Source organism: Mycolicibacterium madagascariense (assembly GCF_010729665.1).
In the GTDB taxonomy this organism is placed as follows: domain Bacteria; phylum Actinomycetota; class Actinomycetes; order Mycobacteriales; family Mycobacteriaceae; genus Mycobacterium; species Mycobacterium madagascariense.
In genome coordinates this window covers 173015-228287 of sequence record NZ_AP022611.1, presented here as the reverse complement: position 1 = coordinate 228287, position 55273 = coordinate 173015, and the positions used below count along the sequence as shown (strand labels likewise).

51 protein-coding genes and 1 pseudogene (1 of these 52 only partly in view) are annotated in these 55273 nt (G+C 66.5%); 33 read left to right on the top strand and 19 right to left on the bottom strand.

Going from position 1 to position 55273, the window contains the following annotated elements:
- The 3 genes and pseudogenes from G6N60_RS28100 to G6N60_RS28820 all read left to right on the top strand — a co-directional run.
- Positions 1 to 432: hypothetical protein (locus G6N60_RS28100; protein ID WP_220100386.1), on the top strand; the 432-nt coding region annotated here is incomplete at its 5' end.
- 100 nt (positions 433 to 532) lie between these two features.
- A pseudogene (locus G6N60_RS28095) lies at positions 533 to 5325 on the top strand (DEAD/DEAH box helicase).
- 595 nt (positions 5326 to 5920) lie between these two features.
- Positions 5921 to 6943 (top strand): hypothetical protein, encoded by a 1023-nt coding sequence (locus G6N60_RS28820; RefSeq protein ID WP_246241441.1) that lies wholly within the window; start codon positions 5921 to 5923, stop codon positions 6941 to 6943.
- Between the two features lie 230 nt (positions 6944 to 7173).
- On the opposite strand, the gene G6N60_RS28085 is transcribed toward G6N60_RS28820, so the two are convergent.
- Positions 7174 to 7449: a hypothetical protein gene (locus G6N60_RS28085; RefSeq protein WP_163744654.1), complete on the bottom strand. Its 276-nt coding sequence runs from the start codon at positions 7447 to 7449 to the stop codon at positions 7174 to 7176.
- 430 nt (positions 7450 to 7879) lie between these two features.
- On the opposite strand from G6N60_RS28085, the gene G6N60_RS28080 reads away from it, so the two are divergent.
- The 4 genes from G6N60_RS28080 to G6N60_RS28065 all read left to right on the top strand — a co-directional run bounded on the left by G6N60_RS28080 (position 7880) and on the right by G6N60_RS28065 (position 11108).
- Positions 7880 to 8191, top strand: a complete 312-nt coding sequence (locus G6N60_RS28080; protein WP_163744940.1) for a type II toxin-antitoxin system PemK/MazF family toxin — start codon at positions 7880 to 7882, stop codon at positions 8189 to 8191.
- Positions 8192 to 8558: 367 nt separating this feature from the next.
- Complete coding sequence (locus tag G6N60_RS28075) at positions 8559 to 8975, top strand: thermonuclease family protein (protein WP_170312610.1); 417 nt, start codon at positions 8559 to 8561, stop codon at positions 8973 to 8975.
- A gap of 60 nt (positions 8976 to 9035) precedes the next feature.
- The gene (locus G6N60_RS28070) at positions 9036 to 9338 is read left to right on the top strand and encodes a hypothetical protein (protein ID WP_163744648.1); all 303 of its coding nucleotides are present in this window, start codon (positions 9036 to 9038) and stop codon (positions 9336 to 9338) included.
- A 6-nt stretch (positions 9339 to 9344) separates the two neighbouring features.
- A complete protein-coding gene (locus G6N60_RS28065) occupies positions 9345 to 11108 on the top strand; it encodes a hypothetical protein (protein ID WP_163744646.1) in 1764 nt (587 codons plus the stop codon).
- A gap of 21 nt (positions 11109 to 11129) precedes the next feature.
- On the opposite strand, the gene G6N60_RS28060 is transcribed toward G6N60_RS28065, so the two are convergent.
- Positions 11130 to 11342: a hypothetical protein gene (locus tag G6N60_RS28060; protein WP_246241439.1), complete on the bottom strand. Its 213-nt coding sequence runs from the start codon at positions 11340 to 11342 to the stop codon at positions 11130 to 11132.
- Positions 11343 to 11373: 31 nt separating this feature from the next.
- On the opposite strand from G6N60_RS28060, the gene G6N60_RS28055 reads away from it, so the two are divergent.
- Positions 11374 to 12480: a DUF4226 domain-containing protein gene (locus tag G6N60_RS28055; RefSeq protein WP_246241437.1), complete on the top strand. Its 1107-nt coding sequence runs from the start codon at positions 11374 to 11376 to the stop codon at positions 12478 to 12480.
- Here G6N60_RS28055 and G6N60_RS28050 read toward each other — a convergent pair.
- The 4 genes from G6N60_RS28050 to G6N60_RS28805 form a co-directional block, all read right to left on the bottom strand.
- Complete coding sequence (locus tag G6N60_RS28050; RefSeq protein ID WP_163744642.1) at positions 12422 to 13402, bottom strand: hypothetical protein; 981 nt, start codon at positions 13400 to 13402, stop codon at positions 12422 to 12424. The genes G6N60_RS28055 and G6N60_RS28050 overlap by 59 nt on opposite strands.
- A gap of 109 nt (positions 13403 to 13511) precedes the next feature.
- Positions 13512 to 14015 carry a hypothetical protein gene (locus tag G6N60_RS28815; protein WP_246241435.1) on the bottom strand — a complete coding sequence of 168 codons (504 nt, stop codon included), beginning with the start codon at positions 14013 to 14015 and terminating at the stop codon, positions 13512 to 13514.
- 40 nt (positions 14016 to 14055) lie between these two features.
- Positions 14056 to 16173 (bottom strand): helicase C-terminal domain-containing protein, encoded by a 2118-nt coding sequence (locus G6N60_RS28810; RefSeq protein WP_246241433.1) that lies wholly within the window; start codon positions 16171 to 16173, stop codon positions 14056 to 14058.
- A gap of 45 nt (positions 16174 to 16218) precedes the next feature.
- Entirely contained in the window at positions 16219 to 18111 is a 1893-nt protein-coding gene (locus tag G6N60_RS28805) for a DUF8437 domain-containing protein (protein WP_246241431.1), read from the bottom strand.
- 397 nt (positions 18112 to 18508) lie between these two features.
- Here G6N60_RS28805 and G6N60_RS28800 point away from each other — a divergent pair, with 397 nt between their 5' ends.
- The gene (locus G6N60_RS28800) at positions 18509 to 18988 is read left to right on the top strand and encodes a hypothetical protein (RefSeq protein WP_246241430.1); all 480 of its coding nucleotides are present in this window, start codon (positions 18509 to 18511) and stop codon (positions 18986 to 18988) included.
- A 73-nt stretch (positions 18989 to 19061) separates the two neighbouring features.
- Here G6N60_RS28800 and G6N60_RS28040 read toward each other — a convergent pair whose 3' ends face one another.
- The 5 genes from G6N60_RS28040 to G6N60_RS28020 form a co-directional block, all read right to left on the bottom strand.
- Positions 19062 to 19607 carry a hypothetical protein gene (locus G6N60_RS28040; protein ID WP_246241428.1) on the bottom strand — a complete coding sequence of 182 codons (546 nt, stop codon included), beginning with the start codon at positions 19605 to 19607 and terminating at the stop codon, positions 19062 to 19064.
- A 167-nt stretch (positions 19608 to 19774) separates the two neighbouring features.
- Entirely contained in the window at positions 19775 to 20035 is a 261-nt protein-coding gene (locus G6N60_RS28035) for a hypothetical protein (protein ID WP_163744935.1), read from the bottom strand.
- Positions 20032 to 20544 carry a hypothetical protein gene (locus tag G6N60_RS28030; protein ID WP_163744932.1) on the bottom strand — a complete coding sequence of 171 codons (513 nt, stop codon included), beginning with the start codon at positions 20542 to 20544 and terminating at the stop codon, positions 20032 to 20034. The genes G6N60_RS28035 and G6N60_RS28030 overlap by 4 nt, the downstream gene beginning before the upstream one ends.
- A 241-nt stretch (positions 20545 to 20785) precedes the next feature.
- Complete coding sequence (locus G6N60_RS28025; RefSeq protein ID WP_163744931.1) at positions 20786 to 21154, bottom strand: hypothetical protein; 369 nt, start codon at positions 21152 to 21154, stop codon at positions 20786 to 20788.
- A complete protein-coding gene (locus G6N60_RS28020) occupies positions 21147 to 21428 on the bottom strand; it encodes a hypothetical protein (protein WP_246241426.1) in 282 nt (93 codons plus the stop codon). The genes G6N60_RS28025 and G6N60_RS28020 overlap by 8 nt, the downstream gene beginning before the upstream one ends.
- Positions 21429 to 21931: 503 nt before the next feature.
- Between G6N60_RS28020 and G6N60_RS28015 the strand changes: the two genes are divergently transcribed.
- Positions 21932 to 22570 (top strand): helix-turn-helix domain-containing protein, encoded by a 639-nt coding sequence (locus G6N60_RS28015; RefSeq protein WP_246241424.1) that lies wholly within the window; start codon positions 21932 to 21934, stop codon positions 22568 to 22570.
- 19 nt (positions 22571 to 22589) lie between these two features.
- Here the strand turns inward: G6N60_RS28015 and G6N60_RS28345 are convergent, their stop codons facing one another.
- The 6 genes from G6N60_RS28345 to G6N60_RS27985 all read right to left on the bottom strand — a co-directional run bounded on the left by G6N60_RS28345 (position 22590) and on the right by G6N60_RS27985 (position 29197).
- Positions 22590 to 23681, bottom strand: a complete 1092-nt coding sequence (locus G6N60_RS28345; RefSeq protein ID WP_163744927.1) for a VldE C-terminal domain-containing protein — start codon at positions 23679 to 23681, stop codon at positions 22590 to 22592.
- 73 nt (positions 23682 to 23754) lie between these two features.
- Complete coding sequence (locus G6N60_RS28005) at positions 23755 to 24789, bottom strand: C40 family peptidase (protein ID WP_246241422.1); 1035 nt, start codon at positions 24787 to 24789, stop codon at positions 23755 to 23757.
- A gap of 66 nt (positions 24790 to 24855) precedes the next feature.
- A complete protein-coding gene (locus tag G6N60_RS28340) occupies positions 24856 to 25995 on the bottom strand; it encodes a lysozyme family protein (protein ID WP_163744925.1) in 1140 nt (379 codons plus the stop codon).
- A 564-nt stretch (positions 25996 to 26559) separates the two neighbouring features.
- On the bottom strand, positions 26560 to 27471 hold the full coding sequence (locus tag G6N60_RS27995) for a ParB/RepB/Spo0J family partition protein (protein ID WP_163744923.1): 912 nt from the start codon (positions 27469 to 27471) through the stop codon (positions 26560 to 26562).
- On the bottom strand, positions 27471 to 28187 hold the full coding sequence (locus tag G6N60_RS27990) for a ParA family protein (RefSeq protein ID WP_163744920.1): 717 nt from the start codon (positions 28185 to 28187) through the stop codon (positions 27471 to 27473). Before G6N60_RS27990 ends, G6N60_RS27995 begins: the two co-directional genes overlap by 1 nt.
- Positions 28188 to 28861: 674 nt before the next feature.
- Positions 28862 to 29197, bottom strand: coding sequence for a helix-turn-helix domain-containing protein (locus G6N60_RS27985; protein WP_246241420.1), 336 nt, complete (start codon positions 29195 to 29197; stop codon positions 28862 to 28864).
- Between the two features lie 116 nt (positions 29198 to 29313).
- On the opposite strand from G6N60_RS27985, the gene G6N60_RS28420 reads away from it, so the two are divergent.
- Both G6N60_RS28420 and G6N60_RS27980 read left to right on the top strand, forming a co-directional pair.
- Positions 29314 to 29568: a hypothetical protein gene (locus G6N60_RS28420; RefSeq protein ID WP_220100385.1), complete on the top strand. Its 255-nt coding sequence runs from the start codon at positions 29314 to 29316 to the stop codon at positions 29566 to 29568.
- Positions 29569 to 29787: 219 nt separating this feature from the next.
- Positions 29788 to 30654, top strand: coding sequence for a DUF2637 domain-containing protein (locus G6N60_RS27980; RefSeq protein WP_246241418.1), 867 nt, complete (start codon positions 29788 to 29790; stop codon positions 30652 to 30654).
- A 239-nt stretch (positions 30655 to 30893) separates the two neighbouring features.
- Here the strand turns inward: G6N60_RS27980 and G6N60_RS28795 are convergent, their stop codons facing one another.
- Both G6N60_RS28795 and G6N60_RS27970 read right to left on the bottom strand, forming a co-directional pair.
- Positions 30894 to 31085 carry a hypothetical protein gene (locus G6N60_RS28795; protein ID WP_246241447.1) on the bottom strand — a complete coding sequence of 64 codons (192 nt, stop codon included), beginning with the start codon at positions 31083 to 31085 and terminating at the stop codon, positions 30894 to 30896.
- Positions 31086 to 32281: 1196 nt separating this feature from the next.
- Positions 32282 to 32701: a hypothetical protein gene (locus G6N60_RS27970; protein ID WP_163744918.1), complete on the bottom strand. Its 420-nt coding sequence runs from the start codon at positions 32699 to 32701 to the stop codon at positions 32282 to 32284.
- 320 nt (positions 32702 to 33021) lie between these two features.
- On the opposite strand from G6N60_RS27970, the gene G6N60_RS27965 reads away from it, so the two are divergent.
- From G6N60_RS27965 to mycP, 21 genes are all read left to right on the top strand, one after another.
- Positions 33022 to 33168 (top strand): hypothetical protein, encoded by a 147-nt coding sequence (locus G6N60_RS27965; protein WP_163744916.1) that lies wholly within the window; start codon positions 33022 to 33024, stop codon positions 33166 to 33168.
- A gap of 101 nt (positions 33169 to 33269) precedes the next feature.
- Positions 33270 to 35027, top strand: coding sequence for a DUF4226 domain-containing protein (locus tag G6N60_RS27960; protein WP_163744914.1), 1758 nt, complete (start codon positions 33270 to 33272; stop codon positions 35025 to 35027).
- Positions 35028 to 35060: 33 nt separating this feature from the next.
- Complete coding sequence (locus G6N60_RS27955) at positions 35061 to 35375, top strand: type VII secretion target (RefSeq protein ID WP_163744912.1); 315 nt, start codon at positions 35061 to 35063, stop codon at positions 35373 to 35375.
- 34 nt (positions 35376 to 35409) lie between these two features.
- Positions 35410 to 35682: a DUF2694 domain-containing protein gene (locus G6N60_RS27950; protein WP_246241416.1), complete on the top strand. Its 273-nt coding sequence runs from the start codon at positions 35410 to 35412 to the stop codon at positions 35680 to 35682.
- Positions 35683 to 35690: 8 nt separating this feature from the next.
- Positions 35691 to 37481 carry a hypothetical protein gene (locus G6N60_RS27945; RefSeq protein ID WP_163744909.1) on the top strand — a complete coding sequence of 597 codons (1791 nt, stop codon included), beginning with the start codon at positions 35691 to 35693 and terminating at the stop codon, positions 37479 to 37481.
- A complete protein-coding gene (locus G6N60_RS27940) occupies positions 37478 to 37882 on the top strand; it encodes a YbaB/EbfC family nucleoid-associated protein (protein WP_163744906.1) in 405 nt (134 codons plus the stop codon). Before G6N60_RS27945 ends, G6N60_RS27940 begins: the two co-directional genes overlap by 4 nt.
- Before the next feature lie 82 nt (positions 37883 to 37964).
- Positions 37965 to 38645 carry a hypothetical protein gene (locus G6N60_RS27935; RefSeq protein WP_246241414.1) on the top strand — a complete coding sequence of 227 codons (681 nt, stop codon included), beginning with the start codon at positions 37965 to 37967 and terminating at the stop codon, positions 38643 to 38645.
- A gap of 15 nt (positions 38646 to 38660) precedes the next feature.
- A complete protein-coding gene (locus G6N60_RS27930; protein WP_163744904.1) occupies positions 38661 to 39005 on the top strand; it encodes a hypothetical protein in 345 nt (114 codons plus the stop codon).
- A 413-nt stretch (positions 39006 to 39418) separates the two neighbouring features.
- A complete protein-coding gene (locus G6N60_RS28785; RefSeq protein WP_246241412.1) occupies positions 39419 to 39619 on the top strand; it encodes a hypothetical protein in 201 nt (66 codons plus the stop codon).
- Positions 39620 to 41058: 1439 nt separating this feature from the next.
- Positions 41059 to 42051: an EspK C-terminal domain-containing protein gene (locus G6N60_RS28780; RefSeq protein ID WP_246241410.1), complete on the top strand. Its 993-nt coding sequence runs from the start codon at positions 41059 to 41061 to the stop codon at positions 42049 to 42051.
- Between the two features lie 138 nt (positions 42052 to 42189).
- The gene (gene eccB / locus G6N60_RS27915; RefSeq protein ID WP_163744992.1) at positions 42190 to 43671 is read left to right on the top strand and encodes a type VII secretion protein EccB; all 1482 of its coding nucleotides are present in this window, start codon (positions 42190 to 42192) and stop codon (positions 43669 to 43671) included.
- Positions 43672 to 43677: 6 nt separating this feature from the next.
- Positions 43678 to 47838, top strand: coding sequence for a type VII secretion protein EccCa (gene eccCa, locus G6N60_RS27910; RefSeq protein WP_163744900.1), 4161 nt, complete (start codon positions 43678 to 43680; stop codon positions 47836 to 47838).
- Positions 47839 to 47899: 61 nt separating this feature from the next.
- On the top strand, positions 47900 to 48307 hold the full coding sequence (locus G6N60_RS27905; protein ID WP_246241409.1) for an XRE family transcriptional regulator: 408 nt from the start codon (positions 47900 to 47902) through the stop codon (positions 48305 to 48307).
- A 121-nt stretch (positions 48308 to 48428) separates the two neighbouring features.
- Positions 48429 to 48728, top strand: coding sequence for a PE domain-containing protein (locus G6N60_RS27900; RefSeq protein ID WP_163744896.1), 300 nt, complete (start codon positions 48429 to 48431; stop codon positions 48726 to 48728).
- Positions 48729 to 48732: 4 nt separating this feature from the next.
- Positions 48733 to 50103: a PPE family protein gene (locus G6N60_RS27895; protein WP_163744893.1), complete on the top strand. Its 1371-nt coding sequence runs from the start codon at positions 48733 to 48735 to the stop codon at positions 50101 to 50103.
- 83 nt (positions 50104 to 50186) lie between these two features.
- Complete coding sequence (locus G6N60_RS27890; protein ID WP_163744891.1) at positions 50187 to 50489, top strand: hypothetical protein; 303 nt, start codon at positions 50187 to 50189, stop codon at positions 50487 to 50489.
- A 40-nt stretch (positions 50490 to 50529) separates the two neighbouring features.
- Positions 50530 to 50832, top strand: coding sequence for a hypothetical protein (locus tag G6N60_RS27885; protein WP_163744889.1), 303 nt, complete (start codon positions 50530 to 50532; stop codon positions 50830 to 50832).
- 13 nt (positions 50833 to 50845) lie between these two features.
- Positions 50846 to 51802 carry an ESX secretion-associated protein EspG gene (locus G6N60_RS27880; protein WP_163744887.1) on the top strand — a complete coding sequence of 319 codons (957 nt, stop codon included), beginning with the start codon at positions 50846 to 50848 and terminating at the stop codon, positions 51800 to 51802.
- 917 nt (positions 51803 to 52719) lie between these two features.
- Positions 52720 to 53748 carry a MinD/ParA family ATP-binding protein gene (locus G6N60_RS27875; protein WP_163744885.1) on the top strand — a complete coding sequence of 343 codons (1029 nt, stop codon included), beginning with the start codon at positions 52720 to 52722 and terminating at the stop codon, positions 53746 to 53748.
- Positions 53745 to 55262, top strand: a complete 1518-nt coding sequence (gene eccD / locus G6N60_RS27870; RefSeq protein ID WP_163744883.1) for a type VII secretion integral membrane protein EccD — start codon at positions 53745 to 53747, stop codon at positions 55260 to 55262. Before G6N60_RS27875 ends, eccD begins: the two co-directional genes overlap by 4 nt.
- Positions 55259 to 55273 carry the beginning of a type VII secretion-associated serine protease mycosin gene (mycP, locus tag G6N60_RS27865; protein ID WP_163744880.1) on the top strand. The gene runs 1653 nt beyond the window's last position, so the window shows 15 of its 1668 coding nt (coding positions 1-15); its start codon is at positions 55259 to 55261; its stop codon lies off the right edge, out of view. Before eccD ends, mycP begins: the two co-directional genes overlap by 4 nt.

The window sequence follows — 55273 nt, the reverse complement described above, 5'->3', positions numbered from 1 at the left end:
GACACCCGGTACGCACTCCGCAACGGGGCCGCACCCAACCAACATGTGCGTCTCACGGGGGACCTGAATCGTGACCCGCACATCTACATCCAGCGGCGAGGAGTGCGAATCCTGTTGCCGCTCAAACCTGAAATGATCACGACGGACACCGCCTACGGATGCCTAAGTGAGGGCACGACCCGCCTCGCAGGCGTCTGCCGGATCAAGCACCGGGTCACCGACGAGGGCGAACGTCGCCGAATGCCGGCGACCGACAAGGTGCAATATCTGGGCACACCTCTCGTCCTGGGGAGCACTGACATCTTCAGCGAGCACGCCGACCTCCGCGCGAGCCCCGTATTCGACGCCATCGACGTGGAAAACGAGGCGTCGCTCACTATCGGGCCGTGGCTGGGACCGTTCACAGTCGCCCCGCGCGACCCGAGCGAGTGATTCCGATGTGCGGCGCGTCAAGAGTTTCGTCGTCTGTGACCTCGTCGGGTAGTTCCGCCGTTTAGGTTGACTCCCAGCGCCAGGGAGAGGGGACGCGGCGATGACGACGTCGGTGCATGAAGTGTTCGAGGCCTTCCGGCGTGCCCCCAATAACTACGAACGCGGCGCGAAGTTCGAGCAGCTTATGGCTCAGTACCTACCGCTGGACTCGGTTTACGGCAGACTGTTCAAACAGGTCTGGTTGTGGAAAGACTGGCCTGGGCGCGCCGGCAAGATCGACACTGGCATCGACCTGGTCGCCGAAGAAGTCGACACCGGCGACTTATGGGCCATCCAATGCAAGTTCTACGAACCCGATCACGTACTGGGCAAGCCAGACGTCGACTCGTTCCTGTCCGCATCGGGTAAACATCCCTTCGCGCACCGGCTAATCATCTCCACGACCGACAAATGGGGCAAGAACGCCGAGGACGCCGTCGATGGACAGCAGATCCCGGTGCAACGCATCGGCCTGGCCGACATCGCAGAGGCTCCCATCGACTGGGCCTTCGCTGGTCCTGTTGACAGTCTCGAACTCGAGTTGGCGCCTGCCCCCAAACGTGACCCGTGGCCACACCAACGCGAGGCCATCGACAAGGTCATCGCCGGCTTCACCGAACACGACCGCGGCAAGCTGATCATGGCGTGCGGCACGGGCAAGACCTTCACCGCACTGAAGATTTGCGAACAGACCGTCGAGGATCTCGGCGGAACCGCCAAAGTTCTGTTCCTGGTGCCTTCGATCTCCCTGCTGTCGCAGACGTTGCGCGAATGGACCGCCCAGTGCCAGACCGATCTTCGATCCTTCGCCGTCTGCTCCGACACCAAGGTCTCGCGCGCCGCCGAAGACATCAACCCCTACGACGTACCACTACCGGCCACCACCGATCCCGTGAAGCTCGTCGCGCAGATGGAGCACCGCAAGCGCGCCAAGGGCCTCACGGTGGTGTTCAGCACCTATCAGTCCATCAACGTGATTAATGCCGCGCAGTCCGCCGGCCTCGAAGATTTTGACCTGGTCATCTGCGACGAAGCACACCGCACCACCGGCGTCACACTCGTCGACAGCGACGAATCCAACTTCGTCAGTGCACGACGCCGGCTTCCTGGCGGCCAGCAAGCGGCTCTACATGACAGCCACACCGCGGCTGTTCGCCGAAGAGACCAAGACCAAGGCTGCCGAGCACTCGGCAGTTCTCGCCTCCATGGACGACGACTCGCTCTACGGCCCCACCTTTCACCGCCTGGGCTTCGGCGAAGCCGTTGAACGGGGCCTGCTCACCGACTACAAGGTGCTGGTGCTCACCGTTGACGAGAAGTACATCGCCGGGCCGTTGCAGCAGCAGCTCGCGGACGTCAACAGCGAACTTAACCTGGATGACGCCACCAAGATCGTCGGCTGTTGGAACGGGCTCGCCAAGCGCACCGGCAAGGCGGCCGGAGGCGCCGACTTCGGCGCCGACGTTCGCCCCATGCAGCGCGCGGTGGCCTTCTTGCGCGACATCAAGTCCTCCAAGAAGCTGGCCGGCAAGTTCGCCACCGTCATCGACGCCTACGACCAGTCCGACGACCAGCTTCTGCGGTGCGATGTCGAGCATGTAGACGGCACCTATAACGCCCTGGAACGCAACCACCGGCTCCAGTGGCTCAAGGCACCGCTACCTGAGAATCAGTGTCGCATCCTGGCGAACGCCCGCTGCCTCTCCGAAGGGGTCGACGTCCCCAGCCTCGACGCGGTGCTCTTCCTCAACCCGCGCAGCTCCGTGGTCGACGTCGTGCAATCCGTCGGCCGCGTCATGCGCCGGGCGGAGGGCAAGCAGTACGGGTACATCATCCTGCCTGTGGGGGTACCCGCCGGCGTTGCACCGAGTCAAGCTCTCGCCGACAACCGCCGATTCAAGGTGGTCTGGCAGGTACTGCAGGCGCTTCGAGCCCACGACGACCGTTTTAACGCCACGGTCAACAAGCTGGAACTCAACAGGAAGGCTGCTGACTCCATCCTGGTTGGCCACGTCCCTAACGCCGCCGAGGACCTCACGGCCACAACCAACGATGAAGGTACGACCAGCCCTAGCCCTCCCGCGAATCCGCGCAGGTCGCTCAACAGCTCACGATGTTCACCCCCGACCAATGGCGCGACGCGGTCTACGCCAAGATCGTCGACAAGGTCGGCACCCGCACATACTGGGAAGATTGGGCCAAGGATGTCGCGGCCATCGCCATCGCCCAGCAGACCCGTATCAGGCGCTGCTCGGCGACGCCACCCCGATGTCGCCGCCGCGTTCGACAGTTCGTCGAGGCGCTGCGCGCCAACCTCAACGGCTCGATCAACCGCGACCAGGCCGTCGAAATGCTCTCCCAACACCTGATTACTAAGCCGGTTTTCGACGCCCTGTTCGAGGGCTACGACTTCGCCGGGCACAATCCTGTCTCCCGAGTGATGCAGACCATGGTGGCGACCCTGCACGATCAGGCCCTAGACACCGAAACCCAACGCCTGGAGGGCTTCTACGAATCCGTACGAATGCGCGCCGCCGGCATCGACAACGCCGAAGGCAAGCAGCGCATCATCGTCGAACTCTACGAGAAGTTCTTCCGAGTTGGGTTCCCGCGGACGGCCTCTGCCCTCGGAATCGTCTACACCCCCACCCAAATCGTGGACTTCATCCTGCGCGCCGCCAACGAAGCGCTGCACGCGGAATTCGGACTGACCCTCACCGAGCCCGATGTCCACATCCTCGACCCGTTCACCGGCACCGGCACCTTCATCGTGCGCCTCATCCAAAGCGGACTGATCCGGCCCGAAGACCTTGCCCGCAAGTACGCCAAGGAGCTGCACGCCAACGAGATCGTGCTACTGGCCTATTACATCGCCGCGATCAACATTGAAGCCGCTACCACGGTGCCGGCGGCGGCGAGTACCAGCCGTTCAACGGCATAGTGCTCACCGACACCTTCCAGATCACCGAAGCCGGCGACACCATGGACGCCGAGCTCTTTCCCCAGAACAACGACCGCATCATCGCCCAGCAGGCCTCGCCCATCCGCGTCATCGTCGGCAACCCGCCCTACAAGTCGGGGCAAGGCAGTGCCAACGACAACAACGCCAAGCAGCCCTACCCCACCCTCGATGCCGCCATTTCCACCACCTACGCCGCCCGGTCCACCGCCAAACTCAAGAGCAAGCTCTACGACTCGTACGTGCGCGCCATCCGATGGGCGACTGACCGCATCGGAGACACCGGAATCGTCGCCTACGTCACCAACTCCGGCTGGCTCACCGGCAACACCACTGACGGACTCCGCATTGCGATGCCCGAGGAATTCTCCGCCCTCTACATCTACGATCTCCGCGGAAACCAACGCCAAACCGACTGGCGCACAGAAGGTGGCAAGATCTTCGACGACGGATCGCAAACCGGCGCGGCCATCCTCATCGCCGTGAAGAATCCCGCGGCCACGGGCCCGTGCCGCATCCATTACCGCGACATCGGAGACGGCCTCTCTCGCGAAGATAAGCTCGCGATCGTCGCCACCAGCCAATTCACGACGATGGCGTGGAGTTGGTAACCCCAACGCCGAAGGCGACTGGATCGACCACCGAAACAGCGCCTACGCCGCCTACACACCCATCGCCGTCAGGCGCGGATCCGACGAGACCGCCATCTTCACCGACTACTCCGGCGGACTGAAGACCAACCGCGACGCCTGGGTGTACAACTTCTCCACCGCTCAGCTCGCCGACGACATCGCCACCACGATCGACTTCTACAACGACCAAGTCGACGCCTACCAGAACGCCGTCGCCACCAAGCCCGAACTGGCCGTCAAGGACGCCGTTACGTACGACGACGCTAAGATCAGCTGGTCCGACGGCCTGCTCCCGAGGGTGCAACGCGGACAACGACTCACCTATCAACCCACACATCAACGCACCGTGATGTACCGGCCGTTCTGCAAGATGCACGTCTACTTCGACGACCATCTCAACGACCGCCGCGGTCGACTCCACCACCTGTTCCCCACCGCAGACCTGCCCAACTACGGCTTCTTCGCCCCCAACCCCGGCAACCTAGCGCCACCGTTCCTAAGCTTGATGACCGACGTCATGCCCGACCTTGGCGCCGCCGGCATCAGCGCCGTCAACTTCTACCCACGCTGGACCTACCAACCCGCATCGCCGGCGACGGCCAACTCTCACTCGACTACGCATCGAGGACCGGCACCGGATACCGACGGGTCGACACCATCAACCCACACGTGCTGGCCACCTACCGCGCGGCCCTTGGCGACGACATCACCACCGACGACGTCTTCTATTACGTCTACGGGCTGCTGCACTCCCCCGGCTACCGCACCCGGTTCGCCGCCGACCTCAGAAAGATGCTCCCCAGAATCCCCACTGCCGCCACCCGTGACGACTTTGACGCATTCACCCACGCCGGCCGCACCCTCAGCGACCTGCACCGCGGCTACGAAACCGCCACACCCTATCCACTGGAAGAAAGCTGGACTGGCACACTTGACGGCAACGACCGAGAAGCGCTGCGCGTCAACAAGATGCGCTTCAAGTCCAAGACCGACCACAGCGCCCTGATCTACAACACCCACCTCAGCCTCACGGGCATCCCCGACGCTGCACACCGCTATCGACTCGGGGCGCGCTCAGCGCTCGAATGGATCATTGATCGCTACCAAGTCAAAACCGACAGCCGCGGCTCCGGAATCATCAACGACCCCAACACTTGGTGCGACGAACAACTTAACGCGCGGTACATCGTCGACCTGATAAAACGTGTCGTCACTGTCAGCGTCACCACGATGGAGATCGTTGACGGCCTTCCGTCGAACTGACCCTGCGCCGCGGCACGTCAGAGCCGCTCAGCGCGATGAAAACCCGCCTCCGACGACGGCCCGTCGACCGAACGGCACAAGCGCTCCCACACCGCAATCACCAGAAGTTCGGGTCCGTCACCTTCGGCGATACGGTCACGCGCATTCGTGTCTCATTCGAACTGGCGGTTTCCCGCGTCAGGCCGCCAGGTGGTCTGCGAAAGGACACTTCTTTTTTCTGAGGCCGGCGGGTCCCTATTCATCATGCGGTTGTCTCGATCATGCCGGCGTCCGAGTTCAATAACGTTGTTAGATTCCCGGTGAGGTTGTCCTCTTACGGCCGGGCGCAAGTTGAACGGAAGACTGCCGCCGCGAAAGCAGCCGATGACCGGTTTAGCGTCGATTCGCTTTGGAAGGATGGCTGATCGCCGCAGCTTGTCAGAGCACGGTCCTATCTTCGGTGTTGTCCGTCCAAGGACGAACACGGAGGGAAACTGATGTCGAGCCGTGCAGGTAGGAACCAACGCCGAGACCGGAGCGAAAGCGTCGTCAGGCGAGCGAGAGTGACAGGGCCGCGCGCGATGCGGCAGAAGCGGCCAGGTACGGCGTCAAGCCGGTGCCCAAGGTGCCGCCCGGTGCGCGCCCTCCGAGGCCGGATTTCTCGGAGATTGATTGGGACGCCTTGAGAGCCGACTACCCGAGGGCGCGCGGCCTGTTACGCGCGATGTGCATGGCGCTTATCGGCGATCGCGCTGCAAACGCAAAAAGGTTCTTGCCGTGGGGGTTACAGCCGAATCCGGTTCATCCCAAGAGCCGACTAGCGCAGGACAACTCAGCGGTCACGCTTGACGACGCGCCTGCTTTGGTAAGTCAAACGGCCCTTTATCCGACGATGAACGCGAGCGAGCACCTGACGGCGGCGGCCGAGGTGATCTCCTTTGCCCTCTTGCAGGGACAGATACGCACCTCCGCGACGGCGGCGCTGTGCCGGATCGCAATGGAGTCCTCGGCGAAGACGATTTGGCTTATCAGCGAGACAGACACCGAGGAACGTATTCGTAGTTGCTACGGGTTTCTCAAGGCCGAGCGCGGTCGTCAAGAGGAGTTTGAGCGCCTGGAGGCCGAGGCGCTGGATGCGCGTACGGATGAGCTATTCGAGGCCGACCGAGCCAAGTTCGAGGAACGCCGCGTACGCGTGGCCACGCGGCAGGCTCAGATCGATGCACTGCCCCCCGAATCGATCACCGGGCCGACCGGCGGGCCGCTGAAACTTGTCGCCAACGCGGAAAAGTGGATGGATGAACGCCTGCCTCGCCCGCCGGACCCTGACCTCGATAAGGTGCTTTATCCCCGCAGCGCTAGGAGTTTTTACTCGCTCGGCTCGGGATTTGTGCACGGCTTCAAGTGGCTGATGCCGTACGTGCTGGACGAAGGCGAGCTGGACGATACTCCGCTGTTGACAATAACCCTGGACGCGTTCAACAACGCGATCCGAATGACCGCGAGCGCGGTCGCTCTGTTCGAGGCGCAATCCATCGGGCCGCAGCGTGACCCGAGGCGATTTCGCAACTATCCCGATGGCCTAGAGGACATGGTGACCGATTTGGCCGCTGATTACCGTCTGCCTGCGGACGGCTAGACCTGCTCAACAGCACAACGACAGCCGCCTGTCTGCCCATTGGCGGTCACGAATTTGCTGGTCACAGCACCGAGAAAGGTAGCTGATCGGTCGACCGTCCTAGGGTGCGGCGTCCTGGAACAGTTCACCACTGATCGCATGGCCATCGCTCGCTTTCACGACGCGTACCTCGACGCCTTGACCTCCGAGGGCCGCCCACCGCGCGACGACTCGCTCTGAGGCCCCGGCGGTCATTCCGAATCGGGCTCAGGCGGTTCTGCCGCGGGGACCAACGTCCCGTCAGGACCGACTACGTAGCCGTCCGGTGGTGGCAGCGGAAGCGGCACAACCACTCCCCCGCGGTCGGCCGCGTACTTGGCTGCTTCTTCGGCCTCGTCGTCGGTGAAGACCCGGATCGCGGCGGGCTGGCCGGGGACCCGCACCAAGAGGGTGAAGTCGGAGACCCGTACGTCGGCCCGCTTGCGCGGGCTTTGCCGGGCTGGCAAGCCACCACCGTCGTCACTCATCGGTTCATTGTCGCGGCGGTGGCCGACAACCGGTCTCTAGCACTGGGCTCGGCGATGAGCCGACATCGCCACAAACGCACGAAATGCGCTCATTTATACGCCGAATTATGGTGTAAAATCGACGGCATGAGTAAGCGTGTGAGCTTGATCCTGGGCCCTTCGGACGAGGCCACGATCGGTCCTTACCTCGATCAACAGTCGCCGGCCTTCGAGGTGCTGCGCCATTGGGCCAACGAGCACGACGTTGCCGACGACATCAAGTCCGAAGCGGCTGCGCTGCGCGCACTGCTGCAGGCGGGGCCGAAGCCCTCAAGGAGCACGTTCTGGACGTCGGCTACGCGCAGCTGGCGACGGAGTTCAACACCGAACCCTCCAACGCCGAACGGCGTTCGGCGCGTGACCGGTACGCGCGCCGGACCGAGGGCCGTGGATGAGCCGTGCGCTGCGCAGTCAGGTGTACCGAGTGGATCTCGGTCACGGCGGCAAACCGTGGGTGATCATCAGCAACAACTCACGGAATAGGAACCTGGATACCGTTCTGGCGGCACGTATTACGACTACTAGCAAGCATGCTCACGTGCCCACGGTCATACCGTTGACCGCCGCGGACCCCTTGGTGGGGTTCGTCTTGGTCGACGACATCGTGCAGCTGTACCACGACGAGCTGACCGAATCTCTGGGCACCTTATCGCCGCCGACCATGGCTGAGATCAGCCGGGCGCTTCGGATCGCCCTTCCCTGAGGACGGTGATTGACGTGTTGAGAGGCAACAACTACAGCGGAGCGCGGTGGGCATTTCGCCCCCCGGCGTCGGGGACCGAGCCGCGCCCGGCATCGCCGGAAGACCCCCGCCCGCTGTGCTCGTCCTGCGGATGCGGGTACGTCGTTCGTCGTGGCTTGCGGAGATGCTTCACATTGCCCGGTGAGCCTCGTTGCAACCACGCAACGGCCGCGAGGTCGGAAGCGAAAACGTCGGCGTCGCAACTCGGTCGGGCGGTCACGCGACTCGGCGTCGCGTGTCTGGTGATCGGTGCGCTGACGTCCTGTTCGCCTTTGTCGCCGCCGGCCGGGCGGCGCCCGCTTCGGCCACCGCTACCGTGCTTCGCGCCGTGGACGGGGACACCATCGATGTCCGGGACGACACCCGCGGCCGCCTTCGGGTGCGGGTGCTGGGGATCGACTCGCCGGAAGTGCACCAGCCGGGCTGGTCAGTGGGATGTTGGGGCCCGGAGGCGGCGAAGTTCGCGGCGGACACGCTGACTGGCCAGCGGGTGGCGCTGGCCGCTGATCCTTCGCAGGACTCCCGCGACCGCTACGGAAGAACCTTGGCCTACGTCGAGATGGCGGACGGGCGCGACTTCTCCGTCACCGCGGCTGCAGCCGGGATGGCTCACTCCTACGTCTACGACGACAAGCCGGTGAGCCGCTATCCCGACATCGCGGCCGCTGAGGCGCAGGCGCGCAACGCACGCCGAGGACTGTGGGGTCCGCCCTGCGAGGGCAACACTGAATCGGCTCCGCTGTGAGCCGAATACTCCGGCACGACAACGGGATAGAAACAGCGACGAGAATGCGAGGTGGCCTCGATGGCCCTTAACCGCCCCTACACGTTCGAACTGGCCGCGATAGCCCTCAACGAGCCGGGCCAACACGATGAGATCAAAGCCCTGTCCGAGCGCAACGGCGTGGACGGTGAGCACTTGGAGCGAGCCATCGCGATACTCAGGAACACCAGCGCCGCAGGGGAATCGGTGCCCGACTTCGTGCGGCGCGAGCACTTTCTGGACGGCTGGCTGCACGGGTATCTGTCCGTGGACGACTCCCCCACTGATTCCTCGTTGACCGTCTGGAAGCTGGGGCAGCTCGCCGAAGCCTTCTACCGGTCCTAGCCGGCCGTGGACCTGATCGACGATCTGCACAATCCGGAATGGTGGCGTGATCCGGCGCTGCTGAGCACGCGCCTGGGCGATCTCGTTCCCAACTTCGACACCATCGGCTCATTCACCATTCCGTACACGCGGTTGCCTCGGCGGCTGGGGAGCTATGCCGAGGAGTTTCCGCGCTGGGCTGACGTTGCCGACCAAACCCCCGAGTCGTTGATGCTGCGACCCAAGTTGGGAGAGGCGGCCGTCCGGGCGCTCATCGAGGCAGCAGAGCACGCCGTCCGGGTACGCCGTGACACGATCGCCGCCGGCCGGGTCGGCGCCGACGCCGCGGTGGCCCGCCTCGTCGGGGAACTCGACGACTCCGACCGGAAAATTCTCGCTGGCCAGGTGTGGGCGGCAGATCCGGTCCCTCAGCGCGTCCTGGCCGAGCGCCTCGGCGTGAACCCGGTCTCGGTCAGCCGCAACCTGCCACGGGCCCGAGCACGGTTCGCCGAACTGCTCAGCGACCCGGCCCACCACGAGGTCGGCGAGCACGCCGAACGCATTCGACAGCGCCTGGGCCCGTACGTCCCCGTGGACGTCGCCGAATTGGAACTGCTCCGTCTGAACGTAGATCCCACCAGCCAGACCGCCGCGGTGCTGCTAGACATCGCCGGCCCTTACGTCAGCCGCGGCGGGTGGATGGACGCTGGTGGGTCTCACGCACAAGTGCTGGCCGCGGTGGAGGCGGTGTTCGACGGCCAGGGCGCACCCACCACCGACGCCTTGCTCGACGCGCTGACGAGCCGGGGGCTGTCGACCGGAGTGGCGTTGACTTTCTTGGAAACCAAGCTGACGCTTCGCCGGTTCGGCGACGCGTGGGTGCGGTGGGCGGGTGATACCACCCTCCATATGGTCGAAGCCGCGCTTCATCTGCTGGGCGCCCCGGCCACCGCCGAGGCCCTTCACGCCGTGATCGAACGGTGCGATTCCAGCGGCGTCAGCGTGGATCGGATCAAGGCCGTCCTCTCACAGAAGGAGCGGTTCATACGCACCAGCCGAACCACGTGGGGACTACGACGGTGGGGCGTCGTTGAGTACGTCAACATCGCCCATGCGATCGGCGAATGCATCGACGCGTCCGGCGGAAAAGCCGCCGTGGCAACAGTGTTCAATGACCTCCGGGCGCGGTATCCCGATATCAGCGAGTCCTCGATCCGCACCTACCTCGGCACTCTGGCGTTCGTCCAGGGGAAGGGTGTGGTTCGGCGGCGCACCAAGGCCGACGCGTGGCCGGCATTGCCGCCGCTCAACACCATCCGCGGCGTCTTCCGCAACGGGCCCGACGAGATTCGCGTCGCGCACCTGGTCACCGCGGAGGTCCTGCGCGGATCGGGCCAGGTTCTCCACAGTGCGGTCGCCGATGCGGTCGGCGTCCGCCCCGGCGAACAACGGACGTTCACCAGTTCGCAGGGCCCGGTCACGGTGTACTGGAAGCTGGCGTCGACCGGCGGTGCCGCCATCGGCTCCCTACGCGCTCACGCTCAGGCCACCGGGGCCACGGCGGGTGACACGCTGGTTCTGGTGTTCAAGCTCGACGACTCGAAGCTAGAGGCCGCCCGGATAGGCGCCGACGAGTCCGCCGCAGTCCAGTTACCCAAGCTGGTCGGACATCCGGTGCGCGCGCCGTCAGCAGCCCTTACGACGGCGTTGTCGTGTCCACCCCAGGACGTCGGGGCGGTATTGCGCGCCCGCGGCGACAATGCGCTGGCAGACCTTCTCGACGCGCCGTGAGCCGACGCCGAGGACGGCTGGCTACGCGGACTGCTCATCGTCAGGGCTGACGTCGCCGGCGGGAAGCCACAACGTGGCGGTGGTGCGTGAGCGCCGGTTCGCGCTGAACAGCTCCACCTCGACGACGGCGATCCAGCTCCCGTCACTGCGTCTCAGCCAGGCGATGAGGTGACCGGGCATGCGCGGCTCGACCAGTAGGCCCTCACTACGGACGAACAGCGGTACCTCGTCCATCCGTGCACCGCTCGGCGGCAGGGGGCGGGCCGTGTTCACCCAGACTGGCCGCGACACCGCGAACAGCGTCGGATACTGCGAGGAGAGCTGCCAGTTATCGAACACATGTGCGATTATGCGCTTTCTTGGCGCGATAGTGGGCGCACCTGGTGGCGAGGGTGCGAGCTGTGCCTTTATCGTCGTTGTCGTGGGGTTCTGGCAACAGCAGGTCAACGACTTGATGACGGGCATCGGCGGGTTGGGCGGTTTCAACCCGCCGTTGGACTCGCCGACGCCGGACCCCACATTGCCGCCATATCCGGCCCCGACGTACCAGCCTCAGATCCCCGGCCCTGATGGTGTTGCTCCGCAGGTGCCGCAGTACCCGCCTTACATCCCCGAGCAGCAGATGCCCACGTCGTCGGGAATGCCGCGCTCCACTCTCGACGGTATTCACGACGACGGCGGCGTAATCCTCAAGAAGCCGGGTGAACTCGGACCGCCGCAGTACCCGATGGGCCCGCGCTACACCGAGTCCCCGGATGGGTCCGGGGTGTGGGTGCCTGATCACCGCCCGTTGCCGCCAGGATCGGTCCGGCCGGCAGGCTGGGACGGCAAGGGCGCCGATCAGGCCGAGGCCGCTGATGCCAAGCTGCGCAAGACCCACGACGCGCTCAACGAAGCCGACCAGGGGTTGGCGCAGCACATCATCGACGCGCACACCGCCGATGCGCAGACCAAGACGCAGCTGCAGCGCATCCAACAGGAGATTCAGCAGGGCGTCGCCGCCATGCAACCGTCCCTGGGCACCGCCGCCGGTCGCGAGCAGCTCGCGGAGTTCCTAGACCGCAAGGCATCTGAGGCCAAGCAGGTCGCGAGCAACGCGCAGGAGAAATCGGCACGACTTGTGTCGGGCTTTCAGACCGTCGGTCAGCAGTTCGAGGCCTCGTCTGATCCGTACTGGGACTGGCTGCATGACTTCCGCGACGGCAGTGAGGCCATCGAGCCGATCGATCCCGGCGGCGCCGCGGCGGGTCCGGGCGCGGGCCCGCGATCCCGCCGAGCATCCTCTAGGCGCTTTGGCGGCTCGCCCTCGCCCGTTAGCCGGCGGCCCACGCGTCGTATCCGGTCCGCAGCCGTGCTGGGTCGCGGCGTTTGAGTGCCAGCTTCAACCGGATCAAGGGTCCGGTGACGTCGCGGTCGTCGGCGGTTTGAACGGTGAAGCACACAGCCAGCGGGTCACCCGGCTCGCGGAGGTATGCCCGAAATGCCCACCGCGACGGATAGGCCCGGCGCAGCGCCTCCCCCAGATACCAGCCGGCGCCTTCGGCGAAATCGGCGTTGGCCGGGTCCAGTAGGGCCTCGACGGTCGGTGTCACGCGGAACACCAGATCGGCAAGGGCATCGATGGTGTCGGCCGTGAAATCCCAACCGTCGCCGTAGGTCTGGGCCCATCGGGGGAAGGCGTGGCGGCGCTGTTCGAGCCATGCGTCGAGTTCGGGTGAGCGGGGAAGCCGGGGGAACCCCGCGGTCAGGACCGGTGCGGACGGCTCGGTCCATGCCGGGTGGCCGGCGGCGTGCGTGCTGGCCGCGCGTTGCCACCGTTCGTATTCCGCGGCAATGGTTTCCGGCCGCCCATTACCTAGTTCGGCCAGGAGCAGGTGCAGCGGTGAGGCGGGCGCGACGTCGAGCGCCGGGTCGGCGTCGACCACCGGCACTCCGGCCACGTCAACGTCGTCGAACACCCACCGGTGACTCGACAGGCGCCCGAGCAGCCCGGCGTCGGTGAGCGGCGGATGGCCGCGCGTGGCGAATCCGGGGGCGTCGTCCCAGCCCCATTGGCCACGACCGACCCGCAGGAGGCACTCCCCCACGTACGCGACCAGTCCCTCGACGAAGGGCTGCTCGTCGGTGTCGAGCGCTTCGGCGGGATCGGCGAAGCGCTCGCGGGCGGCGGCCACCACTGCGCGTAGGGAGGGCAGCGAGTAGTCCAGGTCGAGGCGGGCGGGCAGATCGAAGTGAGCCATGGCATCGATGACCATCCCCGACCGGTTCACCCATTCGTCGAGGGGTGCGGTCACGCGGAACTCCTCTCCGTCAGTGCCTTTCAGCCTGGGACGCTAGACCAGACGTGGCGGCCGAGTTTCCGCCCCATAGTGCCCATATGGGCAATTAGTGCCGATATGTCCGCTAGTGGCCAAGTCCGCGGTCGTCCTCGTCGCGGCTGCGATCCTGGTTGCGGGGCGTGATCTCGCGCTGGTGGTGTTCGAGCGCCATGCGTTCGCGGATGCGCACGGCGCGGCGCACCGCGTCGGCGTTGGGATAGCCGAGTTCTTCGACCAGCGCCGGGGTGGGGTTCAGGGTGAGACTCCAGCCGGGTTCGCGTCCGCGCATCTTCATCCGCTGGTTGGCGGCTTCGGCGCGGGCCTTCGCCTCGGGGGTCTCGGCGGCCATCCGCAGCTCCAACGTGAGCGCGGACAACTCCGCTTGCTTGGCCTCCAGCTCGCTACGCTGCTCGAAAGGCGCTGGCGGATGAGCCAGCAGGTCATCGAGTTCGGCACGCTGGCGTTCTTGTTCGCGCTGCAGGCGCACGTGGTGCTCAGGCAGTCCGGTGTAGAGATTCTCCACGCGGCGCAACAGACCGAGCTGTTTTGGTCCGGAGACGTCGAGCCCGAGCGATGACCCGGCGGCCAACAGCTCGGCACCGTCATTTCGGCGCTGCGCGAGGGGACGTTCAGCCGCAGCAGCAACATGTCGTGGGTGAGGTCACGGGCGCCCAGGACCTCGACCCCGTTGATGGCGGCGCCGATTGGTTCAAAGCGCGAGGCGCCGCGGTCCTTGCCGGCCAGTAGGCGCGACGGCACGCCGTCGTGAGGGCGGCCGCGGCATCGGTGCGCTCGGCGAAGGTGCTGCCGCCGACGACGACGCGGTGCGGTGCGTCCCCGCGCTCGGCGGCGGCCTGCGCTACGGGGGCGAGGGCGTCGATGTCGGTCTGCTTGTTCGGAATGGCGCGTTCGAGAACGGTGACCTGCCAGTCGCGGCTGCGTACGGACTGCTGGTGCGCCCGGTCCAGCGCGGTGAGGCGGCGTACGGTGTCGTCGAGTTCGACCTGGCGCAGGTAGCGGGGGTCACCGGTGGCGATGGCCTTCGCTTCGGCCGCGGCCGCGCCGATGTCTCCCCCACCGAGATCCTCGATCTCGGAGTCGAGCACTTCCTTTCGCCGCATCTGTTGGATGAACAGGTCTTTCGCCTGCACTTTCTGCCACATCACGGTGTCGTAGCTGGACTCGGTGACGTACAGGAACATGTCGATCTCGTCGTTCTGGTTGCCCTGGCGCACGATGCGCCCTTCGCGCTGCTCCAGGTCAGCGGGACGCCACGGAACGTCGACGTGGTGCAGGGCGGCCAGGCGGGACTGCACGTTGGTGCCGGTGCCCATCTTCTCGGTACTGCCGATAAGCACCGACACCTCGCCGCGATTGCATTGCGCGAAGAGGGCTTTGAGCTGTGCGGGATTGCGCGCCTCGTGAACGAATCGGATGGCCTCTGGCGGCATACCTCGAGCGACGAGTTCGTCCTTGATGGCTTGGTAGACGGTGAACTGGCGCGGATCTTTCGACGGGGTGCCCCGGTCGCAGAACATCAGCTGCAGCGGACCGCGTGCGGGAAGGAGTTCGCCGGTGTCGCGGTCACGGTACTGACGATCGCCCAGCCGCCGCTGCACCTCCGTGGCGCGTTCGGCTACTTCGGCGGCCCTGCTGTGCTCGGGGGCACCGAGGTGGGCCATTCTTGGGTCCAGGGAGGCGTTACGGCCGTCATTGCTGATCTTGAGGATGTTGTCGCGCTGTGGTTTTCGGGCGTCGAGATGCTCTGCGCGCCAGCCCAGATCGCCAATGAAGTCGACGACCTCGACATCGGGTTTGAGGCTGACGATCTGACGCGCCCCAGTGCGCAGTTCGGGCAGTTTGACCGGTACTTGGTCGCGGGTGACGACATCGGTGTAGGCGTTCGTCAACGCCAGCAGCTCAGGCAGGTTGGTGAACTTGGCGACGCGTGTCACCGGGCGCAGTTTGGTGCCGGTCGCGTTGACCTCGACGCTGGTGTGCGTGGCGGTGAACGCCGCCCCCCAGTCCCCTAGATCGGCCACACCGGCCTCTCGCAGCAGGTCGGGCCGGAGGTAGGCCTGCATGACGAAAAGCTCGCCGAGGGAGTTGGCGATCGGGGTTCCGGTCGCGAAGGTGGCCACCCGCTCGACGACGGCGTGCTCGGGGACACCGCGGGCCCGCGCCTCGTCGCGGCGCCGCTCACGCAGTACGTCGAGTTTGAGACTGAGGTCCTCGGCGCGCTGCGCGGCGGTCGCGCATGACAGCTCCTCGATGTTGCACACGCGCTGCTTGTTCTTGTACATGTGCGCTTCGTCGATCATCAGGTAATCGCACCCCGATTCCTCGAAACGCAGTCCGATGTCCTTGGTTTCGGCGGCCATCAGCTTTTCCAGGCGCGCCTGGGCTGCCTTGATGGCCCGCATGATGGCCTTTTGGCTGCGTTCGACTGTGGAGTCCTGCAGCTGTGCGCGCAGCTCGTCGAGCTGCTTCTCGGCGTAGGCGGTGCGCACGTCGTTGGAGACGTTGATCGCGGTGAACGCCGACTGCGGCACGATCACCATGTCCCACTCGCTGGCCGCGCTCTGGGCGATGAACCGCCGCCGGCCTTCGGCGGTGGTGGCGGAGGACCCCAGCAGGACGTTGGCGGCGGGGTACCACTGCTTGGCCTCACGCCCGACCTGTTCGATGATGTGGTTGGGCACCACGATCCAGGGCTGGCGGACCAGGCCGAGGCGGCGAAGCTCCATCGCCGAAATCAAAGTGTGCCAGTCTTGCCCGCGCCAACTACGTGGTCAAGGAGGGTGGAGGGCTCGTTGATGATGCGGGCGACGGCGTTGCGCTGGTAAAAGTGCGGCGTGAAGTGATCGGAGAGCCCCGGTAGCCGCAGATGGCTCCCGTCGTACACGGGGCGCGCAGGAGTTGAACCGGCGGTTGTACTCGGTGACGAGGGTGTCGCGGCGCTCGTCGTCAGACCACAGCCAGCGGCTGAATTCCTCGGTGATTTTGGCGCACTTGGCCTGTGCGGCGAACGTCGCTTGTGCGTCGACCTCGCCCTCTTCGGTGGTGATGACGACGGCCTTGGAGTTGCAGACCGCTTCGAGCAGGCTTATCGCGTCGAAGTTGCGCTTGTCCAACCCCCATTCGTCGGTCATGAGGCGGCCGTGGCGTCTGTAGCCGGGGACGTCGACCGTCCAGCGGCCGCCGATGTGCTCGGCGGTGACACCGGTGACCCCGAAGGTCTTCTCGGCGAAGGAGGCGATGACGGGCGCCGGAATCCAGGGTGCGCCGGGGCGCACTTTGATGTCCTCGGCTTCGCGTCGCTCGGGCTGCACCTCGCGCAACGCGGCGACGTAGGGCTCGTAGACCGGGTTGGTGTCAGCGGCTTCGATCGCGGCGGCGAGCTTGGAGCGCACGTTGCCCGAGAGCGCGGTGGTGGCCGGGACCAGCTCGTCGGGATCGTCGAGGCTGGGGTAGACCAGTCCGTCGATCAGAGCGCGGGTGTCCTCTTCGCCCACGCCGAGTAGCTCGCCGATCAAGTCGACGTCGACGCGCCGGGTCCGGTCCAGGCTCATCGCGAGCGCTTCTTCGGGAGTGTCGGCGGTGGTGCGCTCGACGTCTGCGGTGAGCACGTCGCGGGTGAAGATCGGTGCCTTGGTGGCGGTTCCGGTCTCCTCGTCGAAGTCCTCCAGTGAGGACACGACCGCCCAGCCAGGGTCGTAGCGCATGCCGCCTTCGAGGTGACGGAACTTCTTGAACGGCTCCGGGGGCTCCCAGGCTTCGGCCTCCCACTGGTCGACGAGTTCGGTGGGCACGGGACCGTCGTAGGGTCGGCCAGTGGTTCCCTCCTGCTCGCGCCAGGTCGTTTCGAGCTTGGCGATGCGCTTGTCGTGCAGGGTTTGGGTGGCGTTGCGCTGCACCCACTCGAAGCGGTTGACCGGTCCGCGCTTGCGGACGTAGTTGTCGTAGAGGGTGTTCAGGTGCGCGCGCAGTTGGTCGCGGTCGTGCTCGGGCTCACCGTCGCGTTGGGCGGCGATGAGGGCGGTGGCGACGTCGCGCAGCGCGATGAGTTCCTTTGTCTCCTCGACCAGCGTCCTGGGTGTCTTGTTGGGCTCCCACCCGTGGCCGGCCCAGACGTCGATGCTGCGGGTGGCCGCGTTGTAGCGCAGCGTGTAGAGCGGGGGGTCGTCGACCTGGGTGTCCTGGGTGCGCAGGCCGGGCGTGAAGTTCTCGGTGATGCGCTCTGACAGGTCGGTGCTGCGGGCGGTGAGGCCCATGCCGCGCGCGACCGCCGCGGTCATCATCGGCTGGAGGTGATCGCGGATCTGGTCGGCCAGGGCGTGGCCGGTGGCGCCGGCGACGACGAGCTGTGCTGAGCCGTGCACACCGTGGCCCAGCTCGGTGTCCCCCAGGACGCGATGCGGGTTGTTGAGGAAGTAGGCGTTGACGGGGAGTTGTTCCTCGTCGCCGGTGCGCGGGTCGACCAGCTCGGCGTCCTCGGTGTCGATCCAGTCCAGGGTGTCGAGATCGACATGGGCGCCGTCCTCTCGACGACGGAAGATCAGCAGGTCGGTGACGACGTCCGTGCCGGCGACCCGGCTGAACGCCTGCGACGGAAGCCGCAGTGCACCGATGAGGTCGGCGCGTTGTGCGATGTTCTGGCGTGCAGTGCTCTTTACCGAGTCCATGGTGTAGCGGCTGGTGAGCACGGCGACGTAGCCGCCGGGGCGACCAGGACAGTGACTTGACGATGAAGTGGTTGTGGATGCTGTGGCGGCGCGGATTGTGCACCGGGTCGGTGAGGGCGTACTTGCCGAACGGAACGTTGCCGACCGCCGCGGTAAAGCTGCCCTCCGGGATGCGGGTGGTCTCGAATCCTTCGTGCCGGATCTGCGCTGAGGGGTAGAGCAGCGCGGCGATGGCCGCGGTGATGTCGTCGGCTTCGACGCCGACGACGGTGGCGCCCTCGGGTGCGTGGCCGATGAATGTGCCGCTGCCGCAGCCGGGTTCGAGCACCGGGCCACCGGAGAAACCCGCCGCGCCTAGTGCATCCCAGACCGCCGACACCACGGCGGGGTCGGTGTAGTGCGCATTGAGGATCGACGCCTGGGCGCGACGGTACTGCTCGGGGGTGAGCAGGCCGGCCAACTGAGCGCGTTCGGCGGCGAAGTCGTCCGCGCGCGGATCGAACATCTGGGGGATGGCCCCCCATCCCGACCAGGCGGCCAGGGTGCGCTGCTCGGGCAGGGTCGCAGGGCGGCCGGCGTCGCGCAGGGCGTGCACGAGTTCGATGGCGGCGATGTTCGCGCGGGCACGCGCCTTGGCCCCGGAAGGCACCAAAACGTCGGTGCTGGCGGGAAAGTCGGCGGCGCTGCGGAACTCATCGGGTGCCGGCTCCGGTTCCGGTGGCGGGGTCGGCGCGGCGACGGCCGCGGGCACCGCGAGTGCGGGCGTGGCCTCGCTGCGGTCGTCTGCGAGGTCCTCGATCGTCAGTTCGGAAGGTGCCGCGGCGGCCGCGTCGTCAACGAAATCGTCAACCACGTCGGTGAGGTTGTCGAAGAGTGAGACCTGGGGGCCTACCGCTCGGGTAGGCCGTCCGCGTGCAGGTCGCGCAAGATCATCTGCGCCAGTTCGGCGGTCAAGGGTCCTCGGGGTGGCCGGGTAGTTCCAGAGCGTCCTCGGCCCGCGCCGCCATCAGGTATCCCGCCTTGATCCGAAATGGACCCGAATAGTCCGGGGCCGGCCACAGGTGGTCGATCAGTGCTTCGAGGTCCTCGTTGGGCTCGCTCTGCAGGGCCGGAATCGTCCAGCGCTGCTCCCAGCTGAGGTCCGCTGGGTTCGGCGCCTGGTCCGCGGTCTCCAACTCCGAGCTGGTCTCGTCGGTCTCGATCAGTTCGTAGAGTTCGTTGTTCAGCACTGTTCGCGCTGCCTGCTCCCGCGCCGCCTGCAGCAACGCCACTTTGGTCGCGTGATTGGGCGTCTGGCCGTTGCGCTGGCGGCTCCACGCCACGAGGGCTTTCTCCCACAGTTCCTCGGCCATGCTGGCCGCCATCGAACTGATCTTGTCCGCCTCGGCCGTCAGGAACTCGTTGCGACGTTCCGGGGTCCATTCCTCGGGCAGGCTCAGATCGGTCGAGTAGACCGTCGTCACCGCCTTGAGGATCTCCGGGTCGATCACCGTCACCGCCTGCGTCGTCGAGGATGCTGAACAGATCCGGCTGGTTCGGGTCCGGCTTGCTGTTGCGGGCCATATTGTCCTCTCCTGACTGACAGTGGCGGGGTCTGGGTAGCCCCGGACGGCGAAGAACGCCCGTAGCCGCCGGTCGTTGATGCCCATCGGCGCCCCCGGCGTCATGGCCGTTCGCCCACGCCGATGTCGACGTCGATCAGCGGAACGCCGGGCCGGCATCCCTGCCGTGCTGCGTGGGTGAGCGCGTCGAGGACGCTGAGCGAACGCAGCAGCCGGCCTCGCCCCGCCCAGCCGCAGCTGCACCGCGCGTACCGGCTGAAATATCCGGTGACGAGCACCCGCACCACGGCGGGAGGCTCGCTGCGCGGCGACGGCGGCGCGCACAACGGGGTGCGGCGCTCGGTGCTGATATTGGTGGTCATGCGGTCGTACTCCTGGTTTTCGGGGCGGGGCCGGTGAGGTATTCGCCGCATCCGCCGGAGCCGAACTGCGTCCACGGCACGAACGCAGGCGGCCCGGCCGGGCGTGGACACCAAAAGCCCCAGGATCGGCACCGCGGGCCGGTGAGGATCACCGTCGTGACCGGGTACCCGAGCAGCTCCACGCGGTGCCGGGAGCTGGCGCGGCGCAGCGCCACCGATCCGGGCCCACGCACCACGGTGCGGTGTTGGCCGACCTCCCGGTAGCGCCCGTGAATCACGATGGACACGAAATGCCACGGATGGTCGTGCGGGACACTGGGATCGGATTGGCAGAAGCGGTGCCGGTAGATGTTGAGGATCGGGTTGTGTGGGATGAGGAACCACCGCAGCAGGTAGGGATCGGCGGGGTCGTCTCCGATGACCTGGTGTGGGCGGCCCGACAGCAGAATCCGCAGCCACTGCCCGATCGACAGGGGCTGCTCGTCGCCAGCCCTGCCGGTGCCGGTCATGACGCGCCTCGTTGAGCTGCGCCGCACGTGCATCCGCCCCCGGCGAGCGTCCAGTAGCGGACCCGCTTGTTTCCCGCCGATTTCAGGCGCTGCACCGTCCCTCGGGATCGCAGCGCATCCAGGGCGCGGTATACCTGGTCGACGACCAGTGGTGTTGTGCGGTCGCGGTTGAGCCATCGCATGACATCGGTTGTGCTGACCGGACTTCCGATGCGCTCCAGTGCGGCAAGCACGTCTGCGGTCAGCGGCGTCGCCGGCATGGGTCGAGCTTCTGAGGCCGGTGAGCGGCGGAGGCGCTGGGAGCGATGAACAGCGCATCCAAGGTGGCGATTTCACGGTCGGCGGCGGGGTCGGCCGTGGCAACCCAGGCCCGGCGGCATGTGGCGGTGTCGGCCGCGGCGACGGCGCCTTCGTTTTGCAGGCAGCGCAGTAGCCGGTAGATGGTCTCCTGGGTCGGCGGCAGTGGGTGCGCGCTTCCCGGCACGGCCACCGGCGGTGCGCCCTGGCGCAGCTGCGTTGTGGTCAGCGGGTGCACCGAGCAGCGCAGCGCCGCGACGAGGTAGTCCCGAAGGAGTCGGTTGGTGCAGGTCCGCGGACTTGAACTAGGCACTGGCCGACTCCGCAACGTACGCCCCGGCCCCTGGGAACGCGGCGTGGTGCATGGCTTCCCTGATCGCCAGGCAGCGGCGACGGTGCGGTTCGGGCTGGTGGTCCATGGCCGCGACCACCATGGCCAGCTGCCGCCGCGCGACCGCGTGTTCCTCGACGGTGGCGTGCTCGCCGGGCAGATCGACACCGGCCCAGACGCCATCGGTGGCCTCCAGCGCCAGCGCGGTGCGGGCGCAGGCCTGCCGCAGGGGCAGTTGCCGCAGATCCGTTTGCACTGCTGGGCCTTGCGGTAGTCGAACCAGTCCTCCGGGTCGGCCGAGTAGTTGCACAGCCCGTTCACCTCTACCTTGACCGGATTGGCCACTAGATGCGCCATGACGCCACCTTTCGAGTTGGGCTCTAATTGGTCTTTAGTTGTGCCCTTCTTGGGCATGCGGTGATCATAACCCCATCGATAGGCATCTGTGCAGGCCAAATCGTCAGCTGTCCACAGCTGGTGCCGACAGCGGGAGGATTTCGCGAACGCGGCCAGCCAGCTATGGCACGTTCTTTTATGCTTTGAACTGCGGCTACAGCGCGGCCACGTCATCGCGTCATCAGCGTGGTTACGTCCGGTGACCGCGAAAAAATTCTTCGCAATTCGTCGTCATCAGAAGACAGGTTGCGCTGTAGTTGTGCATTCGTGGTGCAATCTGGCGTGTCCCACGGGTCCGCAGCTGCTGACCACGCACATAGTCAGATACGTGTCTGTTCGGCCTGTATGTGGTTCACTTTCAGTGTGGACGGCGGCACCGACGAGGACGCAGGCGAAACGACGCCTGCCAGCGGTGATGCTCTCGATCCGTCCTTGGCGCGACTGCGGGACTGTGTGGCGCGCCGCCGCGCCGAACTGGGGCTTTCGCAGCGGGCGCTGGCTGACCTCGCCGGGGTGTCGCTGGGTACGGCGACCAGGCTCGAACGGGGCGCAGGCCCTCCGCGAGTGAGCACTGTGCCGAAGTTGGAGGACGCGCTGCAGTGGCCACGCGGGACGTTTCAGGCCATTCGCGACGGAGAAGATCCGCCGAAGGTTCCGCCGCGCGATCCGGCCGGCGGCGTCGATCGCACCGAAGCTCTACAGCAGCGTCTAGCGGCGGCCGGGGGCATGCGTAGCGCCACGCAGTACGGCCAGGCGTTGTCGATCGCCTCGGCCGTCGTGGCGATCACCGCGGTGTGCCTTGAGGTGCTCACCAGCGAATTGAACGATCCGGGCGCCCGCGCTGCCGCGCTCGACGCGCTCGATGCGAACATGCGCAAGATGGAAACCCTGATCGCGGCCAGCTTGCCCGACGCGGAATCCTTCGATGACGCCATCGCGGTGATGCGCGAGGTGCACGAAAGCCGCGCCTCCATCCAGAAGGCCGCCGAATCGCTGGGATGACCGGCTGAGGACGGGCAGGTCAGTAGCCGTCGTACCCGCCGCCGATGCTGGCGATGTGCACGTGGTTGAAGTGGTTGGCGTTCGCCGAGCCGCGGTCCTCCATGGATGAGGTGCTGCCGTCTGGGTTGTGCTGGGCCTGACGCCACAGCGCGTGAGCGAACCCGAGTTCCTGTGCGTGGGCCTGCACGAACTGCACCACTCGGTCGCCGAGCGCCTTACCGGCCGGGGTGTCCCACTGGGGGATCATCACGTCCAGGGCCAGGCCGTTGGGGTGCCACTTCATCGAGTCCGGCCGGTAGCCACCGATGTCGGTGATCTCGGGGAAGGCGGCGGTGATGGCTCGACTGAGGCGGCGGGTGTACTTCTGAAGCCGGGTTTCGTTGGCCAGGCCCGGACGGTCGAGCCCCGGCATGGCCGGAATGCCCTTGGCCGCAGCGGATTGGCCGGATGAAGACCGTCCGCTGAGCCCGGCCTTGACGATGGGGGTGAACAGTCCACCGAGACCGCCCATGCCGCCACCGCCGCCGAAGGCGCTCATCGGCGAGCCGCCGCCGGCCATGCCGCCGGGCATGGGCATGCCACCCATGGGCATGCCGCCACCGCCCATCGGGCGGGCCCCGTAACCACCACCAGACGCGCGAATCATGTTCGCCAACGCGATGTTTCGTTGCTCGGATTTGGTGAGCAGGGCTTTGGCGCGGTCGAGCTGGCCTTCCAGATGATTGACCAGCACCGTCTTACCCGCCGGAGTGTCGGTGCTCGGGGCGATCGCGTTGACCCCCGCCCTGGTGTCCGAGACCACGTTGTTCATCCCCGACCGACCATCACGGGACTCATTCGAGGCCGTCACCACCTGCGGCCCCACCCCCCGATCAGCGCCGACCACGTTGTCCAACGCCGCGACCCCATTGCCACCGGCGGTCTTATAGCCCTCTCCCCCACCACCACTCCAGCTCGCCGGCACCGTGTCCACCGCCGCCCGCAAATCGGTCTTGAGGCTCTGCAACCCGCTCGTCGAAGGCAACCCCGACGCCGGAACCGGCTGACCAAACAACGCCCGCGCACCATCGAGCGACGTCGCCGTGGCGTCAACCAGGCCCTGCAAGGACATGACCGGCAGTATCACCCACCACCCACACCACCGACCACCACCAAACCGACAATCGCTGAGAATCAGCTGTCAGTTAGGCGACGCGGCGTACCTCGATGTGCCCGCTCGGGATGGGCGAGAATTTGACTGTCTGTCCTGCTGTGGGCGCTTCGACGGCCATGGTCGGGGAAACGGCCATCATGACGTGCTCGGGGGTGCCGGGTGCCGACCAGTTGCACAGGATCAGATCGCCCTCTTGGATGTCTCCGCGAGGGACCGCCTGGCCAGCGTTGACCAATTGGTAGGTCGTCCGGGGCAGCCGGATGCCGGCCTCGGCGTAGGCCGCCTGCACCAGCCCGGAGCAGTCGAACTGGTTGGGCCCGGTGGCGCCCCACACGTAGGGGGCGCCGAGCTTGGATTTGGCGTAGGCGACAGCGCGGGACGCGGCGCTGCTGGGCAGGCCGAGGCCCGTGGAGTGACGACCGTGTAGCGAAGCCGAACCCTCGCCGGGGGAGCCGCCGAGTCCCGACAGCATTCCGGGTAGATCACCGAGGCCGGACATCGCGCCGCCGCCCATGCCGCCGGGCATGGGCATGCCACCCATGGGCATGCCGCCACCGCCCATCGGGCGGGCCCCGTAACCACCACCAGACGCGCGAATCATGTTCGCCAACGCGATGTTTCGTTGCTCGGATTTGGTGAGCAGGGCTTTGGCGCGGTCGAGCTGGCCTTCCAGATGATTGACCAGCACCGTCTTACCCGCCGGAGTGTCGGTGCTCGGGGCGATCGCGTTGACCCCCGCCCTGGTGTCCGAGACCACGTTGTTCATCCCCGACCGACCATCACGGGACTCATTCGAGGCCGTCACCACCTGCGGCCCCACCCCCCGATCAGCGCCGACCACGTTGTCCAACGCCGCGACCCCATTGCCACCGGCGGTCTTATAGCCCTCTCCCCCACCACCACTCCAGCTCGCCGGCACCGTGTCCACCGCCGCCCGCAAATCGGTCTTGAGGCTCTGCAACCCGCTCGTCGAAGGCAACCCCGACGCCGGAACCGGCTGACCAAACAACGCCCGCGCACCATCGAGCGACGTCGCCGTGGCGTCAACCAGGCCCTGCAAGGACATGACCGGCAGTATCACCCACCACCCACACCACCGACCACCACCAAACCCAAAATCGGCTCGGGCAGATCAGTACCCGCCCCCGCGTACGGCGTAATTCGCCTGAGGCACTCGCGAGGCCAGGTTGGAGCCATCGGGGCTCACCCCGTAGCGATCCATGACGTAGTTCATCGAGGCGGCGATGTTGGCCACCGGTTCGTAGATGCTGGTCGAGGTGCCCGGCTGGTGATGTCCGGCGAATGTCGTCGGGATGCACTGGGCGGGCCCGCGGGAGCTGTTGGCCGGGGCGCCATCGGACATCTGAGCGCCGTGGGCGTTGGAGTCGGACACGTTCACGACGCTGGCGTTGTGGCCACTCTCGCGGCCGGTGAGCGTCATGTAGCCGTCGTGCCAACGTTTACGGGCCACGGGGTCGGTGACGCCGCGGGCGTCCAGGGCGGCGTCGATGGCCTCCGACATCGCCGCCGGCCCCTTGGGGAAGGTGCCACGACCGGCGAAGCTGACATCTCCCACGGCGATCCTCGCTGCAGACGACGGCGGGGCGGCACCGCGGCCCATGGCGCCGCGACGGGCCGACGACGAGCCCGACAGTCCGGGAAGTGCGCCTGTCAGCCCGCTGAGTGCCGACAGGGAGCCCAGCGGGGACATCCCGCCGCCCATGCCGCCGGGCATGGGCATGCCACCCATGGGCATGCCGCCGCCGCCCATCGGGGCGCCGTAGCCCGATCCGGCGGAGCGGATCATGGTGGCCAGCATTTGGCCGCGTTGCTGGGATTTGGTGAGCAGGGCTTTGGCGCGGTCGAGCTGGCCTTCCAGATGATTGACCAGCACCGTCTTACCCGCCGGAGTGTCGGTGCTCGGGGCGATCGCGTTGACCCCCGCCCTGGTGTCCGAGACCACGTTGTTCATCCCCGACCGACCATCACGGGACTCATTCGAGGCCGTCACCACCTGCGGCCCCACCCCCCGATCAGCGCCGACCACGTTGTCCAACGCCGCGACCCCATTGCCACCGGCGGTCTTATAGCCCTCTCCCCCACCACCACTCCAGCTCGCCGGCACCGTGTCCACCGCCGCCCGCAAATCGGTCTTGAGGCTCTGCAACCCGCTCGTCGAAGGCAACCCCGACGCCGGAACCGGCTGACCAAACAACGCCCGCGCACCATCGAGCGACGTCGCCGTGGCGTCAACCAGGCCCTGCAAGGACATGACCGGCAGTATCACCCACCACCCACACCACCGACCACCACCAAACCCAAAATCGCCCTACTGGTCGTCGGTGGGCACGGGGCGGCCGTCGAAAGCGACGAAACTGCACTCCGGGGTGGGTGCGGGGTCATAGATGGTGCGCCAGCACGTCTGACACGTATACGAGCGATGGGAGCCGACCCCGAGGTCGGCGCACCTCGCGCACTGTTGCGTTCCGACGAGCACGCGGCGCGGGCCGCGCAGCGGGTGGCCCGCCGGACACGACTCGGGTGGGCCGGGCTCTGCGTAACCCTTGCGCGTCCGGATGAGGCGCCGCGACACCATTCGATCATATGTTCGGCGATCTATGGTCAAAATCCACCGGTGTCGCCTACACCCGCGCTCCCCCACCAGGCCGTCGCGAAAGCCGACCGGGTTTCCGTGCTCGCCCCGCAGAACCGTTGCTGCACAGCGTGTCTCGGCAGGCTGCTTCAAGCCTCGGCACATCAAAGATGCGGCTGGAGCGCAGTTTTCCGCGGAAAACCACCCGCCCGTCGTTAGCAGTTTTCCGCGGAAAACTAGCGCTTACTGCTTGACGAGTTTCCGAAGCTGCGCCGCGAGGGTCTTAGCCCCCGCGTCACCAATCTGCGCGTGCAGCGCGACGGCAAGCGCCCCTGGGTCCACATCGAATCTTCGAAGTGCCCGACCCACCGACCGGGATGGGGCCGCGGTCTGACGGTCTTCGCTGCGGCCGTCGTCGCTTTGCCTGCCGTTATCCCCCGTCGAATCGTCTGCGCTCGTTTCCGGAGCAGGGTGTGAACCTCTATCGACTTGCGCTTGTTTCCAGGACGCCCGTTGTTCATCCAGTGGCACTCGCGCCAAGTCTCGCGCCTCGCGGATCGGAAGCTCGCCACTACGGGTGGCCTCCTGCAGCTCGGGGGCGAGTTTGAGGAGCGCACGGCGTTGCGAAACCCACGTCTTACTTTTGTGCAGGTGCGCGGCGGCGGCATCAGCGCTGCCGTACTCCCCCACCAAGCTCTCAACGGCCCGCGCTTCCTCGATGACGTCGAAGCCCGAACGGTCGACGTTCTCGGCGATCACAGCGGTGAGCAGTGTTGCCCGGTCGACAGCCAACTCGTCCTTGATGACGATATCGAGTTCCGGCCGGCCGAACTTGTGTGCCGCTGCTAGACGACGGTTTCCGAGGATTACGACCCATCGGGCATCGATCGCGACATCGGGATAGAGCGCTTGGTAGGCGCCCTTTGTGACGACGACGACCGGCTGCAACTGATGATTGACGATGGACGCAAGCTCATCGAGGTTCCCGAGCGAGTCGCGTGGATTGCGAGGATTGCCAACTAGATCGCGCAGCGGCGCCGACCGAGATTGGCCGGCTTTCGGGACAATGGACGTCACTGACGCACCGTCGATCGTTGACTTCTCGCCAATGGTCTCCGCCAGCGCCGCGAAGCTCCTGACTCCTCCGCGGCTCATCAGTGAACCCCCGCTGCCATCAGTTCGGCAGCAAGGTTGTAGTAGTCGGATGCGGCGTTGGCCGCCTTTCCAGTCTTCTTGTACTGCGTGACGACGACGCCGTCGTTCGACGCGTTCGTGTGAATCCTGTAGTGCCTGATGACGGTCTCAGCCAGGGGCCAACCGCGTCCTCGGACGAACTCTTTGGTCTCGTTCAGCCAGTAGGTGCCGTCCCGGCTGTCGTGATTGTTGATGAACACGCGGTAGGGGAGTGCGCGCGGCTCAAGAAGCTTGCGGATGGTCCGCGCGGTGGGATCGAAGCACAGCGGTTCCGTCAGGATCGGGACTAATACCTCGTCGCTGACGTCGAGAACCGTACGCAGAGCGTCGGCGGAGTGACCGGAGCCGAGTCCGTCGCCCGAGCCGTCAGGGTCGAGATCGAACCAGCCGGCGGTGTCGACATACACCTCGTCGATGCCGGTCAGGTTGTTCAGCATCGCGAGATTCTCAAGCGGGTCGTCATGAGCTTGGATGAGAAAGAAGGGCAAATTGCGGACCTGGTTAGCCCACCAAGCGGCGGAGCCCTGGGGGTCGATCGAGATTGCGGCAACCCGTGGATCGGCGTCATCCGGCAGGCCCGCATTCAAGACCTCGGCGCGAACCGCCGCCAGGTTGACGGCCGCCGTGCTCTTGCCAACTCCACCTTTTTGGTTGAGAAGCGTGATGACTCTGGACATGGTGACAGCTCCCTAAATTCGCGCGGAGGGGCGGGCAGTGGGCCACGGAGAGTGGATGCCTGCGAGGTTACTTCCGCGGGGTGAAAACGACGCGGCGACACGCGCATACCCCGGTAACGTTTCCGGCGAGTTTTCCGCGGAAAACTCGCTCTTCGTCGGCCAGGCGACGCGCCCGTGCGCCGGGCCGCGAGAAGCGCGCGCGAGCCGGAATACGCCCTTGAACTGCGCGTTTACAGCGGTTTTCCGCGGAAAACTGTTGCGTGAGACCAGTTTTCCGCGGAAAACTCATCCCGGCGGCGCATCCCGTCCGGCGTGGGTTGGGGACGGATTGGGTGTCGTGATCTCGCCTCGCAGCGGACTTCTAAACTTGCCCCGCACGGTAAGCCGAACGCGCGACGTGAGGGTTGCGGGAGTAACAGACTGGACCGTGGGGCGGCGAGGAGCGTGACGTCCCGCTCAGGTCATGCTCTTGGCTTCTCGGGAGGGCGACTGTTGTGTCAGGAGTGGGGGAGCCAGCGGTGAGACGGGGCGATTCGTCGGCGCCCTTCGGCTCGGCAGTGTGGGGGAGACGCTGCGCCCCTCATGCCGCCGCTATGCGCCGGGGGCCTGCCGGCAACCATTGGCGCAGAACTCCGACGCGCGAGGCGACACGGAGTGATTGTGGGGCAGCCCACTCAGGGTTGAAGTGTGGTGTCCGCAGGAAGGTCCGCGGCCAATGCTTGGCTCAGCAGCTCGAGCGCCGCGTCCCAAATGGGATGCGGATTCCTGCGGTAGTAAACGCGCCCCATGCCGTCTTGGCGGGTGATGAGGCCAGCTTCGACCAGATCTCTGAGCGGCAATTGAACCGCACTCTGTGCCGAGAATCCGAGTTCGGCCGCCAGGTCGCTGGGGTTCACAAGGCCGTCGCCCTGGGCGATGGCGGCCATGGTCGACAGCCGGTGTTTCTGTCCGAACACAACAGCGGAGAGCTTTTGCACTCGCGCCGACTGTGCGTAAGACACGCGTGACATGCTATTACAGGAATCCTGTTACAAGAACCTCGTTACTGATATCGTGTTACAAGGATCTTGTAATCGCTGGTCAGGGCACCACGCAAACCCATCTACGAGCTGATCGGAGCGGTCTGGTGACGGACATCAGTGCGAGCGAAGAAGCAGCTGGCCGCCGACGCAACTGGCGGCACCGAGAGAATCGTGCCTCGACCAAGTTCGTCACCAAGCGTGTGAGCGAAGAAGACCATCTCGCGCTTACGCGGTATGCCGAGGCCAGCGGGGTCAAGGTTGCGGAACTGCTTGCGCCGGCGGTAGAGGAACTGATCGCGCGAGCCCACCAATTCTGCGCCCAGGACGGGGCCCCACAACGTTCGCTGAGAGTTTCGTGACACCCCTCTGACGTTGCTGCGGTCCGCCCAGGCTGACCGGTTCTGGGATTCACGCGTGCCTCCCGAGTCTGTGTTTGAGGCCGAATGTGCCGCTGGTCGTGGACAACTCGGAACCTAGTAAACGATGCTGCGCTGTGACGACCCTGGGTGCCTCTCTTGCTACCAGCAGTGTGTCTGCCCAGGTCGGCTCTGGTTGATCAGACGGCTACGGAGACCTTCATGACGGCATTGCTAACCGACGTCTCGACCCACACACCCTCGGGCAGTGTCCTGCTTGAGCGTGATGGCGGGCAAGAGACGATGGTGGTTCCTTCCGCTGCGGGCGCGCCGCCCTCAACGGCTTCCACCGCGGACCGACGAAGCCAGCTGGCGACTCGGTTATCGCTCGTTCGGATAACTCGCGCGACAGCTGTCGCGATAACTGTGCTCGTCGGGGTGTTCAGCTTTGCGTTGTCCTTCTCGTCGTTGGCGGACCTCGCGGCGCGAACAGTGTGGCCAGACAAGCTCGCCTGGCTCTGGCCGGTCATCATCGACGGAACGATCGTGCTTGCGACGATGGCATTGGTGGCTTTTTCTGCGTACCCGGAACAGGGCCGGGCCCGCCGATACTTCTGGACACTTCTGACAATTGGTGCGGCGGTAAGTGTGACCGGCAATGGCGTGCACGCCATGCTGCCTAATGGCCGGCTGCCCGAACAACCTCTCGGTTCCTGGGGTGCTGCCGCAGTCGCATGTGTTCCGCCCCTGGCTTTGGTCCTCGTCACGCATGGGCTTTCGATACTGTGGCGCTTCACTCCATACGAGCATCTCGACGAGACGGCGCAACGACAAGACCAAGCGATGGCCCTCGCCGCCGAACGCGTCGAACGATGGGATGCAGTCGCCGCGGAAATACACGAGCGTGGACAACTCACGACGTATCCGACCGCCAAGATCGCCGATGCCCTCAGGCTTTTGCACGATACCCAGCCACCTCTGGCGCTGCGCCAAATCGGACAGCAACTTGATCTGCGCCATGACGCGGTGGCCCGTATCCGAGACGCCGCCAAGGCAGTTCTCGATGAGCAGGCGGGGCCGCCAAAGTAACAAGGACGGTGAGGTGTTCGCTTGAGGCGGGGCATCCGAGCTGGCTTTTGCCCTGACGCATTGGGGAGTGTCGACCGCGGGCGCGCCTCGGTCGCGGACCGGTGCGGCGTCGCGGTGATGGGCCGGCTGCGCCTCACGGCATCTCGCGATCACGTGCGGAACACCCCGCGGCGGGTCGCCCGTCGCGGGCGACCCGATGGGGGAGCCGTCTATCTCCCAACGTGGCTGTCTGCACCTGGTTACGACCACCGCCGCCGCTTGAGCTTGAATGCCTCGCGGAATGCGCGGTATTCGGCATGTCCCGGCCCGTTGAGCGCTTCTAGGGCCTCCTGGCGACGTCTGGCAGAGTCCTGCCGGTCAACCTCGCGCTGGAGCGCCTGCTGGGCGCGCTGAGCGGCCTCCGCAGCGGCCGCTGCCTCGGCGTAAGCCATGGGCCGCACCTCTAGGTCGTTGTGGGCTGTGTAGGCCGCGAGGACCGCACCGACCAGTCCGATTGGGCGTCGAGGACTATCGGGGATGTGGTGTCCACCCGCCAGCCACTCCGTGACCGCCGCGTTGAGGTCATCTGCGGTCCATCCTGCGCGGGCCGGAGCCGCGAGAATCGCCGCCCATGCTGCTGTGCTGAATCTGCCAGCCCAGGACGGGGCCTTCGGATGTGCTCGCCACTGTCGTGCGAGCTGTTCGCCTTTTTGGTCAATGCCTCGGCGGCGCGTAGCGACGCCTTGCCGGGCGCCCCCGGCGCCCGCGTGGGTAGTAACCAATTTCTTCAAAGGTGAGCTAGAAGTCTTAGGTAGGGACCGTGCCAGGTGGGGTGTCAGCATGTGGATAACCCGATTGACCTGCGGGTTATCGTGCAATGCCCAGACCGACGCCCAGCCGCGGTGCCGGTCACCCATTCGCCACGACGCCATGCGTTCGACGTAGGTGCGCTGCCGGCCGCGGACGACCTCGGTCGCTAGGCCCAACAGACGGAGGCACTCACGTGCGCGCTGGACGGTCCGCTCGGCGAAGCCGGTCCGCGCGGCTAGTGTGGCCACGCTGGGGCGACAGTTGCGACCCGTGCTGCGATCGGCGAACCGCGCCATCTCAGCGGCGATGGCAACCACCGCTCGCTTCGACACCGGGGCGGTCATCTTTCGTCGCACCTGACCGTATCCCTGGTCGTACGCGCTCGCCACAGTGACGTGAGCCCATTTAGTTGGCCCGCCACTCCAGCATGCGATGCCAGCATGCGCATCCGCCTCGATTTCGAGGTTGACGAAGTAGCTGGAGGGAGGCAGCTCCCGGTCGGCAAGTCGCCGGGCGCGACGAACTCGGAGGACTTCGGCGATAGGGGCGGTACGGATCGTGCCACGCCGACGCACGCTAGCGCTGCAGCCGCGATAAACCCGCGGAGATTTGTCCGCACCAGGTGCGGACAAAGGAAGAAACACGGTGCGCAAATCTGGACCAGCGCCAGCGCATGCAGTACCGTGAGATCTGTCGCTCAAGACAGTTCCCTTCGGGGAAAGTGGCGCTTGCGCCACGACCCGCCCCTCGGTTGCCGCCGAGGGGCACAGTCGTTTATGCGGTGCTCACGCCCTATTCAGATGTGTTCGTTTCGCTGGGGGAGACGCCGCCAGCTCCATCACATCGCCAGGGGCAGGCCCTCCTGCTTCGCTGTGGTTTCCGCGCCATCCGAGCTGAGGATGCTGGCGATTGCCAGCGCGTTGTACACCGCGCGGGGCAACCCGACGCCCTCCGCATGCGCGATGAGCGCGTCGGCAACGGCCGGGTGGACTCGCACCGTGCAGTGTCTGGTCGCGCCGCTGGGTTGACCGGGTATGCCGTCGTGGTTCGCTACACAGAAAGCGAGCTGCTGGTGGCGAATGAGGTCCGGGCGTCCGACATGACAGGCCAAGAGGTCCGCCAAAAAGGGCGACCGGTCGAGGGGACCGCGCACATCGTCGACCAAGCGCTCCAGATTTGGCCACAATGCGGCGGTTATGACAACGCGTGGACCGAGGTGCGGGCGACCGCGGGAGGTCGTCGTTGACGATGCGCTCACGGGCCTTGCTCCTCTCCGTTGTTGTCACGCTTCTAGCCTTGACCTGCGACCGTTCTGGGGCCGCTGCGTCCGGTGTTGCAGGTGTTACCAGGCGAAGTCTCGCACGCCGGTGTGGAATTACCGCCATGACACGCTGGTCACGGGTTGCTTGGCCTGCCTGTCGAACAGCGCTGATCTTTACGCACCCTCTTTCAGAAAAGCCACCGACACGCCGAACATCGGAGATCGAATCGTGATCTTGAGGTGCTGGCACCGAGATTGACGACGAATGTGGCTGTGGTGGTGGACCCTTGACTGCCTGCGCTCTTATCGTCCGACGCATGAACACTTTGGTGGCGCATCTGCTGGCTGCAATGCTCGCCGACGCAGCGGATCAGCTGTCGGGCACCCCGCTCGACGCGCGGGTCTCCGTCGCGGACCGCACGACGTCGTGCTGTGGTGAGCCGCAGGCCATGGCGGGTGTCTGATGACCGATCCTTCAACCGTTGCGCTGGTCGCAGCCGTCCTCGGCGGCGAGCTGCGAGACTCCTCGCCGAGGACGCGCATATTCGACGGCGGGGTGAGGTAAGTGGCGTCCTACGACGAGCTACGGGCCGCCCTGGAGCACATCAAGCAAGTCACTGGCGATCCCAACGGGTGGCAGAAGGGCTTGTCGGAGCAGCAGATTCGCGATGTCAACGGCTGGCTGAACAGCCAAGGCGCGAAGATGACGTCCACTCCCACCGGCTACGACAACGGCGGGTGGAAGGACCCTCAGACAGGGGTCTACTACGAGAACCGCGTCGAGAACACCGGGGCTAATCCCCAGGTGCCCGATGTCGACCTTGACCGCATCCGGAAGGCACACCCCGACTTGTTCGATCCGTCGACCAACGCACCTCTCACGCCGGCGCCCGGTGCGCCCCCGCCGACTCAGCCGCACGCCCCGGCTCCGGGGGCGCCGGGCCAGCCCCCGTCGGGGACACCACCCGGTCAGGCTCCGGCAGGGACGCCGCCCGGTCAGCCCCCGGCCGACGACGGCGGTTTGTCCGGCAAGGCAGCAGACGCCGCCAAGGCCGTCGATGATGCGTTGGCCAAGAACAAGACTGCACTCGCCGAGGCCGACGAGGAACTCGTTGACGCAGTGCTCGGCGCGAAGACCGGATCGGACGAGGGCAAGGCGCAGCTGCAGGCGCTGCAATCGTCTCTGGTGGACCAAATCCACAAGTTGGGCCCGACGCTGGACACGCCAGCCGGGCAGCAGCAGCTCAACGACTTCCTGCAGGGCAAGACTCAGGAGATCCTGGGCATCGTCAAGTCGTCGGGGATGGACGCCGAGTCCAAGGCCGAAGTGCTCGATGCGCTCAGCCAGCGTTACGACGCGGTGAAGGATTCCGCCGGCACCGGCAGCGGGCCGACTGACCCTGCGGCGGCGGGCGGCGGCGGTCAAAGCGCAAGCGACACAGGCGGTTCGGCGGGTGCGCCAGCACCGGCCGCCGATCCTGGCGCGAGCGGCGCTGGCGATCCGCTGGCTAGTGATCCGCTGTTGAGCGGCTTGGCCTCCGATCCACTGATGGGTGGCCTTGGCGGGCTCGCCGGACCGGCGATGGGTGCATTGTCGGGGCTTCCCGGCGCAATGGGATCGATGATGCCCGGAATGGGCGGCCTCGGTGGGGGAGGCGGTCTTGGCGACCTGGGCGGCGCGATCGGCGGTGCCATCAAGGAGGCCGCGTCCGCACGCCCCGAGGACCCTGCCGACGCCCTCAAGGATGACCCGGTGGGCACCAAGCCCGAGAACGCCGAGCACAGCGGCGATGAGAAGAACAACGAGACAGCCGCGACCGACGAAGGCAACAAGGACGAGGCCAAGAAGGACGCTCCGGCGACCGAGCCCGCAGCGGCCAAACCCGCTGAGGGTGCTCAGCCCCAGCCCATAGCCGCCGAGACCGGGCAGGTTGCTCCGGCGCAGCCGGCTCCCGATGCGTCGGTGAAGCTGCCTGACGGATCGACGGTGACGGCCGACAACCCACAGCTGGCTCAGGCTGGGCGCCTGGTGCTCGGCGGGGCCAGCCTCGATGACGCGGCGGGAAAGTCCCAGATCACGGTGTTGCCTCCAGGGGCTCCGGTCAATGAGCCGGTCTCACCTAGCCAGTTGAAGATGATGGACTACGCCCAGTTCACCGATCATCGAGTCATGGCGCTGGGCAACGGGAAGGTCTGGCTGAACGGACAGGTCACTCCTGTTGAGGAAATGCCGACCGGTCCGAATTTCCTGGGCTGGGCGCGACCGCAGATCCAGACGGCTCCCGCTGCTGCGCCGGTAACCGTGCTGGCGGGGGCTCATTAGGTGTCCGCACACACAGACGAACGGGGTTAAATTATGAGTGTGGTATTCCAGGCCGATCCCGCTGAGCTGCGCCGTCTCGCGGAGGTGCATGCGCAGGCAATCGACCAGATCAAGTCCGCCCGTGCAGACAACGAGCGGATGACGTCCGAGGCGCAAACGCTGGGTCCGCTGTACCACCAGGTCAAGGCGTCGGTCGACGACGTTGCCGCCAAGCGTGACGCGGCCCTGGCCAGCGAGCAGGACCGCCACGAGAAGATGCGTGATGCACTGCTGCAATCGGCCACCGAGTTCGAGCAGCGCGAGGCCGAGAACCGTGCCCGCGTGACGATCAGTCCGTCTGATACCTAGGGGGCTGGTGTTGGTGTCCGCGCAACAGACAACGGTGGAGGTCTTCGAGGCGACCAGCCACGATGAGTCCATCATCGTCTCGGTCGACCGGCAGGGCGCCTCAATCGGAGTGCAGCTGGAGCCCGAGGCGATGGACCTGGCCGACGAGGAGCTGGCGGCGCGGATCATCCGACTGAACACACTGGCCTACCTGCGTTCCCAGCTGGCGCTCCGGCTGGAGATGGAAGGCAATCGCGTGGAGAACGTGGGCTCGTTCCTGCCCACCGAGGATCAGGTGGCCGCATTCGCGATGACCATTGACTTTTAGGGGGAGACATGCCGAGCACTGGGGGCGGCCCGCGCGTTGACGTGTCCTACGGCGGAATGGCCACTCTCGCGGCGACCATGACCTCAGCCGCCAGTAGCTTGGCCGCGCTGGCGGCGACGCCACCCGTGCACGCCCCATTGGCGCCGGACGAAGTGTCGACCAGCGCTGCAGCGAGGCTCTCTGAGCATGGGACGGTGCTGTCCAGCCGGGCACGCGACGGCGCCGCGGTCCTCGCCGCGGCCGCCCAAGCTGTCGCTGCGGTGAGCACCTACAGCGCCGAGACCGACGCTGCTAACGCCGCCTCGATGGCGGTGGGTGCCGGGCCGGCGGCCGCGGTAGGCGGGCCCGCGACTCCCGCAGCAGTCAAGACCAACGCGGTGGCAGCTGACACGCCCATCGCGCCGATGGCTCCGCGTCCTGGCGAAGTGACAGCCGGGCTCATCGAGGCGGGCAGTAGCAGCACCGGTGCGACCTTTCAGACAGCGTGCCGCGCCTACCAGGGAGCTTTCGAAGCGTGTGCGGTGGCCACCCGCAACGCCCAGGGCGCGGTCGCGGACGCGATCACCGGGCGGACCGGGCCGCAGCTGGCGGCCTCGCTGAATAGGTTCGCGTCGTGGGCAGACCAGATGGCATCTCATTCGGAGACGGTGGCGCAAGCCGCTCGCGACCACGGTGGCCGCTTCGATCAGACCCAGCAGGAAACCCCGCGCACTCAACAATTCACCAATACGCGGGAGTCCATGACGCGTGCGCAGATGTTGATGATGCAGACCGGCGGCCTGATGGGCGCCGACCAGTTCGCGCGGTACGGCCAACACCTGCAACAACTCGACACCAAGGCAACGGCGACCGGAGTGTCCTATCACCTGGGCGAGCTGCCTCAGGCCCCACCGCCGCCACCGCCGGTCACCGACATCGTGCAGGACGGCTCCAATGATGCTGCCGGTGGATCGGAGCAGCCGGGGGAGCGCAAGCCGGGTGACAGCGACGCCAAACAGGGTGCGGGCGGGTCGAGTGACCCCACCACGACCGGCGACGCCGGTGGTGATCCGTTGACGGACCCGATGGCTGATCCCGCCGCGGACCCGCTCGCCGGAGAGCAGGCCGCCTCCCCGATGGGCGGCGACCCACTGCAGCAGATGCTGCCGATGGCCGCGATGGTTCCCTCGATGCTGGCCGGCGCCCTCGGTGGCGCCATGGGCGCGGTGACCAGCGTTCCGCAGCAGCTCATGGGGGCCGCTCAGCAGGTGATGCAGGGCGCGGCGTCAAGCCTGCAGCAGGAGCCGGACCTCGGGCTCGACGACAGCCCGCTCGACGACGCGGGTCTGTCCGACTTCGGCGGCGGACTGGGCAGCGGTGGCGGTGGCGGTGGCGGCGGTGGCATGGAGCCGGCCGGACTCGACACCTCCTTACCTCCAGGCGCCGGTGCCCTTGGCGCGGCGTCGGCGCCTTCGGGCGGAGGACCGGCGCTGCCGGCGAGCAGCGGAGCGGTGAACCCGGCAGGAGCTGCCGCACCGGCGGGGGCCGGAGTGGGCGGCATGGGGATGATGCCCCCAATGGGCGGCATGGGCGCTGGCGGCGCCGCTGGCGGTGACCGGGCCAAGCCGCCCCCGGACAAGAAGGTGGTCCTGCCCTCCATTCCGAACGGAGAACCGGTCAAAGGTGAGGTCGAGCGCCGCCAAACCGTCAGCGTCGACAACGCAGCGGCAAGCAAAGCAGGTCCTGGTGACCAAGCTGCGCCCGGCCGTCCGCGGCGTCGCGTCACGATGCCACCCGACAGTGAAGGGGATGCGAAATGACCGCACCGCAGGAATCGGCCGAGCAGCCGGCGGCAGCGGCGAACGGTGCACGCTCGACCCGCTACGCCGCCGAGGCCGCATTGGTCGCCCGCAACGTCGCGACGATCGAACGGGTTCAGCAGACCCTGCGGGATCTCCGCAAGAAATGGGCCAGCATCGACGTCCACATGGAAAGCGCTGACGGAGATGTCCAGCTGTCGGTCAACCACCACGGGCGGCTGATGTCGTTGTCGCTGGCCCCTGGCTGCACGACGCGCTACACGAACGAGGGGCTCGAGCAGGTGATCAGCACGACCATGCAGGCCGCTGTTGCCGACGCCTACGCCGAGCGCGAGGTCATCGAGCAGCATGCCGAAGAGGCCGCCCGCGAAGCCGCCAAGCTGCTCGACAACCTCCAGTGATGCAGCGCCTGTCGCACGCCGCTCATCGCGGATCGGGCTGCGCTGCTAGCCACATGTCGTCCATCGGCGTTACCGTTGATGCATGAGTGAGGGAACGTCACCGCAGGTCGGACCCGCTGCGGCGGGTCCCGGCTCGCCGTGGGCTCCTCAGCGGGCGCCAGAACAGTCCACGATGGGGGGCTTTCCCGGCGGCACCTACACCGGTGTACTCCCGCCTCAACCGCCCCAGCCGACGCCCTACCCGGCCCCGCCCGTGGCACCCCCGGCCAACCGCACGCCGAAGTCGGTGTGGGTCATTTCGGGCAGCGCGGTCGTGCTCGCGGTCGCGGCCGTCGCGATGGGCGTGTTGGCCTGGACCCGGCCGGATCCGGCGCCGGTCACGACGACGGTGACCCCCGCCGCTCCCGTGTACAGCGCCGAACAGGTCAGCGCCGCCCGCGACGAGGCGTGCGCTGCGTCGAAATCAGTGGTCTCCGCGGTGTACGAGGCCTCGGTACCCCTGGTGGCGGCGCTGCCCAATCGCGACAGCCCCGAATACAAGGCCGCGCTCGCCAACGAGCAATCCGTAGTCCTGGTCGAGATGGAGTATCTGCGACTGCACACCCCGCCGGCCACCCCGCGTGAAATCGCCGACCCGATGGGCGATTACATCGACGCCACCTATGCCGTCCTGGCTGCTGACACCAGCGGTCAAGACCGCAACCTACCCGCACAACAGGGCCAGACCGCGATGGACAAAGTCCACGCGGCCTGCCAGAAGTAAAAGGGGGACACTCCCATGCCTGCCACCGGCACCAAGCCCTTCAACCTCAAGCCAGCCGAAGCCCACGCTGCCAACGTGGCAGCTCCCGCTCTCGTAGCCGAGTCCGCAGTGCAGACCCCTGCAGCCGCAACGGCGGGGGCGGCGGCGGCCACCACGTGCGCAGCCAGGCTGATGTGGGCGCCGCTCTCGGAGATCGCAGGCGATGACCAACTAATGGCACAGGCCCTCAACGCCGGCGGCGCCCGGCGAGTCGCCGACATCTACCAGCGCAAGCAGGACTCCGTTACGACAATGGAGACGATCGAGAACGAGAACCGGCAAGCGCTCACTCTCTTGCCCGGTGGGACCGTGACGGTATGACCACCTACGCCACGTCAGCTCTCCAGCAAGCACCCTCGACTGGTGGTCCACCCGCCACGCCCCCTCGCAATGTGGGTGGGCCACCTACTCGCCAGGCACCGCGGCCCCGCCATGCCGGGATCATCGCCGCGGCAACGGCGTTCGTTGTCGCAGCTGGCGCGGCCGTAGCAACGGCCACCGCGTTGGCCAGCCCCGTCACGCCCGCGCAACACACGGTCAATGTCGTGCCGCCTCCGCCAGCTCGCTACGGGGATATGGAGATTGCGGCCGCTAAGCAATCCGCGTGCTCCGCATGGGATAGAAGCTCCCGTACCATTGCATCCGTTGGGAAAGACCGAGCCGCCCTAGGTGAGAACACAGGCGGATCGAGCAACGACACCGAGGAAGCCCGCGCAGCTGAGAAGCGCACAGTCGTGTCGCAGATTCAGTTCTTACGCAATGAAATCGCGCCTGCGACGCCCCCCAGGATTCAGTCCCTCATCGACGACTGGATTGCGCTGCAGATCGACAGCATGCACAGCGCTGTTGTGCGGGACTGGCCCGCGTCTAACGCTGCTACGGACAAGGGCAACGATTTGGTCGATGTGATTGTGCCTGCGTGCGGGTTGCGCTGATGCCCGCGACAGGGGGCTCTGCGGGATCGTATGGCCCGCTGATCGTTACGCCGGATATGGTCCCGCCAGACCCTGCGCACTGGGACGCCCAGGAGGAGGCGTACAAGGCTGGCGCTTCGACGTGGGACGGCATCCATCAACAGATCGTCACTGACAACGCTGCGTTCCGCGAAGCCGCGGATTCAACCGGTTTCGACGCAGCCCATCAGGCCGGCGCAACCTTGGCCGAAGAAGCCAAGACCATTAGCGAGTGGCACGGTGCTGTCGCTAAAAAGTGCAACGGCATCGCGCAAGTGTTGCGGGAAACCGCATCTGGGCAGGACCAGATTGTTCGCGACGCGGATGCTGCGATCAAAGCGGCCAAGCTTCCGGGGGAGCGCGAGGCACTCGTTACCGCGTACCACGCGCAGGCCCGCACTCAGACAGGCTGGGGAGTCGAGGCAGCCACCGCCCTGCATACCTCCTTTAGGGCAAGCGCTGAAAACGTCCGCGCTTTAGACCTTCTCACCCGATACGGCGACATCCCGACCGGGCCAGCCATCCAACCCGTCGACCATGAAACCTCACCCGGAATCGAGCAAGACAGCAGCGATCCGAGAAAGCGGCCTACGGACCCAGGCAACGACAAGGCCCCCACCCCGGACGCACCGGCCGATCCGACCGGCGCATCGACAACACAGTCGGGGGTTGATCGGGGAACAACTTCAAGTCCTGGCGACGGTGAGACTGCAGCGGCACCTAGTCCGCTTACGCAGGCGGCTCCTGGAATGACGTCGCCGCGCCAATCGACCTCGGCCAGTCCCCTTGGGGGCGGCGGTATGCCGTCTATGGGCGGATTGGGCAGTGGCGGTGGTGGTCTCGGCTCTGGCGGTGGCGGATTGCCGAAGATGCCGGGCGGACTGGGCAGCGGCGGATTGCCGGGAATGGGATCTTCCAACCCACTCAGCAGCGGCTTGGGCCAGATGCCCGGAGCGGTGACCGGATTGCCAAGCGCGGGAGGGGTTCCGGCGTCGGGGGGTGGATCTCCCGCGGCGGCATTCTCCCAGGGCTTGTCAACCGGAGCGGGAATCGGTGGCGGAATGCCTGCGGCGACTCCACCTGCGCCGCCGAGTCCGTCACCGGCGTTGACCGGGGGTGGCCACGCGGTGCCGGCTACGCCGATATCGGCGGCTCCCGGAGGGGGAGTTGCGCCAGCCGCGGCTCAGCCGGGCATGGTTGCCCCGGCAGCTCCTGCTGCTGCACCAACTGGTGCTGGCATGGGCGCCGGGGGTGGCGCCCCAATGATGTTGCCGCCGGGGTCGATGGGCCCGCCTGCGGCCGCGCCGCCCGCGGCGACGGTTCCGGCGAGCACGCTCGCGGGCGCTAGCAGTGCACCCGCGACGTCTCCGGCGTCCTCGTCGAGCGCCGGAGCGGGCGCAACGCTGATCCCGGCGAGTGTGGTGGCGGCGGGTCAGACGGCGGCGGCGCGAGAGCGACGCGAATCCGCCGACGCCGCGGCTGCGAAGGAACTTGCGTGGAAGCTGCAGCACGCCGCGCAAGCCGTTGGTTACCCGATCGAGTGGGCGGTAGGGGTCTTCCGCTCACCTAGCGGCACGGAGATGGTGGCCACGTCAAACGATGGGGCCAGTTACATCCCGGCTGGTGTGTACGTGCCCCGCTCAGTCCAGATTTTGGCGACAGACCCCTTGATAGACGACCATTTTCGGCAGCTGTGGTTCGGGTGGGCTGATCCGGCGCGGGTTCTCATTGAATACGCGCAGCTGCGGGCCGGGATGGGCTGGCGACTGGTGGCCGCGGCGACGACGGGTCCGCTTACGTCGTTGCGCGACGCGGGGGTGGAGCATCCACCGTCCTGCACGCGGCAGACCAATCCCTTGTTGCAGCCTGGTCAGCAGACTGCACCTGCCGGTATGGACGGGATGCACGAGCACCGTCTGGCGGTGCTGTGGCCCGATGTGTACCCCAGGCTGGTGCGGGTGATGGACACCGACCCTCTTCTCCAGGATCGGATCGTGTCGGCCGCGACGGCGTTGTTGATGAACACCGCCACGACTCAGGCTATGGCGGTTGACGGCGGAATTCCCAATGAAGTGCGCCAGATTTGGCTGACGCGCGGTGGGGATAGAGAACCGAGTCCGCAGCAGTGGGCGGCGTACGACGCCGCGGCCAAGGACTTCAATACCGTCACCTCGATCTTCCGGCCCGGATTTGTCGGCCAGGCTGACCCGAGCGACACCATTGAGGAACTCGCTCGCTACCGCGCACACTGGATGGTGGCGCGCACCGCTGAGCTGATCGGTGGCTGGGCTATGCGCCCGCTGCCACTTCCGGACATGTGCTATGCCGCGGCCTCGGCCGGCAACGTCCACATCCGCGATCTGATCGTCGAGTCGCTCACCAGCGTCGAAGAGGATCTCGTCTACGTCGGGTAAACCTGGCCTCGCGTTGTCTGCTGCGCCTGGACGTCGCCCCGTACCCGATTCAGCAACCTATCGAAAACTGGTTCGCAAGCAATTTGGCTGCGGTGGTGGCTGACTCGTTGTTTTGCACGGTACGGTTTTGGCGTGCCGATGAATCTGGCTTCCAAGACACAGGTAAGAGGTCACTACTTCTTGCGTCGGCGGCTGGGATTCGCATTTCAGCGCCGGTCGGTGCGCATGCAGACCGACCGTATACGCACCCAGCGGCTGATGCTGGTGATCTCGGCGCTCATCAGCGTATTGGTGATGGTGGGCGCCCTCGTAGTGGGGTGGCTCAGGCCTGCGGGCTTGGTCAACGACTCCAAGATCGTGGCCGACCGCAAACTCGGTACGGTCTTCGTATCGGTGGACGGCCGATTGCATCCAGCACTGAACTTGGTCTCGGCCTGGCTCATCACAGGGCAGCCCTCGGAGCCGACGTTCGTCAGCCCCGACGACCTCGCCAAGTGGCCTCGCGGTCCACTGGTCGGCATTGAAGGCGCCCCGACCGAACCGCCCCAAGTGCTCACGCCGGAAGTGTCACGGTGGGCCGTGTGCGACACAGCGTCCGACACGTTGAGCGGGCGCCCCATCATCACCGGTATCAACGGCGACCTGACGATGGGGGACCGGGCCCGCGAGCTCGACGCCGACACCGCAGTTCTTGCCACGTTCAACGGGCAGGCGTACGTCATCACCAATGGCGTCCGGATGCCCATTGATCTCACCGACCGAGCGGTTGTCGAGCCACTGGGACTCGAGGAAGCGGGCGCCCCCGCTGACCTCTCCCAGGCCATGGTCGCCGCCCTACCGGCAGGCCGGCCCTTGGTGGTCCCCGCGGTGCCGGCCGCCGGCCAGCCCAGCACCGTCAACCTCGGTACGCCAGCGCCGCTGGTGAACGGCTCGGTGGTGGTGTCCCAGGACGTCGCCTCGGGCAAGGATCAGTTCTACGTCGTGCTCGTTGACGGCGTGCAACCAGTCTCATCGGTGGTCGCTGCCATGCTGCGGCAACGCGATTCATTCGGCGTGGCTCAACCGCCCCGCATTTCTCCGGACGTGCTAGGTGATGTCCCGGTCCGGACCGCACTGGACGTGACCGGTTACCCAGCGGACCCGCTCAAGGTTGTGAACTGGCGCGCCGACCCCGTGCTGTGCGTGGCCTGGGACCGCGGCGCTACCGATCGGCAGGCGCGTCAACGCCTCCTCGTCGGCCGCGCCTTGCCAATGACAGCCGAGCAGGAGAGCCACCTGGTTCCACTCGTCATCAGCAGTCAGGACCAGGGCAAGCTCGCCGATCAAGTTCTGCTGGCCGACAATTCCGCGACGTGGGTGTCGACGACGGGCGCGAGCGCTGATTCGTCCCGTCGCGAAACCCTCTGGCTGATCGGCGAATCCGGCGCCCGCTACGGCGTGCCCTTTGATGATGACGCACTGCAGGCGCTGGGACTCAAGAACGTCGCGCCGCGGCTCGCGCCGTGGCCGCTGCTTCGGGTGTGGCCCGCGGGCCCGGAATTGTCGAAACAGGCGGCCATGACGATGCACGACACGCTGGCCGGCTCCGCGGCGGCCCCGATCACCGAGCAAGGACGGTAGACCGCAATGGCAACAGTGAAGCCCCGCCAGGGCGCCGTGAAGGTTCCACCGACGATGGGTGGCCGCGAAACAATCCCGGAACCGCTGGAGGCCCCGCGGCCGATCCCCCGCAGCAAGGCCGCGGTCATCCTGCCCGTGGTCATGGGCGTCGCGTTCCTCGGCATGATGGCGATGATGCTGTCCCAGCCCGGATTACGCGGCGGGACAATGGGTGTGATGTCGTTGTTCTTCCCCATCATGATGATCGTGTCGATGGGCAGCTACTTCTTCACCAACCGCGGCGGCGGTGAGAAGCAGATGTCGGGTCCGCAGATGGAGCAAGCGCTGCGCGACTACGCGATGAACCTCGACGAAACACGGGACAAGGTCCAAGACGCCGCCCGCGCGCAACATGCACAGTTCGAGTACCTCCATCCCGAACCCGCACTTCTGTCCGGGCTGGTGGGTTCTGCACGCATGTGGTGCCGCGCCCCCAATGATCCGGTCCTGAAGGTGTTCTACACCCAGGTCCGGCTCGGACTGGGCACCTCGAAGGTCGTCAAGGAGCTGGAGACCAACGAACTGGGGCGGCGCGAAGACTACGAGCCCGTCACCTATGACGCGTCCTCAGCGTTCCTGCAAACGCAAAGCAAACTGCACAACGCGCCGAAACCGCTTCTGCTGCGCAACATCCCCGGTATGGCGCTCATCGGTCGCGACGGCATGGATGCGGTCTACGGGCTAGCGCGCGCGCTGATCTGCCAAGCCGCCGTGGCGCATTCGCCGCGCGACTTCAAAATCATGATCGTCACCGACGACATCGCCCGTTGGGAATGGTGCAAATGGCTGCCACATTGCGCCCATCCCACGCTGCGGGACCGCGGTGGCCCTACCCGAATGGTGTGGACCAGCGGTGAACTGATGGACGCCGCGGTTGGTACGGAGCTGCACGGCCGGGACGCTTTCCGCGCGAACTCCAGCACTACTCCGCACTGGTTGGTGATCGACGACCGGCGACGCCGGGGAGACGACCGCCATTGGGAGACGCTGACCCGCGCTGGCGGTGTCGCCGGTGTGACCTTCCTGGCGCTCTCCGATGAGCCAGGCCGCGGCCTCGGGTTCGAGCCCAACAACACTTTCTGGGTCTCCGACACCGAGGTCACCCACCGCGATCAATGGTTCTGCCGCCCCGACTCGATGGACCTGGCCAGCGCACGGGTCCTGGCCCGCAAGATGGCCCGCTACCGCGTGGAGGGGGAACGCTCCCGCAGCCTCATCGACGACGCCTCCGTGGACGCCGACCTCTACAAGATCATCGGCATTGACGACCCCGGAAACCTGAACGTGGAAAAGCTGTGGGCGCCAACGCTGACCGGGCCGCCCTTCGAGAACAATGCGTGGGGCGCGAAGTGGTTGCAGTTCCCGATCGGCGTCGATCCGGCCGGCGCCCCGGTCTACATCGACTTCAAGGAAACCCACGAGGGCGGCATGGGCCACCACATGGTCATCGCCGGCACGACGGGCTCGGGCAAATCGTCCTTCCTCACAACGCTGCTCTTGTCGGCCGCGCTGACCCACTCTCCCGAGACGCTGGTGTTCGCCTTCTTCGACTTCAAGGGCAAGACCACGGCCAACATGGTTGCAGGACTGCCCAATGTCGTTGCCGCCATGGGCAACTTGAAAGACGACTCGCTGTGGATCGAGCGCATGGGCGATGTCATCAACGGCGAGCTGGAGCGCCGCAAATCACTGCTCGACCGAGCGGGAATCAGCGAGGTCGCCGAATACGAGTACCGCCGCATCCACCTCGGAATGCGACTGGAGCCGCTGCCAGCGCTCATCATCGTCATCGACGAATTCACCCAGATGTTCATCGAAGCGCCCGAGTCGAAGAAGATCATCGACGAGATCGGCCGCCAGGGCCGCGCCCTAAACGTGAAGATGATCCTCGGTTCGCAGCGCCTCGGCCACGAAATGCAGTCGGGCATCATGGCCAACATCCCCATCCGCGTTGGCCTGCGCACCCTCGACGCCGGTGAGTCGACGGCCATCATCGGGACCGACGAAGCCAAGCATCTGCCCGAAAAGCCCGCCGGGGCGGGCCTGCTGCGTGTCCAGGGCCGAGACCGCCTGGTGCGTTTTCAATCGGCATTCGCCCGCAAGGTCTACCACCCACCGCGCCGAGTGGCCGCCGAAGTGGTGCGCACCCAAGCCGGATACATGGCTCCCGAAGTCTTCACCGCCGCCCCCATGGCGGCGATCGCAACCGCACCCAAACTCACAGCCGCACCGGTGGAATCCACCGACACCGTGCTCGGCGCTGACGGTCAACCGATCCGCGAACTCGAAGCCTCCATCAAATCGCTTCAAGAGCAGACCAGGGTGCCGGTTCACCAGATGTGGCTGCCCCCACTGGAACCCGTTCCCGTGGAGGAGCTGGTACGCCGTCTGCGCCGCAAGCCCTGGCATCAGGACTACGGACACACCGCCGGGCTGTCATTCCCCGTGGGGATCGAAGACCGGCCGTTCCAGCATGCACAACGCGTGTACGCCTTGGACTTCTCCTCGGGCAACTGCGCGGTCATCGGCCGCCAGACCGCCGGCAAGACCACGGTGCTGACCACCCTCATCACCGGCGCGGCATTGATGTACCACCCCAAGCGGGTGCAATTCGTCGTCGTGGCGATGGGCGGACCCGGACTCAACGACGTCGAGTTACTACCGCATGTGAGTTCCTTTGCCCGCGCGGGCGACCGCGAGCGGGTCCAGCGCACCATCGCGGAAATGAAGCTGCTGGTGGAGGAACGCGAGGAATCGTTCAGCCGGCTCGGGCTGAGCATCGAGAGTTTCCGTGCCCGCAAGTTCGGTGGTGAGGCGGGCACGGTACCCGATGACGCCTTCGGTGAGGTGTTCCTGGTCATCGACGGCTGGCAGCAGTTCCGCACGACCTTCGGCGATGATCTCGTCGAAGACTTGGGCGTCATCATGCAGCGCGGTAACAGCCTGGGTGTCCGCACGATCATCGCCGCGAACGGCTGGATCTCCGGGGGCTTCCCGTCGTGGATGTCGAGTTCGTTCACCCTCAATGTCGAACTGAAACTCGACACCAACGATGACCCGCAGAAGAACAACCGGGAGGTCGCCAAGAAGGTGCCCTTCGGCACGCGCGAGCTGCTCGCCGACCCCGACGACCCGAACGCCGAAACACGCATTGAGACGATCAGCGGCCGAGGCACGTCGATGGCGGGCTACCACTTCCAGGCCGCCCTGCCCATCCTCACCGCTCCGGACGGCCGCACCATCGGCCCACGCGAGGCAGCCGAGGTGATCGCCACGCTCACCGGAGTCGATCAGGTCGCCCAGGTGCGCATGCTGCCGAGCGCGGTGGACCTGGCCGGGGTTTTCGCCGCTCAACGCGAGGCCCGACCAGGGTTGGTGCCGTTCGGCATCTCCGAGGTCGGCCTGGTCGCCGCCGAAGCCGACTTCGCCCGCAATCCACACCTGCTGTTCATTGGGAACCCGGAATGCGGCCTGTCCAACTCGCTGGCCGCCGTCGCGCGAGCGATCATGCGGTGCTACCGACCCGAGGAAGCCCAGATCTACGTCATCGACCCTGGCAACTCTCTGGTCCAGGTGGTCCAGGGTCCGCACCTGGGTCGCTACGTCGGCGAGGACGGGGTGGAGTCGGAGGGCTACACCTATTACGAGGATGACGTACGGGCCATGACCCGGCACATCGACATGCTGCTGGCGCCACGCATGCCGCGTGGGCGGGCCGGGCAGGAGGAACTCGCACAGGCGACCCGATCATGGTCGGGGCCGGAAATCTTCGTCCTTGTCGACGACGAGCAGATCGTCTCCGGCTGGAGTTCGGGTGCCAACATGTTCCGCGCAGACGGCAAGGGCCCCGCGACCGAGGGATTGACGAAGTACATCGACCGCGCCCGTGAGGTGGGTCTGCACCTGATCGTCGGCCGTCGCTTCCCGTGGGGGCCGGCGATGACGTCGCCGCTTGCCGGGCGACTCATCTCCCAGACTGCTCCCACCGTCGTCATGGACGGCGCCCGCATGGAGGGCGAGCTGATCAGGGGGGTTCGTGCAGCTAGGCAGCCGGTGGGTCGAGGGATCTACGTGACCGACCGCCTGAGTGCCCCCGCCCAGATCGCGAAGGTGTTGCCTCTTGAGTGACTCCGGACAACAGCTCGCCGCAGCCGTTGACGCAGCGCGGCTGGACTTGGGCTTGTCCAAGATGGACCTGGCCAAGATCGCCAGGGTCGGACGATCCACGATCACCGACCTGATCAACCGGGGGAAGGTCCCCGGACGCGAGGTCACCCGAGGCCGCATCGAGGCCGCTCTGGGCTGGACCTCGGGCAGCTTCTCCGACGTGCTGGCCGGGGCGGAACCGACGTTGCGATCCGGTGCTGAGTATCCCCTGACTGGGACCACGAAGGTGCTGGTGGAGCACTTGACGCAGATCGCGCAGGAGGCCAGGGCCGGGTCGGCGGTTGCAGACACTCTGAGCAAACGTCTACAGGTCATCGGCGACATTGCGGAATCCGCAGCTCAACTGGCTGCGCGCACCCGCTCAAATTCGTGCACGGACCATCCACCAGTAGCTGAGATAATGGCACGTGACGAAATGTCCGGGTCTTGAGCGGACCAGCGGCGAAAAACGAATTTGTGTACGGGAAATGTGGCTCTGCTGGTGGCCGCTATTGCCGAACCGCTCTAGTCTCGTGTTTATCAGGTACCTAGCGTTTTAGGGGAGGCTCATCGTGACCTTTTTTGTAGAACCGGTTGAGGTTGCTGCTCAATCCGTAGCTGAGGCGACCGGAGCGGCGACCACCGCGGGCGTGCTCGCCGGTTCGACGCCGGCCATGACCGCTGTCGTCCCGATGGGAAGTGAGGAGGTCTCGGTGGCACTGGCCAGCGCGATCCAGGCGCACAACGCGCAGTTCCTCGCTGAGACGACAGCCGGTGTTGCCGACCGCGGAATGTTCGCCAGCAACGTTGGCGTGTCCGGGGTGATGTCGGTGGCGACCGAGGCCGTCAACCAGGCCTCACTGCTGCTCTGAGCGCATGCCCGTCAACTACTGGGGCATGACTCCCGAGATCAACGCGATCCGGTTGACCACCGGACCCGGCGCCGCCGCCATGGCTTCGGTCATCGCCGGTTACCAAGCCGCGGGCGTCACTCACATGGAGCAGGGTGCCCAGATGATGACCACCGCGGCCACCACCGCCACCGGCAGCTGGTGGGGCCAGGGTGGCACAGCCATGCTGGCCGCCGCGGTGCCCAAATCGGAGTGGCAGATCCAGGCCGGCGCGCACGCCGAGAAGGCATCGGCCTTGATCGGCGAGGCGGCCGCCGCGCACTCGGCGGCCGTGGCCGCGACGATTCCTTACCCGGTGTGCATCGCCAACCGCGTCCGGGAAGCCACGCTGCAGGCCACCAACTTCATGGGCTTCAACACCCCGGCCATCCTGGAAACCGACACAGAGTACGGCGAGTTCCACGCGCAGAACGCGACGGCGATGACCGGGTATGCCACAGCCGGAATGGGGATAGCCGCCGGGCTGAGTACCCCGCTGCAACCACCGATGGTGACCGCGGGAAACCCCGCGGCGCTGGCCGCCGGGATGGCGAGCATGGGCGCTCAAGGCGCACAGGCCGGGGTACAGGCCGCCACCCAGGGGCTCGGCGCTCCGCTGCAGGCGGCCGGACAAGTAGCCTCTGCCGCGCCCGCTGCCTTGTCGGCCGCCACGAACGCGGCCACCGGCCAATCGGGTACTGACGGTGGTGACGTGGGCACGACCGGTGCTCCCCAGCTGACTCAGCCGGGCGGAAGCGATCTTCTCGGCTCCAGCCAGTCGATGATGGGCATGGCCAGCTCACTGCCGTCCATGGCGCAGGGAATGACGCAACCGCTCTCGCAGCTTGCGCAGGCCCCGATGCAGATGGGTGGCCAACTCAGCGGCCTGATGGGGTCGATGGGCGGGATGGGCGGTGGACCGTTCGGCGGTCTGTCGGCCAATGCGCCGGGCGCCAACCTCGCCGCGTCGATGAACGGGGTGAGCGGAGGTTTCGGGTCCGGCGGTGGCCCGGTGACGGCTGCACTGACCAAACCTGCCGGCGTCGGCATGGGTGGCGGCCCGATCGGGACGCCCTCGGCCTGGTGGGGGCCGGCTGCTGTGGACGGATCGGGCGCGGCGGGGCAGAACAAGCCCACCGCGGGTGCTCGGGTCGGCATGCCCGGCACAAGTACAGGAGCCCCGATGGGCTCCGGTATGGGCATGATGCCAATGGGTGCGGCCCAGGCCGGGCAGCGCCGCGACCAGAACGCGAGCCGCGGGCAAGACGACACCTCGCTGTCGGTGGTCCTCGACGACGCGGATGCCATCCCCATCCTGACCGCCAACGGTGTGGTCTACACAGACGGGGGAGGGTGATCGCCCGGCGGCAACCGGCCTTACACATGACATCAAACCAGAACAGACAAACCTGACGGCATTACCGAAAGAGGAAGTGAAGCATGGCATTTCAGACAAACTCAGCCAAGATGCGCGAGGCAGCGCAGCGGCTGGATGACATCAAGACCGAGACTCTCAACTCGCTGGGCCGCTACATGTCGATGAACCAGGACCTTGGCGGTTCGGCGTTCCAGGGTCTCGCGTCGTTCGCGTCGATGAAGACGACCGAGGACGTCGCCACCACCGGACGCAACGTGTCCGCCCGGTTCGAGCAGGTCATCCAGGCCCTGCGGTCCGGCGCCGACGAGTACGACCGCGTGGAGCACGAGAACCAGACCAGCCTGTCCAGCGTCCAGGCCACCTAGACCCCCAGGTACTGACAACTACTTTGAAAGGAGCCCCAACATGATTGGTGGCGATGGAATGCGGTACGACCAGGCCAAGATGATGGACCACGTGGCAGCCCAGAACGCCTTGGTCAATCACATGACCGACCTGAAGCAGCAGGCGCTCGGCGTGCTGGCGCAGACGGCGGACTTCTGGCAGGACAAGGGCGCGAATGCCTACGCCGAGGCGCAGCGTTCGGTCACCGTGGCCTACGAGAACGTGTTCGACACGATCAACCGTCACGGCCATGCGCAGAGCGGGGCCGTGCACAACACCGATCAGGGCGACGCGTCTAGCGCCGCGCGGTTCGTCGGGATCTGAGCACGGACTGACCATGGGAGCGCAGCTGTCAACCACGTCGGAAGGCTTGTGGTTGACAGCTGCGCTTTCGGGCGTCACCCGGCTTCCCGCAGCGCTGCGCGTGCGCCCGGTAGGCGACACCGAGGCCATGTTGGCCTCTCATCCGGGCCTGCAGGTCCTCGAAGAGGCGGGGGTGTGCCAGGGCCGCATACTCGACGCCGACGTGCAGGAATGGCTTGTGACACTGGGCCGATGCGACATCGACGTGTCAATCAGGGTGACTCGCCCCGACGAGCGGGCCGAACGGCTCACCGGCCCCCCAGAACTTTTCACGCCGCCGGCAGATCCGCTCAAGGAACCGTTAGCCGCCGCGGCCGCGCTACGCGAATGGCGCGCACACCAATCCGCCGATCGTGCAGCGGTTCTCTGCCGCCGCGATGGCAAATGGGTTGTCGCAGCGCGCGTGTGGCGAAGCGGCGTCGAGCCGCTCGACGAGGTGACCGTCAGCCCCCTGGAGGGCGACACCACGGTCTTTCAGGCCGTCAACGACCTGCTCGGGGACGAGTCGCCCGCCGAGTTCGAGGGCGTCAACATCGAGTCGCAGCGGCTGGAATCGGTGCTGAGCAGCTGGCAGGCCGATCCGCAGGCTTACGACGTCATCGGTGAGTTGCTCAAGCTGGGCCTCACTGCCCGCCAGGCCCGCGTGATCGTCGCCGTGTCCGACACCGGCGCGGTGCGTGCAGCCATCGGCGCAACCCAATACTCGATCGACGGCCCCGAGTTTGCCACCACGGGAGCGATGGTCGTCGACTCGCTGATGGGCCGGGTAGTCATTTCCTCGAGCACCACCGATGATCAGCAGAGCTGGACGATGCTGTTCCCCGGTACCGCGGCGCGAGTGTCGCGGGCCGTCAGCGACGTGTTGAAGCAGTTGCCCAGTGGCGAGGACTGGGAGCACCACCAAAGAATTCAAACATTTCACGCACACTGATGTGCCTAACGTCGTGGACGCTTGAAATGTGTGGTTGGTAGTCTTTCTGCGACGGTGATATTCGCCGATTCGAGGAGCCTTGAAGGTGCTCCCCGGTGAAGATCGCAGGAGGGCGGGGCTAGATGACCGAGTCCAGAGATCAACAATTCTTCGAGCGACTGAGCAACTCAGGCCGCGACGACGACGAGGCGCACACGGGTACGCCGGGCACCACCGACGCTGGCGACCCGGCGGCGCCTGGTGCTCCGAGCGCTCCACAGAGGCCATTTGCTGCAGAAGATCCGGGCGGCGACCCTGCCGGCGGCCGCCACCACGTCGACCCGCCCACGCCCACGGGCGGCGTGTGGGGACAACCGCTCCAGCCCACCGGCGCCACCGGCGATAGCCCTGCACCGCCGTGGCACAACAGCGCATCATCGCAGAGTCCTACCGGGCCCGCGCCGAGTCCCGACATTCCGGCATCCCCGCCACCGTGGGGGCAGAGGCTGGAAGGGCCCTTCCAGGGCGGTGACGCGAACCCATTGCAGTCTGCTCCGGCATTCCCCGATTCGTCGAATGAGGTTACACGAGAGGTGAATTCGACCGGGGCACCGGCAGCCGGGGCCGAGGGTCCGCGTCATCCCGGTGAGGCGGAGGGGGTGCCGTCGCGTCGCCCGCAGCCCAGCGCGCCGCCGGCCGGTGAGCAGCGCCCGCAGCCGGAACCGCCAGGGCGGCCCACCCCGCGCCCGGTTCCGCCGGAGGAACGCACGCAGTTCCTTTCGCGTGAGTCGCTGCGAAATGCGCTGGGTCCTAACGCCGCACCGCCCCCGCCTGCCGGGTGGCCGGCTTCCGGCGGAGCGCCGCAGCATGGCGGGGCGCCGCAGCCCGGCGGATGGCAACGCGCGAGCCAGCCTCCGGCACCCCCGCGTGGCCCCGACATGCGGCCCGTCGAATCCGACCAGCCGGTCGGGCCTCGGCCGCCGGAGTGGAATTGGTCTCAGGGCACTGGTGGCTCGGAACTGCGCAGTGAGCAGATCTCGGCGTCCGAACTCAACGCCCCACGCAAGATTCCTTCGTCACGGGGTTGGCGAAAGTGGCTGTACTACGGGACGTTCAAGCTCATCAACACCGGCGAGTCGCCGGATGAGCAACTGCTGCGCAACCTCAACGCGACCGTGGCCGGCCACCTGCGAGGCACCTATTCGATTGTGGTACTAGGCGGAAAGGGTGGCGTGGGTAAGACCACGACAACCGCCGCGATCGGGTCGACGTTCGCCGCGCTGCGCAAGGACAAGGTGATCGCGATCGACGCCAATCCCGATCGCGCCTCCAACCTCGCCGACCGGATCGACCCGCAGGCAACGCACTCGTACACCGATGTGCTTGCGGACCGGAACCTGCACGGGTACAGCGACATTCGCTCTCACGTCGGCATGAACGAGGCGGCGGGCCTGGACGTGCTGGGCAACCGGTACCAGCCCGACCGCCAGCCTCTGTCCGCTCAGGTCTACACCGATACCCACGCGGTGCTGCAACGCTTTTACAGCGTGCTGATCAGCGACTCGGGCACCGACGTCGACCATCCGGTGATCCCTGGCCTGATGGGCCGCGCGGATGCGTTGATCATGGTGGCCTCGACGGCACCCGATGGTGCCAAAGGTGCTGCCGAGCTGATGGATTGGGCCTACGAGGCCGGTTATCACCGGCTGCTGCAGCGCACCGTGGTCGTCATCAACGACGTGCGCGGTGAGTCCGGCAAGGCTCACCGCAAGCTGGTCGACTCGCTTGTCGAGAAGTTCTCTCGGTGGGTCAGCCCGCAGCGGGTGTTCGTGGTTCCGTTCGACCCGCACATCGCGTCGGCGGGAGTGATCGACATCAACGAGCTTCGCCCGGAGACCCGGCGGCGTTATCTGGAGATTACTGCCCGTCTGGCCTCGGGCTTCAACAGCAGTGAGGGCGCGCAGTGAGCCCCGCGGAGTCCGCGGCTCCCGCGCTGTGCCGTGTGGCGCTACTGGTGGGTGAGGACTTCGAGATCGACTACTCGCTGCCCGCGGCGGTCGCGCTGATCGCGGTGACCGAGGATCTAGTGGCTCGGGTCAACGAGGTGCTGGGGGAGCGGGGGCGCCCGCTGCTCGACGCCGAGCAAAGCTACCGGCTGTGCCGCGCGGACGCCCAGCCGTTAGACCCGCAGAAGACCCTCGATGAGTGCGGGGTCCTCGACGGGGAGCAGCTGTGGCTCCTGCCGGCGGCCTCGGCCGAAACCTACGAGCCGGTTACGGAGATGGTGTCGACGGCCATCGCCCGCGCGGCCAACCAGCTGCTGGCCACCATGACACCCGACGTGGGTCGAAAGGTGGCCAGCTGGCTCACCGCCGGGGTCGTGGGGTGGGCCTGTCTCATCTTGGTCAACTGGTGGTGGAGCAGCGGCGGCACCGACGCGCCCTACGGTTGGGTCGGCGCGGCGTCGGCCTGGGGGATGCTGGTGGCGCTGGTGGCCGCATCACGGGGGCTGTCGAGAGCGGACGCCTCGACCGCGGCCGGGCGCGAGCGCCGCGCCGCCGGGCACGCTCTGTCCTGGGTCGCCCTACTTCCCGCGGCCGCGGCGGCAGCCATGTCGCTGCCCGGCACACCGGGGCTCTGGCACGTGGCGGCGCCGCTAGTCGCGGTAATCGTGGGCGTCATCATTCTCGCCTCGATCTGGGGCCGTCACATCGTGGCCATCGCCGCCATCCTGACGGTGAGCATGTTCGCCTTCGCCGCCTCGGTCGTCGCTGCCTCCACATGGGAGGTCCGCCCTGAACGTGTTGCAGTGATTGCCCTTATCGGAGTAATCGTCGCGGTCACCTGGGCCACCAGCACCGCCGTGGCCGCCGCCGGTGTGCCCACACCGCTGTTTCCCTCGGTGACCAACCGTGGGGTGTTCGAGCGGTTACCCGGCCAGCCCGCCGACACCGTGTCACCAGTCGGACCAACCGGGGTGGCCACCGCCGAGCAGGTCCGCAACTGGGTGATGCGCGGCAACAACACTATGACCGGGCTGATGATCGGCCTGGCCGTGGTGACGGTCGTCGCCGCGCGCTACGCCGTGGTTCCCGGTCAGCCCGGTGGGTGGCGTTACACCGCATTCGTCGGTGCGGTGTCGGTCATCCTGGTCCTTCGTTCACGCTCTTTCGTGGACCGCTACCAGTCCGTCACGCTGCTGACCGCGGGGGTGGGAGCCGCAGCGGTCACCATCGGCCGCTACGCCGCCAACGACGCCACCAGTTTGAAGGTGGCGATGATCTGCGTCGCGGTCACCCTCGGACTGGCCGTGACGGGTCTGCTGACGGCGCTGGTGATGCCGTTCCGCGAATACACCGCGCCCATACGGCGATTTGTCGAGATGATTGAGTACGTACTTCTGCTGGCCCTGTTGCCCTGGGCGCTGTGGCTACTCAACCTGTACCCGGTGATCCGCAATGCGGTCAGGCACGGGATATGAGCCGCAGGCCT

Coding starts and splice junctions, on each gene's coding strand:
- G6N60_RS28795 (WP_246241447.1), bottom strand. CDS start 31,085: ATGGCTTACGCCGAGGCAGCGGCCGCTGCGGAGGCCGCTCAGCGCGCC.
- G6N60_RS27945 (WP_163744909.1), top strand. CDS start 35,691: ATGCCGAGCACTGGGGGCGGCCCGCGCGTTGACGTGTCCTACGGCGGA.
- G6N60_RS28030 (WP_163744932.1), bottom strand. CDS start 20,544: ATGACCGGCACCGGCAGGGCTGGCGACGAGCAGCCCCTGTCGATCGGG.
- G6N60_RS27995 (WP_163744923.1), bottom strand. CDS start 27,471: ATGAGCCGCGGAGGAGTCAGGAGCTTCGCGGCGCTGGCGGAGACCATT.
- G6N60_RS27990 (WP_163744920.1), bottom strand. CDS start 28,187: ATGTCCAGAGTCATCACGCTTCTCAACCAAAAAGGTGGAGTTGGCAAG.
- G6N60_RS27895 (WP_163744893.1), top strand. CDS start 48,733: ATGCCCGTCAACTACTGGGGCATGACTCCCGAGATCAACGCGATCCGG.
- G6N60_RS28080 (WP_163744940.1), top strand. CDS start 7,880: ATGAGCCGTGCGCTGCGCAGTCAGGTGTACCGAGTGGATCTCGGTCAC.
- G6N60_RS27890 (WP_163744891.1), top strand. CDS start 50,187: ATGGCATTTCAGACAAACTCAGCCAAGATGCGCGAGGCAGCGCAGCGG.
- G6N60_RS27905 (WP_246241409.1), top strand. CDS start 47,900: ATGGACCTGGCCAAGATCGCCAGGGTCGGACGATCCACGATCACCGAC.
- G6N60_RS27885 (WP_163744889.1), top strand. CDS start 50,530: ATGATTGGTGGCGATGGAATGCGGTACGACCAGGCCAAGATGATGGAC.
- G6N60_RS27980 (WP_246241418.1), top strand. CDS start 29,788: ATGACGGCATTGCTAACCGACGTCTCGACCCACACACCCTCGGGCAGT.
- G6N60_RS27935 (WP_246241414.1), top strand. CDS start 37,965: ATGAGTGAGGGAACGTCACCGCAGGTCGGACCCGCTGCGGCGGGTCCC.
- G6N60_RS27965 (WP_163744916.1), top strand. CDS start 33,022: ATGAACACTTTGGTGGCGCATCTGCTGGCTGCAATGCTCGCCGACGCA.
- G6N60_RS28805 (WP_246241431.1), bottom strand. CDS start 18,111: ATGGACTCGGTAAAGAGCACTGCACGCCAGAACATCGCACAACGCGCC.
- eccB (WP_163744992.1), top strand. CDS start 42,190: ATGAATCTGGCTTCCAAGACACAGGTAAGAGGTCACTACTTCTTGCGT.
- G6N60_RS28005 (WP_246241422.1), bottom strand. CDS start 24,789: ATGTCCTTGCAGGGCCTGGTTGACGCCACGGCGACGTCGCTCGATGGT.
- eccCa (WP_163744900.1), top strand. CDS start 43,678: ATGGCAACAGTGAAGCCCCGCCAGGGCGCCGTGAAGGTTCCACCGACG.
- G6N60_RS28060 (WP_246241439.1), bottom strand. CDS start 11,342: ATGGACGAGGTACCGCTGTTCGTCCGTAGTGAGGGCCTACTGGTCGAG.
- G6N60_RS27880 (WP_163744887.1), top strand. CDS start 50,846: ATGGGAGCGCAGCTGTCAACCACGTCGGAAGGCTTGTGGTTGACAGCT.
- G6N60_RS28345 (WP_163744927.1), bottom strand. CDS start 23,681: ATGTCCTTGCAGGGCCTGGTTGACGCCACGGCGACGTCGCTCGATGGT.
- G6N60_RS27985 (WP_246241420.1), bottom strand. CDS start 29,197: ATGTCACGCGTGTCTTACGCACAGTCGGCGCGAGTGCAAAAGCTCTCC.
- G6N60_RS28035 (WP_163744935.1), bottom strand. CDS start 20,035: ATGACCACCAATATCAGCACCGAGCGCCGCACCCCGTTGTGCGCGCCG.
- G6N60_RS27930 (WP_163744904.1), top strand. CDS start 38,661: ATGCCTGCCACCGGCACCAAGCCCTTCAACCTCAAGCCAGCCGAAGCC.
- G6N60_RS28810 (WP_246241433.1), bottom strand. CDS start 16,173: ATGGAGCTTCGCCGCCTCGGCCTGGTCCGCCAGCCCTGGATCGTGGTG.
- G6N60_RS28070 (WP_163744648.1), top strand. CDS start 9,036: ATGGCCCTTAACCGCCCCTACACGTTCGAACTGGCCGCGATAGCCCTC.
- G6N60_RS27955 (WP_163744912.1), top strand. CDS start 35,061: ATGAGTGTGGTATTCCAGGCCGATCCCGCTGAGCTGCGCCGTCTCGCG.
- G6N60_RS28340 (WP_163744925.1), bottom strand. CDS start 25,995: ATGTCCTTGCAGGGCCTGGTTGACGCCACGGCGACGTCGCTCGATGGT.
- G6N60_RS27875 (WP_163744885.1), top strand. CDS start 52,720: ATGCGGCCCGTCGAATCCGACCAGCCGGTCGGGCCTCGGCCGCCGGAG.
- G6N60_RS27940 (WP_163744906.1), top strand. CDS start 37,478: ATGACCGCACCGCAGGAATCGGCCGAGCAGCCGGCGGCAGCGGCGAAC.
- G6N60_RS28085 (WP_163744654.1), bottom strand. CDS start 7,449: ATGAGTGACGACGGTGGTGGCTTGCCAGCCCGGCAAAGCCCGCGCAAG.